This is a genomic window from Caulobacter sp. LjRoot300 (assembly GCF_964253875.1).
Lineage (GTDB): Bacteria > Pseudomonadota > Alphaproteobacteria > Caulobacterales > Caulobacteraceae > Caulobacter.
Genome location: NZ_CAXUSA020000010.1, coordinates 1 through 54,709, shown reverse-complemented (window position 1 = coordinate 54,709; position 54,709 = coordinate 1). Strand labels below are relative to the sequence as shown.

General features: G+C 69.0%; 53 protein-coding genes (1 of these 53 cut by a window edge). 25 read left to right on the top strand and 28 right to left on the bottom strand.

All coding sequences use genetic code 11. The features are described 5' to 3' along the window. A protein-coding gene (locus ACSQ2G_RS22675) for a pirin family protein (protein WP_436034637.1) crosses the window boundary here: on the top strand, positions 1-668 show its 3' portion. Its footprint begins 187 nt before the window's first position; only the last 668 of its 855 coding nucleotides appear in the window; the start codon falls outside the window, past its left edge; the stop codon is at positions 666-668. A 167-nt stretch (positions 669-835) separates the two neighbouring features. On the opposite strand, the gene ACSQ2G_RS22670 is transcribed toward ACSQ2G_RS22675, so the two are convergent. Further along, positions 836-1,432, bottom strand: a complete 597-nt coding sequence (locus tag ACSQ2G_RS22670) for a hypothetical protein (protein WP_436034636.1) — start codon at positions 1,430-1,432, stop codon at positions 836-838. Beyond that, positions 1,422-1,934, bottom strand: coding sequence for an RNA polymerase sigma factor (locus ACSQ2G_RS22665; RefSeq protein WP_436034635.1), 513 nt, complete (start codon positions 1,932-1,934; stop codon positions 1,422-1,424). Before ACSQ2G_RS22665 ends, ACSQ2G_RS22670 begins: the two co-directional genes overlap by 11 nt. A 117-nt stretch (positions 1,935-2,051) precedes the next feature. Between ACSQ2G_RS22665 and ACSQ2G_RS22660 the strand changes: the two genes are divergently transcribed. The 9 genes from ACSQ2G_RS22660 to ACSQ2G_RS22620 all read left to right on the top strand — a co-directional run bounded on the left by ACSQ2G_RS22660 (position 2,052) and on the right by ACSQ2G_RS22620 (position 9,343). Continuing rightward, entirely contained in the window at positions 2,052-2,525 is a 474-nt protein-coding gene (locus tag ACSQ2G_RS22660; RefSeq protein WP_436034634.1) for a PaaI family thioesterase, read from the top strand. Between the two features lie 3 nt (positions 2,526-2,528). Continuing rightward, positions 2,529-3,452 (top strand): alpha/beta fold hydrolase, encoded by a 924-nt coding sequence (locus tag ACSQ2G_RS22655; RefSeq protein ID WP_436034633.1) that lies wholly within the window; start codon positions 2,529-2,531, stop codon positions 3,450-3,452. A gap of 206 nt (positions 3,453-3,658) precedes the next feature. Then, complete coding sequence (locus tag ACSQ2G_RS22650) at positions 3,659-4,681, top strand: glycosyltransferase family 9 protein (protein WP_436034632.1); 1,023 nt, start codon at positions 3,659-3,661, stop codon at positions 4,679-4,681. A 60-nt stretch (positions 4,682-4,741) separates the two neighbouring features. After that, positions 4,742-4,972 carry an aa3-type cytochrome c oxidase subunit IV gene (locus ACSQ2G_RS22645; protein WP_436034631.1) on the top strand — a complete coding sequence of 77 codons (231 nt, stop codon included), beginning with the start codon at positions 4,742-4,744 and terminating at the stop codon, positions 4,970-4,972. A 120-nt stretch (positions 4,973-5,092) separates the two neighbouring features. After that, positions 5,093-6,232, top strand: a complete 1,140-nt coding sequence (locus ACSQ2G_RS22640) for a Re/Si-specific NAD(P)(+) transhydrogenase subunit alpha (protein ID WP_436034630.1) — start codon at positions 5,093-5,095, stop codon at positions 6,230-6,232. After that, the gene (locus ACSQ2G_RS22635) at positions 6,229-6,672 is read left to right on the top strand and encodes a hypothetical protein (RefSeq protein ID WP_436034629.1); all 444 of its coding nucleotides are present in this window, start codon (positions 6,229-6,231) and stop codon (positions 6,670-6,672) included. Before ACSQ2G_RS22640 ends, ACSQ2G_RS22635 begins: the two co-directional genes overlap by 4 nt. A 2-nt stretch (positions 6,673-6,674) precedes the next feature. Then, positions 6,675-7,001 (top strand): proton-translocating transhydrogenase family protein, encoded by a 327-nt coding sequence (locus ACSQ2G_RS22630; protein WP_436034628.1) that lies wholly within the window; start codon positions 6,675-6,677, stop codon positions 6,999-7,001. 28 nt (positions 7,002-7,029) lie between these two features. Further along, positions 7,030-7,920, top strand: a complete 891-nt coding sequence (locus ACSQ2G_RS22625) for a hypothetical protein (protein WP_436034627.1) — start codon at positions 7,030-7,032, stop codon at positions 7,918-7,920. Between the two features lies 1 nt (position 7,921). Continuing rightward, positions 7,922-9,343, top strand: coding sequence for an NAD(P)(+) transhydrogenase (Re/Si-specific) subunit beta (locus tag ACSQ2G_RS22620; RefSeq protein ID WP_436034626.1), 1,422 nt, complete (start codon positions 7,922-7,924; stop codon positions 9,341-9,343). 226 nt (positions 9,344-9,569) lie between these two features. Here ACSQ2G_RS22620 and ACSQ2G_RS22615 read toward each other — a convergent pair whose 3' ends face one another. Together ACSQ2G_RS22615 and ACSQ2G_RS22610 are read right to left on the bottom strand one after the other, a co-directional pair. After that, positions 9,570-9,914: a UrcA family protein gene (locus ACSQ2G_RS22615; protein WP_436034625.1), complete on the bottom strand. Its 345-nt coding sequence runs from the start codon at positions 9,912-9,914 to the stop codon at positions 9,570-9,572. 278 nt (positions 9,915-10,192) lie between these two features. Continuing rightward, entirely contained in the window at positions 10,193-10,543 is a 351-nt protein-coding gene (locus tag ACSQ2G_RS22610) for a UrcA family protein (RefSeq protein ID WP_436034624.1), read from the bottom strand. 328 nt (positions 10,544-10,871) lie between these two features. Here ACSQ2G_RS22610 and ACSQ2G_RS22605 point away from each other — a divergent pair, with 328 nt between their 5' ends. Continuing rightward, entirely contained in the window at positions 10,872-11,666 is a 795-nt protein-coding gene (locus tag ACSQ2G_RS22605) for a M23 family metallopeptidase (protein WP_436034623.1), read from the top strand. A gap of 82 nt (positions 11,667-11,748) precedes the next feature. Beyond that, on the top strand, positions 11,749-12,711 hold the full coding sequence (locus ACSQ2G_RS22600; protein ID WP_436034622.1) for an alpha/beta fold hydrolase: 963 nt from the start codon (positions 11,749-11,751) through the stop codon (positions 12,709-12,711). Between the two features lie 179 nt (positions 12,712-12,890). Here the strand turns inward: ACSQ2G_RS22600 and rpsU are convergent, their stop codons facing one another. Beyond that, positions 12,891-13,130, bottom strand: a complete 240-nt coding sequence (gene rpsU, locus ACSQ2G_RS22595) for a 30S ribosomal protein S21 (RefSeq protein ID WP_155856916.1) — start codon at positions 13,128-13,130, stop codon at positions 12,891-12,893. A 180-nt stretch (positions 13,131-13,310) separates the two neighbouring features. Here rpsU and ACSQ2G_RS22590 point away from each other — a divergent pair, with 180 nt between their 5' ends. Beyond that, positions 13,311-13,967 (top strand): COQ9 family protein, encoded by a 657-nt coding sequence (locus ACSQ2G_RS22590; protein WP_436034621.1) that lies wholly within the window; start codon positions 13,311-13,313, stop codon positions 13,965-13,967. 145 nt (positions 13,968-14,112) lie between these two features. Here the strand turns inward: ACSQ2G_RS22590 and ACSQ2G_RS22585 are convergent, their stop codons facing one another. Further along, the gene (locus tag ACSQ2G_RS22585; RefSeq protein ID WP_436034620.1) at positions 14,113-14,826 is read right to left on the bottom strand and encodes an aspartate/glutamate racemase family protein; all 714 of its coding nucleotides are present in this window, start codon (positions 14,824-14,826) and stop codon (positions 14,113-14,115) included. Positions 14,827-14,918: 92 nt separating this feature from the next. Here ACSQ2G_RS22585 and ACSQ2G_RS22580 point away from each other — a divergent pair, with 92 nt between their 5' ends. Next, positions 14,919-15,305 (top strand): RidA family protein, encoded by a 387-nt coding sequence (locus ACSQ2G_RS22580; RefSeq protein WP_436034619.1) that lies wholly within the window; start codon positions 14,919-14,921, stop codon positions 15,303-15,305. Positions 15,306-15,404: 99 nt separating this feature from the next. On the opposite strand, the gene ACSQ2G_RS22575 is transcribed toward ACSQ2G_RS22580, so the two are convergent. The 4 genes from ACSQ2G_RS22575 to purE all read right to left on the bottom strand — a co-directional run bounded on the left by ACSQ2G_RS22575 (position 15,405) and on the right by purE (position 19,012). Then, positions 15,405-16,697, bottom strand: a complete 1,293-nt coding sequence (locus ACSQ2G_RS22575) for an McrC family protein (protein ID WP_436034618.1) — start codon at positions 16,695-16,697, stop codon at positions 15,405-15,407. Between the two features lie 3 nt (positions 16,698-16,700). Then, complete coding sequence (locus tag ACSQ2G_RS22570) at positions 16,701-16,991, bottom strand: hypothetical protein (protein WP_436034617.1); 291 nt, start codon at positions 16,989-16,991, stop codon at positions 16,701-16,703. A 423-nt stretch (positions 16,992-17,414) separates the two neighbouring features. Continuing rightward, a complete protein-coding gene (locus ACSQ2G_RS22565; RefSeq protein WP_436034616.1) occupies positions 17,415-18,509 on the bottom strand; it encodes a 5-(carboxyamino)imidazole ribonucleotide synthase in 1,095 nt (364 codons plus the stop codon). Further along, complete coding sequence (gene purE, locus ACSQ2G_RS22560; RefSeq protein WP_436034615.1) at positions 18,509-19,012, bottom strand: 5-(carboxyamino)imidazole ribonucleotide mutase; 504 nt, start codon at positions 19,010-19,012, stop codon at positions 18,509-18,511. The genes ACSQ2G_RS22565 and purE overlap by 1 nt, the downstream gene beginning before the upstream one ends. Before the next feature lie 283 nt (positions 19,013-19,295). Here purE and ACSQ2G_RS22555 point away from each other — a divergent pair, with 283 nt between their 5' ends. Together ACSQ2G_RS22555 and ACSQ2G_RS22550 are read left to right on the top strand one after the other, a co-directional pair. After that, entirely contained in the window at positions 19,296-20,015 is a 720-nt protein-coding gene (locus tag ACSQ2G_RS22555; protein WP_436034614.1) for a GGDEF domain-containing protein, read from the top strand. 170 nt (positions 20,016-20,185) lie between these two features. Continuing rightward, positions 20,186-20,656: an OsmC family protein gene (locus ACSQ2G_RS22550; protein ID WP_436034613.1), complete on the top strand. Its 471-nt coding sequence runs from the start codon at positions 20,186-20,188 to the stop codon at positions 20,654-20,656. A gap of 48 nt (positions 20,657-20,704) precedes the next feature. On the opposite strand, the gene ACSQ2G_RS22545 is transcribed toward ACSQ2G_RS22550, so the two are convergent. The 3 genes from ACSQ2G_RS22545 to ACSQ2G_RS22535 all read right to left on the bottom strand — a co-directional run bounded on the left by ACSQ2G_RS22545 (position 20,705) and on the right by ACSQ2G_RS22535 (position 22,090). Then, entirely contained in the window at positions 20,705-20,926 is a 222-nt protein-coding gene (locus ACSQ2G_RS22545; protein WP_310082017.1) for a YdcH family protein, read from the bottom strand. A 70-nt stretch (positions 20,927-20,996) separates the two neighbouring features. After that, entirely contained in the window at positions 20,997-21,455 is a 459-nt protein-coding gene (locus ACSQ2G_RS22540) for a TIGR02444 family protein (protein WP_436034612.1), read from the bottom strand. A 23-nt stretch (positions 21,456-21,478) separates the two neighbouring features. Then, on the bottom strand, positions 21,479-22,090 hold the full coding sequence (locus ACSQ2G_RS22535) for a UbiX family flavin prenyltransferase (RefSeq protein ID WP_436034611.1): 612 nt from the start codon (positions 22,088-22,090) through the stop codon (positions 21,479-21,481). Between the two features lie 128 nt (positions 22,091-22,218). Here ACSQ2G_RS22535 and ACSQ2G_RS22530 point away from each other — a divergent pair, with 128 nt between their 5' ends. After that, positions 22,219-22,392 carry a YdcH family protein gene (locus ACSQ2G_RS22530; protein ID WP_035084766.1) on the top strand — a complete coding sequence of 58 codons (174 nt, stop codon included), beginning with the start codon at positions 22,219-22,221 and terminating at the stop codon, positions 22,390-22,392. Between the two features lie 161 nt (positions 22,393-22,553). Here ACSQ2G_RS22530 and ACSQ2G_RS22525 read toward each other — a convergent pair whose 3' ends face one another. From ACSQ2G_RS22525 to ACSQ2G_RS22510, 4 genes are all read right to left on the bottom strand, one after another. Next, the gene (locus ACSQ2G_RS22525; protein ID WP_310082011.1) at positions 22,554-23,273 is read right to left on the bottom strand and encodes a DUF1013 domain-containing protein; all 720 of its coding nucleotides are present in this window, start codon (positions 23,271-23,273) and stop codon (positions 22,554-22,556) included. 105 nt (positions 23,274-23,378) lie between these two features. Further along, the gene (locus ACSQ2G_RS22520; RefSeq protein WP_436034610.1) at positions 23,379-24,104 is read right to left on the bottom strand and encodes a DUF72 domain-containing protein; all 726 of its coding nucleotides are present in this window, start codon (positions 24,102-24,104) and stop codon (positions 23,379-23,381) included. Between the two features lie 30 nt (positions 24,105-24,134). Continuing rightward, a complete protein-coding gene (locus ACSQ2G_RS22515) occupies positions 24,135-25,280 on the bottom strand; it encodes a 2OG-Fe(II) oxygenase family protein (RefSeq protein ID WP_436034609.1) in 1,146 nt (381 codons plus the stop codon). Next, positions 25,277-26,251 (bottom strand): NAD(P)H-quinone oxidoreductase, encoded by a 975-nt coding sequence (locus tag ACSQ2G_RS22510; protein ID WP_436034608.1) that lies wholly within the window; start codon positions 26,249-26,251, stop codon positions 25,277-25,279. The genes ACSQ2G_RS22515 and ACSQ2G_RS22510 overlap by 4 nt, the downstream gene beginning before the upstream one ends. A 92-nt stretch (positions 26,252-26,343) precedes the next feature. On the opposite strand from ACSQ2G_RS22510, the gene ACSQ2G_RS22505 reads away from it, so the two are divergent. Beyond that, on the top strand, positions 26,344-26,550 hold the full coding sequence (locus ACSQ2G_RS22505; RefSeq protein ID WP_436034671.1) for a DUF1192 domain-containing protein: 207 nt from the start codon (positions 26,344-26,346) through the stop codon (positions 26,548-26,550). 189 nt (positions 26,551-26,739) lie between these two features. Beyond that, positions 26,740-27,249, top strand: coding sequence for a protease adaptor protein RcdA (gene rcdA, locus ACSQ2G_RS22500; RefSeq protein WP_310082006.1), 510 nt, complete (start codon positions 26,740-26,742; stop codon positions 27,247-27,249). Between the two features lie 280 nt (positions 27,250-27,529). Here rcdA and rpmE read toward each other — a convergent pair whose 3' ends face one another. Beyond that, positions 27,530-27,757: a 50S ribosomal protein L31 gene (gene rpmE, locus ACSQ2G_RS22495; RefSeq protein WP_310082005.1), complete on the bottom strand. Its 228-nt coding sequence runs from the start codon at positions 27,755-27,757 to the stop codon at positions 27,530-27,532. 113 nt (positions 27,758-27,870) lie between these two features. Here rpmE and ACSQ2G_RS22490 point away from each other — a divergent pair, with 113 nt between their 5' ends. Next, a complete protein-coding gene (locus ACSQ2G_RS22490) occupies positions 27,871-29,724 on the top strand; it encodes an ABC transporter transmembrane domain-containing protein (RefSeq protein ID WP_436034607.1) in 1,854 nt (617 codons plus the stop codon). 39 nt (positions 29,725-29,763) lie between these two features. Here ACSQ2G_RS22490 and ACSQ2G_RS22485 read toward each other — a convergent pair whose 3' ends face one another. Then, positions 29,764-30,471 carry an ArsR/SmtB family transcription factor gene (locus tag ACSQ2G_RS22485; RefSeq protein WP_436034606.1) on the bottom strand — a complete coding sequence of 236 codons (708 nt, stop codon included), beginning with the start codon at positions 30,469-30,471 and terminating at the stop codon, positions 29,764-29,766. 83 nt (positions 30,472-30,554) lie between these two features. Between ACSQ2G_RS22485 and ACSQ2G_RS22480 the strand changes: the two genes are divergently transcribed. Next, the gene (locus tag ACSQ2G_RS22480; RefSeq protein WP_436034605.1) at positions 30,555-31,952 is read left to right on the top strand and encodes an MFS transporter; all 1,398 of its coding nucleotides are present in this window, start codon (positions 30,555-30,557) and stop codon (positions 31,950-31,952) included. Positions 31,953-32,099: 147 nt separating this feature from the next. Continuing rightward, the gene (locus ACSQ2G_RS22475) at positions 32,100-33,974 is read left to right on the top strand and encodes a PAS domain-containing protein (RefSeq protein WP_436034604.1); all 1,875 of its coding nucleotides are present in this window, start codon (positions 32,100-32,102) and stop codon (positions 33,972-33,974) included. Positions 33,975-33,980: 6 nt separating this feature from the next. Here the strand turns inward: ACSQ2G_RS22475 and ACSQ2G_RS22470 are convergent, their stop codons facing one another. The 6 genes from ACSQ2G_RS22470 to ACSQ2G_RS22445 form a co-directional block, all read right to left on the bottom strand. Next, positions 33,981-34,211, bottom strand: coding sequence for a hypothetical protein (locus ACSQ2G_RS22470; RefSeq protein WP_436034603.1), 231 nt, complete (start codon positions 34,209-34,211; stop codon positions 33,981-33,983). Between the two features lie 90 nt (positions 34,212-34,301). Continuing rightward, positions 34,302-35,867, bottom strand: a complete 1,566-nt coding sequence (locus ACSQ2G_RS22465) for a hypothetical protein (protein ID WP_436034602.1) — start codon at positions 35,865-35,867, stop codon at positions 34,302-34,304. Next, positions 35,864-36,619, bottom strand: coding sequence for an ABC transporter ATP-binding protein (locus tag ACSQ2G_RS22460; RefSeq protein WP_436034601.1), 756 nt, complete (start codon positions 36,617-36,619; stop codon positions 35,864-35,866). Before ACSQ2G_RS22460 ends, ACSQ2G_RS22465 begins: the two co-directional genes overlap by 4 nt. A 139-nt stretch (positions 36,620-36,758) precedes the next feature. Further along, a complete protein-coding gene (locus ACSQ2G_RS22455; RefSeq protein ID WP_436034600.1) occupies positions 36,759-37,226 on the bottom strand; it encodes a hypothetical protein in 468 nt (155 codons plus the stop codon). Positions 37,227-37,392: 166 nt separating this feature from the next. After that, the gene (argJ, locus tag ACSQ2G_RS22450; RefSeq protein ID WP_436034599.1) at positions 37,393-38,916 is read right to left on the bottom strand and encodes a bifunctional glutamate N-acetyltransferase/amino-acid acetyltransferase ArgJ; all 1,524 of its coding nucleotides are present in this window, start codon (positions 38,914-38,916) and stop codon (positions 37,393-37,395) included. Beyond that, positions 38,913-39,893, bottom strand: a complete 981-nt coding sequence (locus ACSQ2G_RS22445; protein WP_436034598.1) for a peptidylprolyl isomerase — start codon at positions 39,891-39,893, stop codon at positions 38,913-38,915. The genes argJ and ACSQ2G_RS22445 overlap by 4 nt, the downstream gene beginning before the upstream one ends. 486 nt (positions 39,894-40,379) lie before the next feature. Here ACSQ2G_RS22445 and secA point away from each other — a divergent pair, with 486 nt between their 5' ends. After that, positions 40,380-43,145, top strand: coding sequence for a preprotein translocase subunit SecA (gene secA, locus ACSQ2G_RS22440; RefSeq protein ID WP_436034597.1), 2,766 nt, complete (start codon positions 40,380-40,382; stop codon positions 43,143-43,145). A gap of 222 nt (positions 43,146-43,367) precedes the next feature. Here secA and ACSQ2G_RS22435 read toward each other — a convergent pair whose 3' ends face one another. The 3 genes from ACSQ2G_RS22435 to ACSQ2G_RS22425 form a co-directional block, all read right to left on the bottom strand. Further along, positions 43,368-44,813 (bottom strand): DEAD/DEAH box helicase, encoded by a 1,446-nt coding sequence (locus tag ACSQ2G_RS22435; protein ID WP_436034596.1) that lies wholly within the window; start codon positions 44,811-44,813, stop codon positions 43,368-43,370. A gap of 305 nt (positions 44,814-45,118) precedes the next feature. Further along, positions 45,119-51,067, bottom strand: coding sequence for a hypothetical protein (locus tag ACSQ2G_RS22430; protein ID WP_436034595.1), 5,949 nt, complete (start codon positions 51,065-51,067; stop codon positions 45,119-45,121). A gap of 167 nt (positions 51,068-51,234) precedes the next feature. After that, positions 51,235-51,576, bottom strand: coding sequence for a PRC-barrel domain-containing protein (locus ACSQ2G_RS22425; protein ID WP_436034594.1), 342 nt, complete (start codon positions 51,574-51,576; stop codon positions 51,235-51,237). Positions 51,577-51,743: 167 nt separating this feature from the next. On the opposite strand from ACSQ2G_RS22425, the gene ACSQ2G_RS22420 reads away from it, so the two are divergent. Together ACSQ2G_RS22420 and ACSQ2G_RS22415 are read left to right on the top strand one after the other, a co-directional pair. Continuing rightward, the gene (locus tag ACSQ2G_RS22420; RefSeq protein ID WP_436034593.1) at positions 51,744-53,027 is read left to right on the top strand and encodes an MFS transporter; all 1,284 of its coding nucleotides are present in this window, start codon (positions 51,744-51,746) and stop codon (positions 53,025-53,027) included. Positions 53,028-53,031: 4 nt separating this feature from the next. After that, the gene (locus ACSQ2G_RS22415; protein WP_436034592.1) at positions 53,032-54,672 is read left to right on the top strand and encodes a glycoside hydrolase family 43 protein; all 1,641 of its coding nucleotides are present in this window, start codon (positions 53,032-53,034) and stop codon (positions 54,670-54,672) included. The last annotated feature ends 37 nt before the right edge of the window (positions 54,673-54,709 follow it).

Here is a 54,709-nt window from a genome sequence, read left to right as displayed (position 1 = left end):
GCGGCTTCGAGACCGTGACCTTCATCCTGGAGGGCGAGCTTTCGCACCTCGACAGTGGCGGCCACGAGAGCGTCATCGGCCCCGGCGGCGTGCAGTGGATGACCGCCGGCAGCGGCCTGGTCCATGCTGAGCTGTCGCCGGCCAGCTTCAAGCAGGCGGGCGGGCCGCTGGAGATCCTGCAGCTGTGGGTCAACCTGCCGGGTCGGCTGAAGATGACCACGCCGAACTATCTGGGCCTGCAAGCCGACGCGGTCCCCAAGATCGAGACCGGCGGCGCGACCATCGAGGTGGTCTCAGGCGCGGTAGATGGCGTGACGGGCCCGTTCCCGTCGCTGATCGGCATCGAGATGAGCGTCGTGCGCCTGGCGCCGGGCGGCGCGGTGAACCTGCCGGTGGCCAAGGGGCGGGCGGTGTTCCTGTACGTGGTGTCCGGCGAGATCGTCGTCGGCGGCCAGGCGGCCCCGCGCTGGAACCTGGTCGAGCTGAACGATGACGGCGACGCGGTGGCGTTCGAGGCCCCGGCCGGGGCGGTGGTCCTGCTGGGCCACGCCGAGCCGATCGGCGAACCGGTCGTCGCCCACGGCCCGTTCGTGATGAACACCCGCGAGGAGATCGTCCAGGCGATCGACGATTACAACGCCGGGAAGTTCGGGGCCGTGCCGGGGTAGGGCGATACTTTGAGCGCATCCCCCTAACGGTTGTCATCCCGGAAGCCTCGCAGAGGCTGTCCGGGACCCAAGGGAACCGCACCGCGTCCGCCCAGTCCCCTGGGTCCCGGCTCTACGCTTCGCTTCGGCCGGGATGACAACGGATTGGTGCGGAGCTTCTGGCGGGCTCAGCCCTCGTATTCCTTGAGCAGCCCTTCCAGCCGCCGCTGTTCCGGCTTCAGCACCCGGAAGAACCGCAACGCGTTCCAGCCGACGCTGGCGCCCAAGGCGACGCCGAAGACCAACAGCATCTGGCCCATGTCGCGGTCGGTGGTCTTGCCGACCTGGTTCAACTGGACCACCGCGACCAGCAGGGGGACCAGGAACACTGGCAGGCTCACCCAGAAGATCCGGTAATTGACCCGCGCCCGGCGGTTGGCGGCCAGCAGGGCTTCCAGCGCCTGGCGCACCGGCGACCCGTCGCCGGGCGGCCGCCGGGCCCGCAGGGCGGCGATCGCCACCGCCGCCAGCATCGCCCAACAGACCCCCAGCATGGCCAGGGCGCCCCACTCGCGGCCAAGGTTGGTCTGGCCGACCAGGATCGAGCGCGCGGCGATGGCGGTGAACAGGGTCATGGCCGCGACAGGGATGGCGAACAGCAAGATCTCGCCGCGGCGGCGGGTTTTCAGCGCGTGCATCAGTTGCTCCATCAGATAGGCCTGGGCCTGTTGGTCGGGGGTGTTGGCCTGGGACCGCCAGGCCTGTTCGAGACGCTCAAACTCCATCGGCGCGCTCCTCCACAAGGTCCGAGAGGCGTCGGCGGATCCGGCTGAGCCGGGCGCCGACATTGGTTTCGCTGAGACCGTGCACGCGCGCGATCTCGGCGTAGGGCTGGCCGTCCAGCGACAGCAGGACCAGCGAGCGGTCCAGCGGCCGCAGGGTGCGGATTGCGTCGTAGAGCCGGTCCAGCAAGCCGGCCTCCGGCGTGTCGTCCGCCTCCAGGCGCAGGGCCATCTCGGCCTCGATCGCCTCGCGCCGCCGGCGGCGACGGGTCTCGCCGCGCTTCCAGGTCAGGGCGGTGTTGTGCGCGACCCGGTAGACGAAGGTCATGTCGGTGCTTTCGCCGCGAAAGCGCGGCCGGGCCCGCCACACCGCCAACATCAGCTCCTGCATCAGGTCGTGCTGGTCGGGCGGCTCGGCGAAGGCGCGGGCGGTCCGGCGCAGGGCGCCCAGGTGCGGCGCCAGCCATGCCGCGAAAGCCTCATCCTCCTGTCGTCCAGCGCCCATGGTCCACCCCGTTTTCATGAGGTTAGACGCCGGCGACCGTGTCGTCCTTACAAGGCGGCGCGACGGCTTCCCTAGCGTCGCGCTTGCAACGCTTCAAACGCTTGTTAGACTTTACCCATGTCCGACGATCTCACCGACGCCCAGGCGGCCGCCATTCCCGAGGGCTACAGCTTGCTCAACTGGTCGCGCGGCTTCGGCCGGCAGATCGGACCGCTGTACGAGCAGCGCGCCGGGCCGGGCCAGGCCACCCTGGGCTTTCGGGTGGAGGAGCACCACACCAACGGCCTGGGCAATTGCCACGGCGGCATGCTGATGAGCTTCGCCGACATGGCCTGGGGGCGGATCATCTCGCTGCGCAAGTCCTACAGCTGGGTCACGGTGCGGCTGAACTGCGACTTCCTGTCGGGGGCCCAGCTCGGCGATTTCGTCGAGGGAGAGGGTGAATTGATCGCCGAACAGGATCTGGTGTTCACCGTGCGCGGCCGCATCTGGACCGGCGAGCGGACCCTGATGACCGGCACGGGGGTCTTCAAGGCCCTGGCCCCGCGCGCGCCGCGTCCGGGCGAGATCGCCTACACGGAAAAGGCCTGAGCCATGGCCGACGACCGCCCCGCGCCCGCTTCGTTGCTCGGCCCGTTCCAGGGCGAGCGACCGCCGGCTCCGGCCTGGTTCGAGGCGGCGATCGCCGCCGCGCCCGAACGTTCGCGCATCCCGGTCGAGGGCGCGGAGATCGAGCTGCTGACCTGGGGCGCGGTCGGCAAGCCGGGCCTGCTGTTCCTGCACGGCAACGGCGCGCACGCCGACTGGTGGAGCTTCATCGCGCCGTTCTTCGCGAACGACTGGCGGGTGGCGGCGATCTCATGGTCGGGCATGGGCGGGTCGGACTGGCGGCCGGTCTATTCGGCCCAGCTGTTCGCGGCCGAGATCTTCGCCGCCGTCGAGGCCGCGCGACTGGACGCGGGCGGGGTGAAGCCGATCCTGGTCGGTCACTCGTTCGGCGGCTTTCCCACCCTCTATTGCGGCGTCGAGCACGCCGACCGGCTGCGCGGGATCGTCATGGTCGACAGCAGCATCCAGCCACCGGAAAAGCGCTGGCGCGGCCCGCCCTCGCGCCCCGCCGGCGCCAACCGCGTCTATCCGACCTTGGCCGAAGCGCTGAGCCGCTTCCGCCTGGCCCCGCCGCAGGGCTGCGAGAACCTCTACATCGCCGACCACATCGCCCGGGGCTCGCTGAAACAGGTCGAGGGCGGCTGGACCTGGAAGTTCGATCCGGCCATCTGGCAGCGGTTCTCGATGCCGGACCTGGGCCTGCTGCTGCCGCGCATCGCCTGTCCCGCGGCGCTGATGTGGGGCGAGCGCTCGGCCCTGATGCACGCCGAGACCCTGGACTACATGATCGGCGAGATGCCCGACGACGTCCTGCGCGTCGCCATCTCGGATGCGGACCACCACGTGATGGTGGACCAGCCGCTGGCGTTCGTGGCGGGGCTGAGGGGACTGCTGGCGGGGTGGGCGTAGGGACCTCTGTGATTCAATAGATACCGTCATTCCGGGCCCTGTGCCCGGAACCCCTCTGTCCGCCGCAGGTGCGGATGAGTGGCGCGCCGGCGCGCCAAGGCGCTTCACCGTCGGCGGAACCAGGGGTTCCGGGCACAAGGCCCGGAATGACGGTTGGGAGGGGAGGGCGAGATGACAACCGCGCATGCGCCCGCTAAGCCCGTCGCATGAGCTCCGCCTCCAAGCCCTCCGGCCCCGTCCTCGTCTACGCGCCCGACCGGGGCATCGGCGACCTGATGTGGCACCTGCCGACCTGCCGGGCCATCGCCGCGACCACGCCCGAGGGGCGGGTGGTGCTGGCCGCGCGGCCGTCCAGCCGCGCCGCCGAGGTGCTGGCCGTCGAGCCGACGGTCGCCGGCGTGGTCTACGCTCGCCACTTCACCGGGCCGCTGAAGGGCGTGCGGGAGGTGCTCGACTTCTGGCGCATCTGCCGCGAGGTGAAGCCCCGCGCCGTATGGATCCTGGAGAAGATCGGGCGTCCAGCGCAGGCGGCGTGGCTGGCCGGCGTGCCCGAGCGGCGGGGGTTCGGCCTGGGGCACGCGAGCCAGGAGCAGTGGCTGCAGGGCCCGTTCCTGCCCAAGGCCATGCGGCCCGAGCATCGCCTGACCAAGCTGGCGGCCTTCGAGGCCCTGCACGGCCTGAAGGTCGACAGTCGCGAGCCCGGCCTGTTGCTGGACCCCAGGGCCGTGGCGGCGGTCAGGGCGCGGTTCGGCGACCTGCCCGGTCCCTGGCTGGTGCTGGGCGTCGGGGCCAGCGAGCCGGCCCGCACCTGGCCGGCCGAGCGCTTCGCCGCCGTCTCGCACGCCCTGGCCGACCTGTTCCCGACCGTGTTCTGGCTGGGTGGCCCCGGCGACGCCGCGCGCGTCGCGCCGACGATCGACGCTCAGCCCGTGGCCGGCCGCGACGTCCTGGCCTGCGACCTGCCGCTGGACCAGGCCGCGGCCCTGATCGCCCTGTCGGCCGGGTTCCTGGGCAACGACTCCGGACCGCTGAACGTCGCCGCCTCGGTCGGCCGCCCGGCGATCGGCCTGATGGGCACCAGCCCCGTTCCGGCCTATTCGCGCTGGCTGTCCCGGCTCGACGGCGGAGAAGGGCGGATCGCCGATATTTCGGTCGACCAGGCCGTCAGCGCTGTTCGAACGCGGTTCATCGACGAGGCCTGGGCCAACCGCGACATCCCGGCCGCTTGAGCCGGCGGCCCGCACGTTGTAAGCGGCGGGGCGTTTTTTAATTCCACCCAGGAAACTGACATGGCCGGCGACTACCAACGCGGTGAAATGGACATCCACGAACAGTCCGCGACCTTCGAAGCCTTCGGCAAGATGACCAAGTGGGGTTCGCTGGCCGTCGCCAGCCTGCTGCTGACCATCACCCTGTGGTTCTGCACCTCGGCCGGCTTCATCGGCGGCGTGATCCCGGGAATCGTGCTGGCGGTCCTCGGCGTCGTGTTCCTGCGCGAAAAGCCCGCCTCGGCCCACTGACACCGGTAGACATCGGTATTTTTTTGCCCCTAACGCGAGCGTAAGGCTCGACATCGGGCAAGAACATCCCCTAGAGAGACGCGCAAGCTCGTCAGAGCAAGCAGCGTTCCTGGGAGGGGTATGCCGATGGCCGTTATCGCCGTCACGAAAGAGACCCGCGGTGGTGAAACCCGGGTCGCGGCCACGCCCGAGACCGTCAAGAAGCTGGCCGCGGCCGGCTTCTCGGTCGTCGTGCAGGCCGGGGCGGGGATCGCGGCTTCGTATCCGGACGCCGACTACGAGGCGGCCGGCGCCAAGCTGGTCAAGACGGCGAAGGAAGCCCTGAAGGACGCCGACGTCCTGTTCAAGGTCCGCGCCCCCGAAGCCGCCGAGATCGCCGCCCTGAAGACGGGCGCGATCGTCGCCGCGGCGCTCAATCCGCACCAGGACAAGGACACGCTGAACGCCCTGGCCAAGGCCGGCGCCAGCGCCCTGGCCATGGAGTTCATCCCGCGCATCACCCGGGCCCAGGTGATGGACATGCTGTCCTCCCAGGCCAACCTCGCCGGCTACCGCGCCGTGATCGAGGCGGCCGAGGCCTATGGCAAGGCCCTGCCGATGATGATGACCGCCGCCGGCACCATCGCCGCGGCCAAGGTGTTCATCATGGGCGTGGGCGTGGCCGGCCTGCAGGCCATCGCCACCGCCCGCCGGCTGGGCGCGGTGGTCACAGCCACCGACGTGCGTCCCGCCACCAAGGAACAGGTCGAGTCCCTGGGCGCCAAGTTCCTGGCCGTCGAGGACGAGGAGTTCAAGAACGCCCAGACGGCCGGCGGCTACGCCAAGGAAATGTCGAAGGAATACCAGGCCAAGCAGGCCGAACTGGTCTCCGCGCACATCGCCAAGCAGGACATCGTCATCACCACGGCCCTGATCCCCGGCCGCCCCGCCCCCAAGCTGGTCAGCGCCGAGCAGGTGGCGTCGATGAAGCCGGGTTCCGTGCTGGTCGACCTGGCCATCGAAGCCGGCGGCAACGTGGTCGGCGGCAAGCTGGGCGAGACGGCGGTCACGGCCAACGGCGTCAAGATCCTGGGCATTCCCAACCTGCCCGGCCGCATCGCCACCGACGCCAGCGCGCTCTACGCCCGCAACCTGTTCGCCCTGTCCAGCCTGTTCCTGAACAAGGAAGGCGCCTTCGCCCCCGACTTCGAGGACGAGATCCTCAAGGCGGCGCTGGTGACGCAGGGCGGGGCGGTGGTGCATCCGAGCTTGCAGGGGTGAAGTCAGCCGTCAAAACGGCTTTGCTTGTGGCGTTGATCGCTTTGTGTGGCTGCGATCAGCGGTCTGATGCTTATGCATGTAACGGCGCTCTCGGAGAAGAAAACATAAAATTGAGCGCTATGTCCAATTTTATTAGTGTCGAGAGTTCTGTTGCTGCTTACGAGGTTTTCGCTGATCGAAAGAAAACCTTTGTGCGGTGGATATATGTTCAGGATAATCCAAAGGTTTTGATCTTGAATGCTATAAACCTCATAAACGGTAAGAGGGCGGCGGCGGTCGTTGTTTTGGACCCATCATTCGTTGTTCCTGGCGATAAATATTCAAAAATCGGTCAGGCGAAGCTTTTTGAATATTTCGACAAACGAAAAGATGCTGAATTTCTTCAAGAAAACAGCTTTTGTTACACCCGGAAGCAAATTCACAAACTGAGCGGGAGCTGAATATGGAAGCCGTCGACCCCACCGTGTTCCGCCTGGCGATCTTCGTGCTCGCCATCTTCGTGGGCTACTACGTCGTCTGGAGCGTGACGCCCGCCCTGCATACCCCGCTGATGGCCGTGACCAACGCCATCTCGTCGGTGATCATCGTCGGCGCCCTGCTGGCCGCCGCCGCCCACGGCGCCCTCGACGGCGGCACGGTGGCCGCCTCGACCTGGATCTCCAAGGGGGCCGGCGCGATCGCCGCCGCCTTCGCCGCGGTCAACATCTTCGGCGGCTTCCTGGTCACCAACCGGATGCTGGCCATGTACAAGAAGAAAGAGAAGAAATAGGCGCGAAGGCGACGGGAGCCTTCGGGCCATGTTCAGCGCGATCAAGAAAATCGCCAACCGTTCCGACAGCCTTCGGCGCATCGCGCTGGAGCGCTGGTGGGACGAGCTGCGCGCTTCGCCCCGGGCCCGCGAGCCCGGGCGGCTGATCGGCCACGGCCGCAAGACCTACAGCCAGAACGACGAGGACGGCATCGTCCTGGAGATCTTCAACCGCATCGGCGAGGGCGACCGGCGGTTCATCGAGTTCGGCGTCCAGGCCGGGGTGGAGTGCAACACGGCTCTCTTGCTGATGGCCGGCTGGAGCGGCCTGTGGCTGGACGGCTCGGACAAGTATGTCGAGGCCGCCAAGAGCCACCACGCCGTGGTCGTGGGGCAGGGCCGGCTGACCGTCGAGAAGGCCTTCGTCACGTCCGAGAACATCGACGGCCTGCTGGGCCATTGGGCCGGCGGGAGCGCCGACAAGCCTGCCTCGGTGGACCTGCTGTCGATCGACATCGACGGCAACGACTACTGGATCTGGGAGGCGATCACCGCCGTGCGCCCGCGCGTCGTGATCATCGAATACAACGCCGCCTATCCGCCGCCCGTCGCCTTCGTCGCGCAGTACAAGGCAGACCGGGTCTGGGACGGCGGCAACTATCACAGCGCCAGCCTGGCCAGCCTGGAGGCCCTGGGCCGCGCCAAGGGCTACGCCCTGGTCGGCTGCAATCTGTCCGGCGCCAACGCCTTTTTCGTGCGCGAGGAAGAGTTGACCGGTCCTGACGGCCAGCCCCGTTTCGCCGCGCCCCATACGGCGGCCAACCACTACGAGCCGCCGCGCTACGACCTTTCCGGCCTGCCTTCTGGCCATCCGCCACGGTTCGGCGTCAACGCCGCGCCACAGCTTTCCTCGTCGCCGCTCTTGGGGGCCAAGACCTGACATGAACGCCAATCTCGCCGCCATCCTCTACATCGTGTCCGGGGTGCTGTTCATCCTGGCCCTGCGCGGGCTGTCCAGCCCGGTGACCAGCCAGGCGGGCAACCGCAACGGCATGATCGGCATGGGCATCGCCGTGCTGACCACCCTGGCCACGCTCTGGAAACAGGGTGCGCTGGATCCCGTGACCATCGGCCTGATCCTGGGCGGCATCGCGGTCGGCGGCACGGTGGGGGCGGTGATCGCCCGCAAGGTGGCCATGACCTCGATGCCGCAGCTGGTGGCGGCGTTCCACAGCCTGGTCGGCATGGCCGCGTGCCTGGTGGCCGTGGCGGCGATCTACACCCCGGCGGCCTACGGCATCCTCGGCGACAACGGCCAGGTGCACCTCAACAGCCTGATCGAGCTGTCGCTGGGCCTAGCCATCGGCGCCATCACCTTCACCGGCTCGGTCATCGCCTTCGCCAAGCTGAACGGCAACATGGGCGGCGCGCCGATCCTGCTGCCGGCCCGCCACCTGATCAACATCGTCATCGCCCTGGCCATCGTCGCCCTGGTGGTGGTGCTGGTGGTCAGCGGCGGCCACGCGATCTGGGCGTTCTGGGGGATCTTCGCCCTGGCCCTGCTGATCGGCGTCACCCTGATCATCCCGATCGGCGGCGCCGACATGCCGGTCGTGGTCTCGATGCTGAACTCCTATTCGGGCTGGGCCGCCGCGGCCCTGGGCTTCACGCTGGAGAACACCACCCTGATCATCACCGGCGCCCTGGTCGGTTCGTCGGGCGCGATCCTCTCCTACATCATGTGCAAGGGCATGAACCGCAGCTTCATCTCGGTGATCCTGGGCGGTTTCGGCGCTGACGCCGCCGCCGCGGCGGGTCCTGGCGGCAAGGTCGAGACGCGCCCGGTCAAGCAGGGCTCGGCCGACGACGCGGCCTTCATCATGAAGAACGCCAGCAAGGTGATCATCGTCCCCGGCTACGGCATGGCCGTGTCGCAAGCCCAGCACGCCCTGCGCGAAATGGCCGACAAGCTGAAGGAAGAGGGCGTGGAGGTGAAGTACGCCATCCATCCCGTCGCCGGCCGCATGCCCGGCCACATGAACGTGCTGCTGGCGGAAGCCAACGTCCCCTATGACGAGGTGTTCGAGCTGGAGGACATCAACAGCGAGTTCTCGACCGCCGACGTGGCCTTCGTGATCGGCGCCAACGACGTCACCAACCCGGCCGCCAAGACCGATCCGCAGAGCCCGATCTTCGGCATGCCGATCCTCGACGTCGAAAAGGCCCGCACCGTGCTGTTCATCAAGCGCGGCATGAGCAGCGGCTACGCCGGCGTCGAGAACGAGCTGTTCTTCCGCGACAACACCATGATGCTGTTCGGCGACGCCAAGAAGATGGTCGAGGGGATCGTCAAGGGGCTGTGAGGCGGCGAGGGACGGGTTCGTCGCTGTCCCAAGGCGATCCAAACTAGCTCCGCCATTTCGGGCCTTGTGTCCGGAACCCCTCTATCCGTCGCAGGTGCGGAGGGGGGCGCGCCGGCGCGCCAAGGCAACTCAAATGCGCGGCGGCGTGTTCTCGAAAAGAAGAAGCTCCGGACGGGACCCCGTCCGGAGCTTTGCTTTTTGACGGGTCGCAGAGGTCGTGCGGGTCTCAGCGGCTGGCGAGCGCGACGGTGTTGGCGCGCGACGCGATCCGCAGGCTTTGCCGCTGATCCTTGGACAGTTGCGACATGACTTGCTGGCGGACGGCGACCTTGCAGCCGGCCATGGTGAACGCGCCATTCGGATTGCCGCGCGCCATGTCGTGGCAGACGTCTTCGGCGGTCGCGTTGATGCGGGCGGCGAACTTGGCGGCGTCGGCGGGGGTCGCCAGGTTCAGGCCGACGAACGAGATGCGGGCGCTCGATGCGGCGGGGGCCTGGGTCAGGCCCGGTGTCGGAACGGCGGTTAGGGCCAGGGCGGAGGCGATGGTCAGGCTGATGATGAACTCGCGCATTGGAGTTGTCCCTCGATTTGGCGCTTGTTTCTCCCGGCGCCAAAGGGTGTACTCTCGTATTATTGTAAATACTCATCACATTTCATTCATGACGAGGAATTTATGAAAAGATAATGTTGGGTATTATAGATGATATTGGAGTTTTTGCGTATCTGTCGTCTATGGTTATGCTTCACCAATAGCTAAGGTTCGCTGCCTCTATGGTAATGTTTGGTGCTGAAAAAGCCCCCGAACGTTACCGTTCGGGGGCTTTTGCTTTTGGCGCGTCATGCGGTCGCTCAGCGGGCGGCGACGGCGACCGGGTTGGCGCGAGCGGCCATCCGCAGGCCTTGGCGCTGGGTCGAGGACAGTTGCGAGGCGACCTGTTTGCGGGCGGCGACCTTGCAGCCGGCGATCGTGAAGTCGCCGCTGGGATTGGTGCGGGCCATGTCGCCGCAGACGCGGTCGGCGGCGGCGTCGACGCGGATGGCGAATTCGGCCGCATGGGCCGGGTTGGAGAGGTTCAGGCCGACCAGCGACACGGTGGCGCTGCGGTCTTCGGCGTGGGCGGCCTGCAGCAGGCCCAGGGCGGGCACGGCGGCCAGGGTGACGGTGGCCACGGCGGCCAGGCTGGTCATGAACTTGCGCATTTGAGTTGTCCCTCTGTCTAGGCGCGTCCCTGCGCCCCATGTCCAAAGGTGTATTCTCGATTTCTTGGGAATACTCGTTACGTCTCATTCATGACGTGTAATTAAAGAAGTGGACCAAAAGTAATGTTCTGAATTTGCTGTAATGCACCGACGGTGATCCGCCTGCTGAGCTTTGGTCATGCTTGGCGAATGGTTAAGGTGCGCCGCCTTTTTGCCGCATGGGCGCGTCATAGAGCCGGCCTTCATCATCCCGAAAGGTCGCCTGTGGGATGGAGACGCGCTTCGGCGCGGTCACCTCGGGTCGACCGACCGTCTGTGAGGATCGCTCTTGGCGTCACGAGTCCTGGCCGCAACCGCGTCTCCCTATTCCCTGGCCGCCTTCGCCGCGGTGGGCGGGGCCATCGTGGTCTGGGGCATGGTCAACGCCGTCACGGCCATCGGCGCGATGGGCGCCGACCCGGACAAGCCCGCGCCGGCGCCCGCGATCGCGCCCGTCACGGCGCCCGAGCCGCCGCCGGCTCCGCCGCCCGCCTTCGTGTTCGACGCCCCGTTGCCGGGCCATGTGGTCAATTCGCCGTTCGGCCTGCGCCAGATGCCGTGGGAAGAGAACGGCCGCCTGCACGAGGGCGTCGACATCGCCGCTCCGGCCGGCGCGCCCGTACATGTCGCCACCGACGGCGTCATCACGCGCAGCGGCGTCAGCGGGACCTACGGCCGGTTCGTCGAGGTGGCCCACAAGGACGGCTTCCACACCCTCTATGCCCATCTGGGCCGCGACGCGGGCCTCAAGCGCGGGACCTATGTCAAGCGCGGGACGACCGTGGCCTATGTCGGAAGCAGCGGCCGCTCGACCGGCTCGCACCTGCACTTCGAACTGCGCAACAAGGCCGGCAAGCCGCTGAATCCGGCGCTGTTCATGGGCAAGACCTTCGCCGAGAAGGACGACCTGCCGCTGAAGGCGGCCGCCAAGGTCGGGCGCAAGGTGCGCCTGGCCCAGGTGTCGCGGTGGCCGGAGGGCGTCAAGGCCCAGATGGCCGGCAAGATGGCGGCCGAGGGCGACGGCGTGATCACCCGCGTCAAGGGCGGCCGCATCCGTACGCGGATCAACGTCGTCGACGGCTAAGGCCTGCGCAGGTCGAACCCCTGCATCGAATTTGGACGGCGCCGTCACTCGACGGACATGGTCGCTCGTCTAGAGTGGCCGAATGCTCAAGTTCATCGGACGCGTCGTTGCCGGATTCGCTCTTCTCTTCGTTTCGTTCGTTGCCGTGGGCGGCCTGATGTCGGCGGCCAGCCACCCCGTGCCGCGGGGCCGCATGGTCGACATCGGCGAGGGGCGGCAACTGCGGCTGGTCTGTGAAGGGCCGTCCCAAGGCGGGACCGGCGGGCGCCCGCTGGTGTGGCTGGAGGCGGGCGCCTTCGGCTTCGCCGCTGACTGGGGCGCGACCCAGGAGGCCTTGAGCGCCGCCGGCTGGCGGTCTTGCGCCTATGACCGGGCCGGCATGGGCTTCTCGCCGCCGGGACCCGCGCCGCGCGACGGCCTGGCCATCGTCTCCGACTTCGAGAAGCTGGTCGCCGCCTCGGGCGAAAAGGGGCCGTTCATCCTGGTCGGCCATTCGATGGCCGGCCTGCGTCTGCGCGAATACGCCGGACGCAACCCGAGCCAGGTGGCGGGGCTGGTGCTGGTCGACGCGTCCACGGCCGACGCGGCTGAAACCGAGAGTTTCAAGCCGTTCGTCAAGGCGTTCACCGCGGCTTCACGCTGGGCGGCGCGCGGCGCCTCGATCGGGCTGTTCAAGCCGCTGGCCCATACCGGCCTGGGCGACAAGATCGGCCTGCCGCCAGCCGCCCAGGCCGAGAAGCGCTGGGCCTTCGCCAACGGTCGCCACAACCGCACCGCCGCCACCGAAGTGGCCCTGTGGCCCCAGGCGGCCCGGCAGGCGGCCGCCGGACCGGTCTATGATCCCGACTGGCCGGTGGCGGTGGTCACGGCCGGACCGGTCAAGGGGCGCGAGCGGCGCAAGGCGATGCAGTCCGCCCCGGCGCTGCGGTCCAGGCACGGCTATGTGGACCACGTGGAGGCCGCCAGCCACACGCGGCTGCTGGGCGAGCCGTTCGCCGGGCACATCGTCAAGGCGGTGGAATTCGTGGCGGGGCCTCGCATTTGAAGACCCCCTCAGTCGCTCCGCGACAGCTCCCCCAGAGGGGGAGCATCTAGCGCGGCCCAGACCTCCCCCTCTGGGGGAGGTGGCCCAAAGGGCCGGAGGGGGCCGCGCAGCGGACAAAACAAAGCCCGCGTGGATCGCTCCACGCGGGCTTGTTGTGTCCAGGAACCTGGGAGCGTCGCTTAACGCGCGCCGACCGGCTTCTTCGGCATCGGCAGCAGGCCTTCGCGCTGGGCGCGCTTGCGGGCCAGCTTGCGGGCGCGGCGGACAGCTTCGGCCTTTTGACGGGCGCGCTTTTCCGACGGCTTTTCGTAGTGCACGTGCCGCTTCATTTCGCGGAACGAGCCTTCGCGTTGCATCTTCTTCTTCAGGGCCTTGAGCGCCTGATCGACGTTGTTGTCGCGGACGAAAATCTGGACCAGGGGTCTCTCTCCATTCGACGGCCCGACCATCTTCCCGAGTCCCTCTCAGGGGCCGGGCGGGCGAACAAAACCTGATAAGCCCGGAAAGGGATCTCCCGGGCGACGAGGGGCGGCTGATAGCAGAGGCGGCGGCCTCTGTCCATGGCGACGCGGCCTAAAGTCCCGTGTAGACTCGGATTCATGAGCGACAAAGACGCCGAGGCGGCCAACTGGGCCGAGACGACCGAGCAGCGGGTGCTGGACGAGGCCCTGCGCCTGGCGCCGCGCCTGGGGTGGAACCCTGGGCTGGTCCGAGCCGCGGCCGCCGCTACGGGGCTTAATGCCGGCGAGGCGCAACTCCTGCTGCCGCAAGGCCCGCGCGACCTGGCCGCCCTGCTGTCGCGCCGCCACGACAAGGCCGCCCTGACCACGCTGCAGGCCCAGGATCCGCAGCCGACCAAGATCCGCGACAAGATCCGCTCGGCCGTCGTCGCCCGCCTGGACGCCGCCCAGGGCGACGCCGAGGCCCTGCGCAAGCTGTCGGCCTTCCTGGCCTTCCCGACCCACCTGCCGCTGGCCCTGAGCCTGGTCTGGGAAAGCGCCGACGTCCTGTGGCGCTGGGCCGGCGACACGGCCACCGACGAGAATCACTATTCCAAGCGCGCGATCCTGTCGGGCATCCTGGTCTCGACCCTGGCGGTCGATATGGCGTCCGGCCGCGAGTCGGCGCTCAAGCACCTGGACGGCCGCATCGACAACGTCATGGCCTTCGAGAAATGGAAGGCCGGGATCAAGCCGATGAACCTGGCGGCCGAGGTGGCCGGGGCCCTGGCGCGGATGCGGTACGGACGGGGCTAGTCCTGAAGCCCCTCCCCCTGTGGGGGAGGTGTCGGCGAAGCCGACGGAGGGGGGAAGGAATCGGCCGCTATCGGACCTCCGATCCTCGATCCTAAAGCTCCCCCCACCGATCGCTGCGCGATCGCCTCCCCCACAGGGGGAGGGTCTATTGGCGCAAGCCTTCCAGCGCCCGATCCACCGCTGCCATCGCATGCAGCGTCGTGGTGTCGAACACCGGCACGGGACTGTCGGCTTGGCCGATCAGCAGCATGATCTCGGTGCAGCCCAGGATGATCCCCTGCGCGCCGCGATCGACCAGCCGCCGGATCACCGCCCGATAGGTCTCGCGAGACGCGTCCAGCACCTGGCCGGTCACCAGCTCGCGATAGATGATGTCGTGCACCGCCTTGCGGTCCTCGGCGTCGGGAACCAGCACCTCCAGGCCGAACTTCTCCTCCAGCCGGCCGCGATAGAAGTCCTGTTCCATGGTGAAGGCCGTGCCCAGCAGGCCGACCTTGGTCAGGCCCGCGGCCTGGATCGCCGCCGCCGTCGGGTCGGCGATGTGCAGCAGGGGGATCGACACGGCCGCCTCGATGGCGCCGGCGCAGCGGTGCATGGTGTTGGTGCACAGCACCAGGAAATCGGCCCCGCCGCCCTCTAAGGTCCTCGCTGCGTCCGCCATCTGGCCGCCCAGGGCGTCCCAGTCGCCGGCGTGCTGCAGCGCCTCGATCGCCGCGAAATCGAACGACCACATCAGGCTCCGGGCCGAGGCCACGCCGCCCAGCCGGTCGCGGACGCCTTCGTTGATCAGCCGATAATAGTGCACCGAGCTTTCCCAGCTCATGCCGCCGATGAGACCGATAAGCGCTTGCTTGGCCATTCGTCGCTCCGGAAGGCCGTCACACCGACGGCGTGTCTTTCCGCTAAGCTCTGGACGCCAAGCCCACAAGACAAAAGCCCAGGAGGCACGCCATGGATACCGTGATCCACAATCCCACCGACGGGATCTACGCCGCGACCGACGACTATGTGCACGCCATCGAAGTGCGCGATCCGGCGCGAATGCTGTTCGTGGCCGGGACCATGGGGCTGGATGCCGATGGCGTGGCGGGAACCAGGCTGGACCACCAGCTGGAGCTGGTCTGGTCGAACCTGCGGACCATCTTGGCCAGCGCCGGCATGAGCGTCGACAACATCGTGCGCCTGACCAGCTACCTGCGCGATCCGGCCTATGTCGAGGCCAACGGCGCGGCGCGGGTCAAGGCCCTGGGCGACCGGCGCATCCCGACCACGGCCATCATTGTCCAGACCCTGGCCGACGATTGGCTGGTCGAGTTGGAGATCATCGCGATGGCGTGAGGGGGCTGGTTCGCCCTCGCGTTTTCCTCCTCCACACCGTCATCCCGGGCCGTGCGGCAACTCAAACCGACATATGCTCTGCGTGGCGATCTGAAGAGCCTATGCCGCCTGCACACCCGAGACGGGAAGTAACATTGCAGAAAGTACCGAAGTAAACGCCTCCTCTTCGGCCTCCAAATCTTCCCTAGAGAGATCATAAGCATAACATTCAACAGAAATTCCAGATATGATTCCCAGGCGACGAAGTCCCGATACGCTTCCATCTCGCTTTTGATGAACGAGGACTACGCGATTTGTCCGGTAGGAAAGGGCATACGTTATAGCCTGATTGATATCACCCCGATCAGGTTTGTCTTTATATTTGACCTCAACAACAATCTTTTGCCCGGTCTCCCTGTCGACGAGCACGATATCGGGCTGGGCTGGCGGCACGGCCCTGTCATCGTACAATGGCTTTTGCCCATCTTCATTTCCGTCAAGAACCGCTATGTGAGTCGGAACGCGTGATTCCAAAGCATTTCTTAAGTATCTCTCGAACACCGCCTCAAAGTCCACAATAAAGGTATCTAATATAACGTTCCCGCTGAATTGGTCCAAAGCGATTCCGCGACCGGATAGAACCAATAATGCAATATCCAGAGGTCTGTAATAGTATTCTCGACCGGTCGGCAGAGTTCTAAAGCGAACAATGTGCTGACAATCTATGTAGTCATAGCTCGACGCGTCGCGGATTTGACCTGGAAGACGGCTAAAAGCTTCATTTCCACGTCGAAGTAGAGCTCTATCCGGCTGCCCCCTTCTCAACGATGTTAGCAAGTGGACAAGCGCTGATCGTATTACCCTGTTGGGTGCAATATCCGAAGTTTGATCGAACCTTTCAATCACTGCACGATGTTTTATACCGCGAGCACGGCAGGTTTGCAGCGTGGCCGCCGCACGAATTCTGCCGCGAGGATGCGCCGCTACCTCTACACGCTGAACATACTGCTTTAGTGTCCCGTTACTCTCGATGGGCTGAAGCGCGGAAATAAGATTTCTTAGTATGAACTCAAGCACGTTTGCACTTGGGCTCCCAAATGCCTCGTAAAGTCGATCAGATCCCGAAATATAGTCTATGGTAGCCCGAGATTCTCCCAAAACACGAGAGAGGTTTCCAACAGGCATTTTTGGCTGAACATCAATTGCAATCGAATTCGTTAGTGGAATAAGCCCAACGTATTTGCCCGCGTTCAGCAGAACGCTGCCTCTTCGAAATTGAAGGAATAGCAATCCCTTCTCTTCGATATGCGGCAAAACCGAAAGCTCGCCGTTGGTAAGTAGCGCGGCGAGGGGGAGCGTCATTGTCGCACGCGAATTCATCGTGATGATGAGCTTTTCGCCTTCAACGCTCACGAATTATGCCTCCGGCGCGGGGGCGGTTTGGGCTGCGCCTGGCTGCACCGCAGGCTCCGCTGAGCCTTCAACTAGCGGCGCTTCAGCAACCGCTAGTGCTTCGACAGACGAAATGCAGGTGCCCCACAACGCCTCCACATCTTTCAATGTCGCATCGTCAAAGCGAAATCTACGTTTTACGAAGTGCTGGAGTTGCGTATCCCAGAGCCGCTTCAGCGAATTTTCGTCTTTGACAGTCCTGAAGAACGCATGCCCCAACGGCGCATGTCTCTGAAACGCCACAAAGAATTCCATGACCAATCTCAGGAAATCTTCGTCGTCCGCTGACCGAAGCGCTGAACGATCCAGACGACCGTACCGAGGCGGCGACCGCGCTACGCGGCCTGATCGATAAGATCGTGCTGACGCCCGGCTCCAAGCGCGGCGAGATCAGCGCCCAGCTTTTCGGGGACTTAGAGACTGTCCTGGCTTGGGCGCATGGTCAGGGAGACCGACGGCGGGAAGCCGCCGGCCTGTTTCCATGGGCCGTCGAGGGCGCTTTGTCGGTTGCGGTAGGCGCAGGGCCTTGTGCCCGGGACCCCTGGTTCAGCCGACGGTGAAGTACAATGGTGCGACAGCTAGCGCGCCACTCCCCCGCACCTGCGGCGAAGAGAGGGGTTCCGGGCACAAGGCCCGGAATGGCGGTCGAAAGGGAGAGGGAGAGAGCGTCTGACGCCCCTAGTCCTTCAGCCCCCGCAACCTATTGACGTGCCCCATCTTCCGCCCCGGCCGGGCCTCGCCCTTGCCGTAGAGGTGGATGCGGGTCTCGGGTTCGGCGGCCAGCTTGGCCCAGGCCTCGACCTCGGGGCCCAGCAGGTTGGTCATCTCGACATGGGCGCGGGCGGCGGTGGGGCCCAGGGGCCAGCCGGCGACGGCGCGGATGTGCTGCTCGAACTGATCGACCTCGCAGCCGTCCTGGGTCCAGTGGCCGGTGTTGTGCACCCGGGGGGCGAACTCGTTGACCAGCAGCTTGCCGTCAGCCAGTTCGAACAGCTCGACCCCGATCACCCCGACATATTCCAAGGCGGTCAGGATCTTGGCGACGATGGCCTCGGCCTGGTCGCGGGTGGCCTCGGTGATCTTGGCCGGGGCGCTGGTGCGGCGCAGGACGCCGCCCTCGTGGTGGTTGTCCGACAGCGGGTAGCAGGCGATCTCGCCGTCGCGGCCGCGGGCGGCGATCACCGACAGCTCGCGCACGAAGTCGGCGGGGGCCTCGAGGATGGCCGGCTGCTGGCCGATCCTGTCGAAGCTGGCCGGGGCGTCGGCGGGGCGCTGGACCCAGGCCTGGCCCTTGCCGTCATAGCCCTCGCGCCGGGTCTTGAGCAGCGACGGGGCGCCGATCCTGGCCACGGCGGCGGCCAGGTCATCGGCGGTCTCGACGGCGGCGAAGGCGACGGTGGGCACGCCGATCTCGGCCAGGAAGGTCTTTTCCACCACCCGGTCCTGGGCGGCGGCCAGGGCCTTGGCGCCGGGGGCGACGAGCACGCCCTGGGCGGTCAGCTCGGCGACCGTGTCGGCCGGCACGTTCTCGAACTCGTAGGTGACGACGTCGCAGACCTCGGCCAGGCGTCTCAGCGCCCAGCGGTCGTCATAGGGGGCGACGATCTGGCGGGCGGCCACGCGGCCGGCCGGACTGTTCTCCTCGGGGTCGAGGATCACCACGTCGAAGCCCAGGCGGGCGGCGGCCAGGGCCAGCATGCGCCCCAGCTGCCCCCCGCCGAGGATGCCGATCGTGGAGCCGGGGGCCAGGGGAGCGGCGGGGGGCTGGGTCATCAGTCTTCGACGCTTTCGACGACGCTGTCGGTCTGTTCGGCCCGGAAGGCGGCCAGGCGGCCGGCCAAAGCGTCGTCCGAGATCGCCAGGATCTGGGCGGCCAGCAGGCCGGCGTTCCTGGCCCCCGCCTCGCCGATCGCCAGGGTGGCCACCGGAACGCCGCCCGGCATCTGGACGATGGACAGCAGGGAATCCAGGCCGTTCAGGGCCTTGGACTGCACCGGCACGCCCAGCACCGGCAGGATGGTCATCGAGGCGACCATGCCAGGCAGGTGGGCCGCGCCGCCCGCGCCGGCGATGATCACCTTGTAGCCGGCGGCCTGGGCGGTGGTGGAGAACGCGACCAGGCGCTGCGGCGTGCGGTGGGCCGACACCACCTTGGCCTCGTAGGCCACGCCCAGGGCGTCGAGCGCCTCGGCCGCCTTCTTCATCGTCGGCCAGTCCGAGCGGCTGCCCATGACGATCGCCACGGGGGGGGCGACAGGTGGCGTGGCGGTGGGCATCGGCGACGATTTCCCTAGAGGCGGCGGTGGAACGCCCCTCAAAGGTTTTGGCGCGTTCCGTGACCTGACGGCCGTGAATCGCGGGCCTTATAGCCCCTGGCGTCAAAGCGCCAAAGCCCGTTCTCACCGAATGAACCTCGGGAAAAGCCCAGGCGATCCGAAGGGATAGGCCAAACCCGCGACGCCGCGACACAGGGGTGTCGCCATTGTCATGGTTAATGAAAGAACGCAGAAATGCTGGAGCTTCATTGCAAGTGATTCCCCCTGTGGTTCCCGGCCTCCCATGAAGATCACCAGCGCCCGCACCGAATCCTTCTCGGCCATCCGCCGCCGAGCCCTGACCGAGGCGGCCGGACCGGCCGTCGCGCGGGCCGTGGTCGCCGCCGACACGGCCGGGTTCCTGGGGTTGTCTGAGGCCGACCTGAGCCCGCAGGTGCAGGCGGCGCTGAAGACCCTGATGGTCGAGATCGACGACCTGCGCAACGAGGTCGCCCGACTGAAGTTCAAGCTGGGCGAGGCCCAGGGCCTGGCCGACCTGGACGTGCTGGCCCCGGTGCTGAACCGCCGGGCCTTCCTGCGCGAGATCAAGCGGGTGGCGGCCTTCGCCCAGCGCTACGGCTCGCCGGCCAGCCTGGTGTTCTTCGACCTGGACGGCTTCAAGGCCGTCAACGACCGCTTCGGCCACGCGGCCGGCGACCAAGCCCTGAAGGCCGTGGCCGAGCGCCTGCAGGCCCATGTCCGCGAAACCGACGTGGTGGGCCGGATCGGCGGCGACGAGTTCGCCGTGCTGCTGGTCCAGGCCGACCAGCGGACCGCCGCCTCCAAGGCCGAGACCCTGGCCGCCGCCGTGCGCGACATGCCCGTGCAGGTGGGCGAGTGGTCGGTGCCACTGCGCATTTCCTGGGGCGTGCGCGAGATCGAGGCGGGCGTCGACCCCGAAGTCGCCCTGGCCGAGGCCGACGCGGCGATGTTCCTGAAGAAGCGGGTCCGCAAGGAAGCGTAAGGGCGCATCGGCCTTCAAACGCCTTGCGTGGTCCTCGTCCTTCGACAGGCTCGGGATGAGGACCATTTCCATTCGCGGGCAGTAGAAAAACCTCATCCTGAGCTTTCGAAGGGCGAGGTTTTCGTCAGGGCGAGAGCGCGCTATCTCCCTCACAAAAGAGGAGCCCGCCCGTGTCCAAGTCGCACCACTACGCCACGACCCTGACCTGGACGGGCGATACCGGCGCCGGCACGGCCAGCTACCGGTCCTATGAGCGGGCCTATGAGGTCGCCGCCGAGGGCAAGCCGACGATCGCCGGCTCGTCGGATCCGAGTTTCCGCGGCGACCCGGGCCGCTGGAACCCCGAAGAACTGCTGCTGGCTTCGATCAGCTCATGCCATCAGCTCTGGTACCTGCACCTGTGCGCGGCGAACGGCGTGGTGGTCGTCGCCTATAGCGACGAGGCCACGGCGGTGATGGTCGAGGACGAGACCGGCGGCGGCCGGTTCGAGAGCGCGACCTTGCGGCCCCGGGTGACGATCGCGGCGGGTTCGGACCCGGCCAAGGCCCTGGCCCTGCACCACGAGGCCAACGCCAAGTGCTTCGTGGCCAATTCGCTGAACTTCCCGGTGGCGCACGAGGCGAGCGTGGAGGTGCAATGAGGCGGCGGTCGCGGTCCTGAGGTTGCTGGCGCGGTCGGCGACGATACCCTAGGCGATGATGTCCGGCATGAGCTGGTCTTCCAGCCGCACGATCTCGTCCTTCAGCGCCAGCTTTCGGCGCTTGAGGCGGGCGATCTGCAGCATGTCGGGCTGGGGGCGCTCCTCGAGGGCCGTGACCGCGTCGCCGAGATCCTGGTGCTCTTCGCGCAGGATCGCCAGACGCCGCTCGAGGGCGATGTCGCTGTCGTCTGAAGCGTCGTCGTCGTTCATGGACGCTCTTCCTGCTGGGACCCGGGGGCGGTGATAGATAGCAAAGCCTGACAGGGGGTAAAGGCCCTCGTCAAACCCCGCCGGCCAAGGCGTCGGAAAGGGCGCGCAGGGCGGCTTCGCGCGGCGGATCGCCGGACGCCCGGGCGGCCTCCAGCAACGTGTCGAACACGTCCAGCGCCGGACCCGGCGCGCCGCTGAGCGCTTCCAGGCTTTCCATCAGCACCTTCTCGCCGTGCAGCTCGACGTCCTTGACCGCGTTGCGGAAGTCCTCACGCGCGCCGTCGTCGATCGCGGGCCAGGCGGGCTTGATCGCGCGGCGGATGGCGCGCAGGGGCGAGCCGACCTCGGCGTCCCAGCGCTTGACCAGCCGGGCGGCCGCCTGAACGTCGGCAGTCCGGCCTTCGCTGGCCCGCCAGGCGGCCCACAGCAGATAGGGCACGTTCTGGCCGTGCCCGTCCTGCAGCGCCAGGCACGCGCCTGCGACAGACTGTCGCGCATAGACATCCAGGGCCCACTGCCAAAGCCGCATCTCGGTTAACCCCCCAAGGCCTTTCAAGCCTCTCCAGTGATCGTCGCCAGGCCCTCGCCCCAGCGCTTGACCGGCCGCCAGGACAGGCCGAACAGGTCGAACGCGCGGCCCACCGACTGGTCGACCATCTCGGCGATCGACCGCGGCTTGGCGTAGAACGCGGGAAGCGGCGGGGCGATCACCGCGCCCATCTCGGCCAGCTTGGTCAGGGTGCGCAGGTGGCCCAGGTGCAGCGGCGTCTCGCGCACCATCAGCACCAGCGGCCGGCGCTCCTTCAGCGTCACGTCGGCGGCGCGGGTCAGCAGGGACGAGGTGACGCCGGTGGCGATCTCGCTCATCGAGCGGACCGAGCACGGCGCGATGATCATGCCCAATGTCCGATATGAGCCCGACGCGATCGCCGCCCCAATGTCGCCCACACGATGGACAACGTCCGCCTTCTCATTGACCTGGGCGATGGAAAGTTGGGTCTCCTGCGCCAGGGTCAGGGCGGCCGACTTGGACAGGACCAGGTGGCTCTCGACGCCCAGTTCGCGGCAGGCGTCCAGGGCCCGCAAACCGTAGACAACCCCCGACGCGCCTGAGATTCCGACGACCAGGCGAGGTTTTTCCGACAAGGCCAGCGGGTCCGACATGGTGAATTTCGTCCGTCCTGGGAGCAAGCTGCGCCAGGTCAAGCGCCGCCGATTGCAATCATATGTGATCTGACAGCTTCGAACAGCGGGTGTTGACTTGCGCCTCCACCAGCAAGGAGCCGACAGCCATGGCCATCGAATCCCGTATCCGCGAGCTAGGGTCCCGTCACGAGAACCTCGACCGCACGATTCAGGAGGAGACCAGTCGACCCGTCAGCGACAGCACCCGTCTCCGGGAGCTGAAGCGGCAGAAGCTCAGGCTCAAGGAGGAGATCGAAGGCCTCAGGGCCCGACTTCACTAGCCCCCTCTGGCCATCGCCGATAGCGGGGATGGCCGCCCGAGGAGGCCGAAAACAGAAAGGCCCGCTCCGTGCAGACGGTGCGGGCCTTTTGCTGTCGCGGATGGGACATTCGCGGAGGGGGGCAGGCGCATGCGCCTGTCCCCAATCCAGCCCAATCACGATCAGTCCTCGTCGTCTTCGTCCTCGTCGGGGACGTAGGTCGACTTGCCGAACACGTCTTCGGCCTTGGGCTCGATGCGGCCCTTGCGGATCGCGGCCTCTTCCTCGTCGTGGTCTTCCGGCAGGGCGCTGGTTTCCGAGGCCGGACGCAGGGTCGGGTCTTCCGGCAGGATGCCCTTCTTCAGGTCGTCCTTGGCCTTCTTCTCGGCGGCCTTCTTGACCAGCGCGTCCAGCTCCAGCTGGCCGACCAGGCCCAGGGTCACCGGATCGACCGGCTTGATGTTGGCCGCGTTCCAGTGGGTGCGGGCCCGGACCTGCTCGATGGTCGACTTGGTGGTGCCCAGCAGCTTGGAGATTTGCGCGTCGGTCACTTCGGGGTGGTGGCGCAGGAACCAGGCGATGGCGTCCGGGCGATCCTGGCGGCGCGACACCGGGGTGTAGCGCGGAGCCTTCTTCTGCGGCTTCAGCAGTTCGGCGTGGCGGCTGACCTGGGCCTTCATGCGGTACTTGTCATTGGCCTGGGCCTTGTCCAGCTCTTCGCGGGTCAGCTGGCCGTTGCCCATCGGGTCGGCGCCGCGAATGTCGCGCGCGACCTCGCCGTCGGCGATGCCGCTGACTTCCAGCGGGTGCAGACCGCAGAAATCGGCGATCTGTTCAAAGGTCAGCGACGTGTTTTCCACGAGCCAGACGGCCGTCGCCTTGGGCATCAGGATGTCGGACATGCGGTCCTCCAGAAATGACGGCGCCCGACCTTGCGGCCGGGCGGGATGTTCAGCCTGGAGCTATAATGCGGTTCTTCGGGAAAGGGAACGGGGAACGGAGCGCGCTCACGTCAGCAGGGCGATCAGCTTGTCCGCGTCCTTCGGCGCAGCGCTCTTCACGTCGTTGTCGAAGTAGCTGAACGTCTCCAGGCCCTCGGCGCGCCAGGCCGCGAGCTGCTTGGCCCAGGCCTTCAGCTCGGCGTCCGAATACCGGCCGTGATAGTGGCCGCCGGGCCCGTGGCCGCGCACATAGGCGAAGTCGGCGGTGGCCAGCCAGGGCGAGGGGGCGTCGTGGTGGTCGGAGACGCAGAAGGCGACGCCATGGTCGCGCAGGATCGCGTAGACCGCCTCGTCGTACCAGCTGGCGTGGCGGAACTCGACCGTGACCCGCTGGCCTTTCGGCGGCCAGTCCAGGAACCGCTTCAGCCGTTCGTCGTCGCGGTGGAGCATCGGCGGCAGCTGCACCAGGGCCGGGCCGCGCCGGTCGCCCAGCGGCTTCATGCGGCCGAACACCAGGTCGACGCTGTCCTGGCAGTCCTTCAGCTTCTTGTTGTGGGTGATGTAGCGCGAGACCTTCCAGGCGAACAGGAAGCCGTCCGGCGCCTGCCGGGCCCAACCCTCCACAGCCGCCTCCGAGGGCAGGCGATAGAAGCTGCCGTTGATCTCGGTGGTGTCGAAGCGCGTGGCGTAATAGGCGAAGCGGTCCTTCGCCTTCACGGTCTCGGGGTAGAACGGGCCTTTCCAGTCGTCATAGGTCCAGCCGGAACAGCCGATGCGCGGGCGAGGAGACATGGGGAAGGAACGCCGGCGTTCCTGGCCGGTTCACGCCGCCGGCCCCGCCACGTACGGCGCCAGCCCCTCGCCCAGTTCCGCGTTGCGGGCCTCGCGCCCGCGCGCCGCGGCTTCGTCGTAGAGGAAGGGCAGGAAGGCGAAGCGGCGGCCGGCGACGATGGGGTCGACCATGTGCAGCAGCGAGCAGGAGAACACCACCGCGCCGCCGGTCGGCGCGCGATAGCGACGGGGGCCGAACTCCGGGAAGGACAGGTCGCCGCCCTCGTAGCCTTCGGCGTTCAGGTTGATGGTCACCGCGAACCGCCGGTGCGCGGTGCCGGCGGTGGTGTTGTCGCGATGGGGACGGAAGTGGCCGCCGTCGGCGGCGTCGTAGCAGCCGACCAGGTAGCGCTCCATGCGGGTGGCCTTGAACTGGAACGCCTTGGCGACCTCGGGCACCAGTCGGTCGCGGATGCACGCCGCGGCCGCCGCGCGCAGGCCGGGATCGACCAGGTCGTGATCGCTGCGCCGCTTGTGGGTCGGGTCGACGATCAGCCGCGTCTTGCCGTCGACGTCGCGCATGAAGCCGGACGCCTGGCCCCCAGCGGCCTCGTAGGCTCCGATCAGCCGACGGCACAGGTCGGGCTCGAACACCCGCGGCAGGATCAGCACCGGGGCGTGCAGCGGGGCCCCCGCGTGGTCGCCGGGGTCGGGGGCTCCGGCGACGAAGTCCAGCACCGCGCGGGTCTCGGTGATCGGGGCGCTGAGCAGGCAGCGCAACTGGGGATCCAGCACCAGCCAGAACGGACGGTAGGTCACGCCGTCCGCCGCGCCTGGTTCGACGTCGGCGGCGCCGTACAGCCGGCTGAGCACCAGGTCGTGATCCCAGAACCAGCGCAAGCCGGGCAGGCTTTCGGCGACCCGGCTCTGGGCCTCGTCGGCCGGATCGACGCTGACGCCGAAGAAAGAGGCCTTCACGTCGTCGAACAGCGCCCGGCGGGCGGCGACCTCGGCAAGCGCGGCGGCCGCCAACGGGTGCTCGGACGAACCCACGAAGCCCAGGACGATGTAGCGACCGGCGGCCGTATGGAAGGTGAAGCGGGGGTTGCCGGTCGAGCGCGCGGTGAACCATGGCGCGGGCTCGCCCAACCTCGGGCCGGGCGGGGCGGTCTTGCTGATCGAAGAGGTGTCGCTCATGTCAGCAGTACGACCTTGCCCACGTGCTCGCCGGCCTCGAGGTGGGCGTGGGCCTTGGTCGCCTCCTCCAGGGGGAAGGCGGCGTCGATCACCGGCTTGAGCTTGCCGGCCGCGATCCACGGCCAGACGACGCGCTCGATCTCGGCGGCCAGCCGCGCCTTCTCGTCGGCCGGGCGGGGGCGCAGGGTCGAGCCGGTGATCACCGCGCGCTTCTGCATGATCCTCATCACCGGGACCTCCAGAACCGGCCCGGCCAGGGCGGCGATGTAGACGATCCGGCCGCCGGTGTTCAGGGCCTCGAGGTTCCTGTCGAAATAGCTGGCCCCGACCATGTCCAGCACCACGTCGACCCCGCCGGCCGCCTTGGCGACCTCGGCGAAGTCCTCGGTCTTGGCGTCGACGGCGATGTCGGCCCCCAGCGCCAGGGCTTGAGCCCTCTTGTCGGCGCCGCGGCCGGTGGCGATCACCCGCGCGCCGTGCGCCTTGGCCATGGCGATCGCCGTTGTCCCGATACCGGACGTCCCACCATGAATCAGCAGCGTCTCGCCAGGCTTGAGCGCGCCATGTTCGAACACATTGGCGAACACCGTGAAGACCGTCTCGGGCAGGGCGGCGGCTTGGGCGAAGTCGAAACCGTCCGGGATAGGCAGGGCGTGGCGGGCGTCGACCACGGCGTATTGGGCGTAGCCGCCGCCGCCCAGCAGGGCGCAGACCTTGTCGCCGGCCTTCCAGCGTCCCGCGCCGATGACCACCTCGCCGGCGACCTCCAGGCCCAGGATGGTCGGGGCGCCGGGCGGCGGCGGGTAGAAACCCAGGCGCTGCAACAGGTCCGGACGGTTCACCCCCGCGGCCCGCACGCGGACCAGGATCTGGCCGGGCCCCGGCCGCGGGCGCGCCACGGTCACGGGACGAAGAGCGTCGGCCGGCCCCTTGCCGCCCTCGACGGCGATGGTGGTCATGGTCTCGGACATGGGGGCGGAACATCCCGTGAGGCTTGCGTCCCGCCCTTGGTAGGCGTCAGATGGAGGATCGAAAAGGGGTCGAGCAAAGGGAGACCGATCCGATGATGGAAGAACCGGTCGAGCCGCGCGCCTTCCGCGGCGATGCGCTCAACGCCACCACGCACGAGGACCTGGACACCTATGGCGTGGCGGAACTGGAAGAGCGGATCGAGGCGCTGGAAACGGAAATCGCCCGCACCCGCGCCCAGCTCAGCAAGAAAAAGGCGGGGCGCGACGCGGCCAATGCGCTGTTTGGTCGCCTCGACTAACGATCGGTTTACGCTACAGGCGGAGTCTCGGACCCGCCTGACTCGGAATATCGAGACTCGACATCGAGCTCGAAACGGACCTGGGGGCGGGGCGGTCGCGAAACGGGACGATCATGTCTGGCACGGGGGTTGCAGTCCTCCTGTTCGGCGAGACCGTCTCGCGGCCTTTCGAAGGGGCATTGAGTAGCTATGACCGAGTTGAACGTGGCCGCGGCCCCCTGGCGTGCTGGCGTGATCCAGGACTTCGCTCGCTCCGAGCTCTTCGACCGGACGTTCGAGGAAGGCATGACGCTGGTCGAGGAGACCGCCGCCTATCTCGACGGGGCCGGCCGTCACGACAGCAAGATTCTCTCGCGAAACGCGGCCCTGGCCTATGCCAGCGAAAGCATGCGCCTGACCACCCGCCTGATGCAGGTGGCCTCGTGGCTGCTGGTCCAGCGCGCGGTCAAGGAAGGCGAGATGGAGGCCCAGGCCGCCTGCGCCGAGAACTATCGCCTCGGCCTGGAAGCCGGCGAGCCCGCCCCCGTCGAGGATCTGCCTTTCGGCCTGGTCAACCTGCTGCAGCGTTCCGAGCGGCTCTATGAGCGCGTTCGCCACCTGGACAAGCGCATGTACCTGGAGGCCGCCGCCGACGAGGAGGCGCCCCGCCCGGTCCAGGCCCAGTTCGACCGCCTGACCGCGGCGTTCGGGGTGGCGTAGATTCACCCTCTCCCAGAGGGAGAGGGAGGGGCCCATCGCTTGCGATGGGAGGGTGAGGGGTTACAGCGTCGGACGGCGCGCCGAATCTGTCCCACCAAAATTAGAAAAACCCGGTGAGGGCGTAACCCCTCACCCTCCCACGCCTGTCGGCGCGGGCCCCGCCCTCTCCCGCTGGGAGAGGGTGTCGTCAAGCGCTCATGCCATGATTAAAACAGAAAAGGCCGGCCCGCGAACGCGGAACCGGCCTTTCGTCGCCCTTACGGCGAGAAGCGTGAAACGCTTACTTCTTGGCGGTGAAGCCGGCGAACTTGGCGTTGAAGCGCGAGACGCGGCCGCCGCGGTCGAGCATCTGGCTGTTGCCGCCGGTCCAGGCCGGATGCACGCGCGGATCGATGTCCAGAGCCAGGGTCGCGCCTTCTTTGCCGTAGGTCGAACGGGTCTGATAGGTCGAACCGTCGGTCAGGGTGACGGTGATGAAGTGATAGTCGGGGTGAATGTCTTGTTTCATCGGGCGATCCAACCGACTTGAGGCGGCGTAAATGTGGGCGGGCGCCAAACCTTGCGGGTGGCTCTCGGAGACGCGCGGCTATAAAGAAAGCGCGCGAATTTGGCAAGGGACAGTTGATGGGCGACGTGAACGCGGGCGAGATTTCGGCCGAGGGCAGGCCGAGCGCGGGCGCGGAGCTGGTGCAGAACCTGGCCGAGGCGGCCAATCGCCGCCCACGCCGCAAGGACATCCGTCCGCTGGCTCACCTGCTGCCGTTCGTGCGCCGCCATGTGGGCGACGCCCTGGCCGCCGGCTTCTTCCTGTTGTTCTCGACAGGGGCCACCCTGGGCCTGACGGGCGCCTTCAAGGGCGTGATCGACAAGGGCTTCAGCAAGGGCTCGGGCGAGGCGGTCAACAGCGCCTTCATCGGTCTGGCGGCGGTGGCGCTGCTGCTGGCCGTGGCCACGGCCCTGCGATTCTTCTTCGTCACCCGCCTGGGCGAGCGCGTGGTCGCCGACCTGCGCCGTGCGCTGTATGGCCACACCCTGAAGCTGGACCCGGCCTTCTTCCTCAAGACCCGCACCGGCGAGGTCCTGTCGCGGATGACGACCGACATCACCATCGTCGAGCAACTGGTGGGGACCAGCGTCTCGGTCGCCCTGCGCAACATTCTCAGCCTGATCGGCGGCCTGGGCTACATGGCCGTGGTCAGCCCGAAGCTGGCGGGTTTCATCGTGCTGATGGTGCCGGTGATCCTGGCGCCGATCTTCCTGCTGGGCCGCAACGTGCGCAAGCTGTCGGTGAACGCCCAGGACAAGTTCGCCGACGCCGTGGGCTACGCCGGCGAGAGCCTGGACGCGCTGGACACCGTCCAGGCCTTCGGGCGCGAGGGCGCGGCCGACGCCCGGTTCGGCGGCGCCGTCGAGGCGGCCTACAAAGCCTCGGTGCGGCGGATCAACGCCCGGGCCGGCATGACGGCGGTGGTCATGGCCCTGGCGTTCGGCGGCGTCACCCTGCTGCTTTGGGTCGGCGCGCACCTGGTGCTGTCGGGCGAGATGACGGCCGGCACCCTGGCCCAGTTCGCCCTGCTGGCCATTTTCGCCGCCGGCTCGGTCGGCGCCCTGGGCGAGGTCTGGGGCGACGTGCAGAAGGCCGCCGGGGCCATGGAGCGGATCTCCGACCTGCTCAATTCCGAGCCCGGCATCGCCGCGCCGGAAAAGCCGCGGACGCTGCCCGTCCCGGCCCGGGGCGCCATCGCCTTCGAGGGCGTGACCTTCGCCTATCCCGGCCGCCCGGACCTGCCGGCCCTGAAGGGCTTCGACCTGGTCGTGAACCCCGGCGAGACCGTGGCCCTGGTCGGTCCCTCCGGCGCGGGCAAGAGCACCGTGCTGCGGCTGCTGCTGCGCTTCTACGACCCGCAGGCGGGCGTGGTGAAGCTGGACGGCGTCGACCTGCGGGCCGCCGACCCCGCCGAGGTGCGCGACCGCATGGCCCTGGTGGCCCAGGACAGCCCGCTGTTCTCCGGCTCGGCCCTGGACAATATCCGTTTCGGCCGCGCGGACGCCACGGACGAGGAGGCCCGCGCCGCCGCCGACGCGGCCCAGGCCACGCCGTTCATCAACGCCCTGCCGCAGGGCTTCGACACCCCGGTCGGCGAGCGGGCCAAGACCCTGTCGGGCGGCCAGCGCCAGCGCCTGGCCATCGCCCGCGCCCTGGTCCGCAACGCCCCGATCCTGCTGCTGGACGAGGCCACCAGCGCCCTGGACGCCGAGAACGAGCGCCTGGTCCAGAAGGCCCTGCACGACGCCATGAGCCAGCGCACGACCCTGGTCATCGCCCACCGCCTGGCCACCGTGCTGAAGGCCGACCGCATCGTGGTCATGGAGGACGGCCGCGTCGTGGAGCAGGGCACCCACGCCGAACTCTCGGCCCAGGGCGGCCTCTACGCCAAGCTGGCGCGGCTGCAGTTCGGGGTGGAGGCGGCGTAGATGAAGACGGGGACAGGCGCATGCGCCTGTCCCCAACCGCTAAGCCGCCTCGCGACCTTCCACCGCCTCTAGATCGACCCCCAGCCGTTTGCGCAGTTCCTCGCGCCCCAGCGTCGTCAGCCGCGCCGCGCGACTGCCGGCGACGGTCTCGATCCAGCCCAGGGCGACCAGGCGGCTGAGCAGGGTCACGCCCAGCGGCCCCGCCAGGTGGTGGCGGCGCTCGGTCCAGTCCAGGCACTGGCGGGCTACGCCGCGCTTGGAGCGCAGGGCGTCCAGGTCCAGGCCCAGGTCCTCGAACCAGGCGCGGCCGGTCGGCGGGATCTCGTAGAGCTTGCCCTCGACCGGACGGATCGCGCCGCGGGCCGCCAGGGCGTCGGTCACCGCTATGCCCAGCCGGCCGGCCAGGTGGCCGTAGCAGCAGCGGCCCTCGCGCAGGGCCCGGGCCTGGGGCGAGCGGGGCTGCTCCAGCGAGCGGACCGGCGCGGCCAGCACGGCCAGCGCCTCCAGCGCGTGGGCGACCTCGGCGTTGGCCAGGCGGTAGTAGCGGTGTCGGCCTTCGCGCTCGACGCTGATCAGTCCGCCGTCGACCAGCTTGGTCAGGTGGTTGCTGGCGGCCTGGGCGGTCAGGCCGGCCGCCCAGGCCAGGGCGCCGGCCGGATGGGCGCGGCCGTCCTGCAGGGCCTGCAGCATGGCCGCCCGGCCGGGATCGCCGATCAGGGCGGCGGGGGAGGCGATGTTGGCTTCCATGGCGCTAAATATAGGCCCGCGGCGAGGCGAATGCTTCAGCCTTCGATGTAACATCCGGCCGCCGTCTCGGCGAAGATCGCGCCATGACCCGAGTCGCCCTGCCGCCGCGCCTGCCGCTGATCCTGACCGCCGCCAGCTTCGGCTTCACGATCGTCCAGCTGGACGTGACCATCGTCAACGTCGCCCTGGACGCCATCGGCCGCGAGTTCGGGGCGCCGACCGCCAGCCTGCAATGGGTGGTCGACGCCTACACCCTGCTGCTGGCGGCGCTGCTGCTGTCGGCCGGCGCCCTGGGCGACCGGTTCGGGCCGCGCCGGGCTTTCCTGGCCGGACTGGTGCTGTTCGCCGTGTCGTCGGCGGCCTGCGGCCTGGCGCGGGACGCGCTGCAGCTGGTCCTGGCGCGGGCGATCCAGGGCGCGGCGGCCGCGCTGCTGGTGCCGCCCTCGCTGGCCCTGATCACCCACGCCGCGGCCGGCGACGACAGGGCGCGGGCCTGGGCCGTGGGCTGGTGGACGGCGGCCGGCGGGGTGTCGATCGCCGCCGGACCGGTGATCGGCGGCCTGCTCATCGGCGCCCTGGGCTGGCGCTGGGTGTTCCTGGTCAACCTGCCGCTCTGCCTGCTGGGCGCGGCCCTGACCCTGGCCTTCGTCCCCGAGGTCCCGCCGCGCGAGAAGCGACCACTGGACCTGCCCGGCCAGGTCCTGGGCTTCGTCGCCCTGGCCTGCCTGGTCGGGGCGGTGATCGAGGGCGGGCATCGCGGCTGGGACGACGCACTGGTGCTGGCCGCCCTGGTCGCCGGCCTGGCGACGGCGGCGGCCTTCCTGGCGGTCGAGATGCGCAGCGCGCATCCAGCGGTCCCTTTGGAAGCGTTCCGCAGCCGCATGGTCTGGTCGGCCGTGGTCATCGGGGTCGGCGTCAACTTCACCTATTACGGGGTGATCTTCGTGCTGGGCCTCTTTCTTCAGCGCTCCGCGGGTTACAGCGTGCTGCAAGCGGGCCTGGCCTTCCTGCCGCTGACCGCGACCTTCATCGTCTCCAACCTGCTGAGCGGGCGGGTCGCCCACCGGTTCGGCTCGGCGCGGACCATGGCCGGCGGGGTGCTGGTCGCGGCGGTCGGCTACGCCCTGACCAGCCGGCTGACGGCCCACAGCCCCTTCTGGGCGATGATCCCCGGCTTCCTGCTGATCCCGGCCGGCATGGGCATGGCGGTGCCGGCCATGACCAGCGCCCTGCTGGCCAGCGTCGACCGCCACCTCTCGGGCACGGCCTCGGGCGTGCTGAACGCCTGCCGGCAGGCGGCGGGCGCGGCCGGGGTGGCGGTGATGGGGACCCTGGCGGCTGGCGGGCCCGACAGGATCGCCGCCGGCCTGCGGATCTCCGGCCTGGTCGCGGCGGCGGTGCTGCTGGGCGCCGCCTGGGTGGCCTGGCGCAGCGACCTGCGCCGGGATCCCAGTGTCGGCCGGCTGACGGCAACCGAATGAAATCCCGCCTGTTTTCGCCATCGGAGGTGGAATCGACCGCTTTTTCGGCGGATGGGAGGTCAGGTTCCCGCACCGCGGCTTGAAACCTCGCCGGCCATGAGGTCTGTTGCGCCTTGGCTGTGATCGCGGTCGGGAAGGAACACGGGCATGGTGAACACCCGTGACCAGGGGCTCGCCGTCGGGACGTCCGCGCCGGGCGAGATGCGCGAGCGGATCGACGCGTTCGACTGGGCGGCGACGCCGCTCGGGCCGCGCGCCGCCTGGTCGCCCAGCCTGACGTTCGCCGTCGACATGATCGTCGCCAGCCGGTTTCCCAGCGCCCTGCGCTGGGGGCCCGAGCTGGTGCTGATCTATAACGACGCCTATGCGCCCATGCTGGGCGAGCGTCATCCCCGCGTGCTGGGCAAGACGTTCGCCGAGGCGCCGCCGTCCTCGGCCGCCGAGTCCGAGGCGCCCGAGCGGGCGATCCTCGCCGGGGCCAGCGGCGGCGCGATCATCGAGGAACTGCCGCTCTCGACGGCGCACCCCGACGGCGCGATCACCGACGGCTACTTCACGATCCGCCTCAGCCCCACGCCCGACGCCGCCGCGCCGTCGGGCGTGGGCGGGGTGATGATCGCCCTGACCGACGTCACGCGAAAGGTGCGCACCGAGCAGGCCCTGGAGGCCGCCGAGGCCGATCTGCGCATCGCCGTCGACGCCGCGGGCCTGGGCCGCTGGGACCACAATCCCCAGACCGGCGAGCGCTTCTGGGACAAGCGCTGCCGCGAGATCTACGGCCTGCCGCAGGGCCCTCTCGAAAACCCGCTCGACGCCTTCGAACGCCTGGTCCATCCCGACGACCTGCCGGCCCTGATGGACGCCGTGCGGATCGCCATGGACCCGGCCAGCGACAACACGATCAACCGCGAATACCGGATCCGGCGCGGCGACGACGGCGCGACGCGCTGGATCGAGACCTTCGGCCAGGCCTTCTTCCACGAGGGCCGGTGCGTGCGCTTCGTCGGCGTGGTCTCCGACGTCACCGAGCGCAAGGAGGCCGAGGCCGACCAGGCGCTGCGCGAGGCGACCATGGCCCTGGCCCTGGACGCGGGCAATGTCGGCACCTGGGACTTCGACGTCCGCAAGCGCCATTTGCGCTGGTCGGACCGCGGCTACGACATGTTCGGCATCACGCCGGGCGCGGAGGTCGGGCTGGACGACTTCTACGCCGCCATGCACCCCGAGGACCGCGAGGCCACGCGCGAGGCCCTGCGGGCGGCGATGGACCCGGCGCTGCGCGCCGACATCGACGTCGAATATCGCACGATCGGCCGCGACGACGGCCTGGAACGCTGGATCTCGGCCAAGGGGCGGGGCTTCTTCGACGAGAACGGCGCGCCGACACGCGTGGTCGGGGCCACGGTCGACATCACCGAGCGCAAGCGGGCCGAGCTGCACCTTCGGCTGCTGGTCAACGAGCTGAATCACCGGGTCAAGAACTCGCTGGCCACGATCCAGGCCATCGCCGCCCAGACCTTCCACGCCGCCCGCTCGCTGCCCCAGGCCCAGGAAGCGTTCACGGCCCGCATCGTCGCCCTGGCCGAGGCCCACGACCTGCTGACCCGCGAGAACTGGGAGGGCGCCGACCTGCTGGACCTGTTGTCCCGGCTGGAGGTGCTGTATGGCGGGCCCGAGCGGTTCGCGATCATCGGCGCGCCGGTGCGGCTGTCGCCACGCATGGCCCTGTCGCTGTCGATGGTGTTGCACGAGCTGGCGACCAACGCGGTCAAGTACGGGGCGCTATCGGCGCCGCGGGGCCAGGTGCGGATCGCCTGGACCGTGGTCCCGGGACCCGCCCACGCCCGTCTGGCGCTGACCTGGACCGAGGCCGGCGGCCCGCCGGTGCGGCCGCCGACCCGGCGGGGCTTCGGCTCGCGGCTGATCGAGCGCGGCCTGGCGGCGGAGCTGTCGGGCGAGGCGCGGATCGATTTCGAACCGGACGGGGTGGTGTGCCGGATCGAGGCGGCGCTGGACGGGTAGGGCGGATCAGGAATCGACCGGCGTCGGGGTCTTGGCGTTGCCGTGGGCGATGCCGGACTTCAAGGCGCCGATCACGACGGCGACCAGGGCCATCACGGCCACCGGGACCAGGGCCAGCAGCCAAACCAGCACGACCAGGGCCAGTTGCAGGACGCTGGTCACCACCACCAAGGCCTTGGATTCCTTGCGGTGTTCTCGCGGTTTCCGGTCGCGGGGCGTCGCGGGCGCGGCGGGCATGGTGCTCTCGAATTCTCTGTGCCCGACCCGACACAGATCCTAGCGGCGTCCCCTTCCGGCGGAAATCGGGTAAAACCCTGAACGCGCGCTTTACCGTGTTCGCAGGTTGCGGGCGATCTGGGCGTCGCTGCGCCGCAGGCTCAGCAGGGCCGCGCCGGCCAGGCCCAGGGGGATCAGGGCCCACGGCCAGAAGCCGGCCACGGCGATGCCGGTCGCCCCCGCCAGCAGGGCCGAGACCAGCATCTCAGCGATGGTGGCCATCCATGAGGCGCCGCCGCGCCGCTTGAAGTCCGACCGCTTGCCCGGCCGCTGGTGCCAGATGTTGATCAGGCCGCTGCTCCAGGCGGCCAGGGCCGCGCCCAGAGCGGTCCAGGCCCCGGCGGCCGGCGCGAACCAGGTCAGGACGACGACCGGCAGGACCAGGAACAGCGCCACGGGGATCAGGGCGGCGGCCAGCTTGGCGCGGCGCAGGGCGCGGGTCCGGGCCGGCGACACGGCCAGCAGGTCGGGCGCCTCCTCGGCCGACAGGGTGATCCAGGCCAGGCTCCCGGCCACCTGCCCGGCCAGGAAGGCCACCACCCCGGCCCCGCCGGCCAGGGCCGCGCCGGTCCCGTGGGCGGCGTTGCGGCTGAGCACCAGGGCCGTGGGGATCAGGTACAGCACCCGCAGCAGCACCTGCGACAGCAGGGCCGCATCGCGGCCGATCAGCAGCAGCTCCTTGCGCAGGGTGGCCAGGAACGGGCCGGCGGCGAAGGTCCGGCGGGCCTCGCCGCGCGTGGCCCGGGCCGGCCGCGCGGCGGTCTTGCCCTGGGTGGCGGCCGCGGCGTCGGAGAACCGCCGGCCCAGGGCCAGGGCGGCCAGGGCGAACAGCGCCGCCGACCCGGCCAGCAGGGCCAGCAGCGGCAGGGGCTGGCCCAGCATGGCCCGCAGCGGCAGGCTCATCAGCGGGCCGGGCCGCAGTCGGCCCTCCTGGGCCTGGCGCGTGATCTCGGCGAACAGGCTGGCGCTCTTCTGGGCGCCCAGGATGGTGCGGGTCTGGCTGACCAGGAAGAAGGCCGCCCCGACCAGGGCCGCCATCACCTGGGCCACGGTGCGGGTGCGGCGCGGGCCGATCAGGGCGAACAGGGCCATGGCCAGCAGCAGGCCGACGGCGGTCGAGGCCAGGGCCAGGGCGCCCAGCACCCCGAACACCCCGATCCAGCCCGGATGGCCCCAGATCACCGACGGCAGCAGCAGCGGCGTGACGCCCAGCAGGAAGATGGTGATCACCCCGCCGGCCACGCCCAGCGAGCGCACGAACAGCACCTTGGCCGGCCCGATCGGCGAGGAGAACAGCAGGTCCAGGTCGCCCCGCTCGTACAGGGCCTCGCTGGAGGCGCTCAGCGTCTGGGACAGCATCAGGGTGAAGATCACCGCGACGGCCAGGGCCGCCAGGCTGATCGAGATCGGGGTGATCGGGATCTGGACGTCGTGCAGGCCCAGCGCCGCCAGCACGCCGCCGGCCAGCAGCATCGCGGCCACGACCACCAGGCTGACCAGGCCCCGCGCGCCCTTGCCGGCTCGGCCGGCGCGGAAGTTGCGCCAGTACAGCCGCATCTCGTGGGCCAGCAGCCACGGGATCGAGCCGGGCGCGGCCAGGGTCACGCCCAGGGTCATGGGGCGTCCCCGCCGGCGCCGCTGGCGGTCAACTGCAGGAAGACGTCCTCCAGGCTGGAGCCGCCCTGGCCCTCTCCGGCCTGGCCGCGCAGGGCGTCCAGCGTGCCCTCGGCCAGCAGGCGGCCGCCGGCGATGATGCCGATGCGGTCGGCCATCCGCTCGGCCACTTCGAGAATGTGGGTGGTCAGGATCACCGTGCCGCCGGCGTCGACCCGCTCCTGCAGCATGTCCTTGACCAGCCGGGCGGCGGCGGCGTCCAGGCCGGTCAGCGGCTCGTCCAGGATCAGCAGGCGCGGGTCGTGGATCAGGGCCCCGGCCAGGGCCACCTTCTGTTTCATGCCGCGCGAGAAGCCTTCGCAGCGGGTGCGGGCCTCGGCCGCTAGGCCCAGCTTGGCCAGCAGGTCCTCGGCCCGGGCCTTGGCGACCCGGGGCTCGACGTTCCACAGGCCGGCGACGAACTCCAGATATTCCAGCGGCGTCAGCCGGTCATAGACCATGGCCTCGTCCGGGGCCCAGGCGGTGACGGCCTTGGCCGCGGCCGGGTCGGCCAGGGCGTCGATCCCGAAGATGCTGATGGCGCCCTTGTCGGGCTTGGTCAGGCCGGCGACCATCCGCAGGGTGGTGGTCTTGCCCGCCCCGTTCGGCCCCAGCAGGGCGTAGAGCTCGCCGGCGTGGACGGTGAGGTCCAGATCCATGACCGCCGGCTTGGTGAAGGTCTTGTCGAGGCCGCGGACGATCAGAGCTTCGGTCAAGTCGGGCCCCTAAGAGATGTCGCCGCATGTGACCGTGATTGGCCGCGGGGTTCAAGCGGCTCACGCACTCACAACCAGCGCCCTGCAACCTAGCCGGCGCCTTGCCGTGAGAGCGCGTCCCCGGCTGTCCCCACGCCCCTCAGTTCGGCCGGCCGTCCGGTTCCAGCTCGAACGCCGCGTCCAGGGTGACCTCGTCCACCACCTCGCCCTTCAGGGCCGCGTCCAGCACCTCACCCAGCGAGCTCCAGACGAAGGCCAGCTGTTCCAGCACGGCGGGCAGGCGTTCGGGGTCGAAGCCGGGATAGAGGTCGGCGACCAGCCACAGGCCGGTCAGCACGTCGAAGCCGAACCGGCAGCCGATCAAGCGGAACTGGGCGCGGGCGATGGTCTCGAACAGGGCGTCCAGGCTGCGGGCCTGGTCGAGGTCGGCCTGGTCGAACACCTGGCAGCGGACCTGCAGCCAGTCGCCCTCGGGGAACAGGTAGAAGGCCCCGCCGTCCTCGGCTCCGGAAACCTCCAGGCCGCGGTCGATCTCGGCGACGACATAACCGGCCTCGCGGCAGGCGTCGGCGATGTCGTGGAGGTTGATGGGGGCGTCGTCGGTCATGGTCGGATCCGATCACTGGTTTGGGCGAAACGGGGAGCGCTGTGCGTCCTTCGAGGCTCCGCTTCGCTGCGCACCTCAGGATGAGGAATGCAGTGCAATGAGATCCTCATCCTGAGGCGCGCGCTCCTGAGCGCGCCTCGAAGGACGCACGGCGGTTCAGAGCACGCTAACTCCGATAATCCCCGTTGATCGCCACGTACTGCTTGGTCAGGTCGCAGGTCCAGACCGTGGCCGAGCCCTTGCCGACCCCCACGTCCACCGACACTTCGAACTCGGCGCGCTTGACGTACCGGCTCATCGCCGCCTCGTCGTATTCGGCCGAGACCAGGCCGTCGCGGGCGGCGTAGAGGTCGCCGAACTTGACGCTGATCTTCTCGCGGTTGACCGGCTCGTCGGCTCGGCCCACGGCCATGACGATGCGGCCCCAGTTGGCGTCCTCGCCGGCGAAGGCGGTCTTGACCAGCGGGCTCTCGGCGATGGTGCGGGCGATCTTGCGGGCCGACAGGGGGCTTTCGGCGCCGTTGACGGTGATCTTGACGAACTTGCTGGCCCCCTCGCCGTCGCGGACCAACTGCAGGGCCAGGTCCAGCAGCACCGCCTCCAGCTTCTCGCGGAAGTCGGCCAGGCGGCGGTCGCCGGCCCGGTGGATCTTGGGGGCGCCGGATTTGCCGGTGGCGAACAGCAGCAAGGTGTCGTTGGTCGAGCGGTCGCCGTCCACCGTCACGCAGTTGAAGGTGGTGCGGGTATAGAGGCTGACCAGGGTCTGCAGGGCGGCCGGGGCGATGGCCGCGTCGGTGGCGACGAAGGCCAGCATGGTGGCCATGTCGGGCGCGATCATGCCCGAGCCCTTGCAGACGCCGGCGATCCGCACCTCGTGGCCGTCGATCGTCGCCGTGGCGTAGGCGCCCTTCGGGAAGGTGTCGGTGGTCATGATCGCCGAGGCCGCGCCGGCCCAGGCGTCCTCGGTGAAGCGGGTCTCCACCTCGCGCAGGTTCGAGATGATCTTGCTGTCGTCGAGGATCACCCCGATCACGCCGGTCGAGGCCATCATCACGTCGCGCTGGCGGCAGTCGAAGCGCTTGCCGACGGCGGTGGCCACCCGACGGACCGCGTCGGCGCCGGGCTTGCCGGTGAAGCTGTTGGCGCAGCCGGCGTTGACCACCAGGGCGCGGACGTCCTCGCCCTTGCTGGCGGCCAGCTGGCGCTTGCACCAGTCGACCGGGGCCGAGCCGACGCCGTGGCGGGTGAAGACCCCGGCCGCCGAAGTCCCCTCGGCGAAGCGCATCAGCAGCAGGTCCTCGCGCTGGTGCTTGTAGAAGCCGGCGCGGCCGGTGGCGATCTCGACCCCGGCGATCGGCGGGATGGTCGGGAACGGCACGGCCAGGGGCGAGACGGCCAGGCCCGGCTTGCCCGGGGCGCCCGCGGCGGCGGGGGCGGCCGCCGGCTTGGCGGCCTGGACCGCTTCGGGCGAGCCGGTGTTGGCGTCCTTCTGGGCGCGGCGCAGGCCGGCGCGCTTGAGGGCGGCGGTCAGCGGGTCGACCAGGGCCCGCTCCAGGGTCTGGCCGACGCTGGCGCCGACCTGGCCGACGATCTCGGCCGGGGTCGGGGCGCTGGCGGCCGCCGGGGTCTTGGCGGGCTTGGCGGCGGTCTTGGCCGCGGTCTTCGGCGCTGGCTTGGGGGTCTTGGTCATTTCTTGGCCGGAGCTTGAGCGGGGGCGGAGGCCGGCGGGGCGGCGTCGAGGTCGGAGGAGGGGGCCTGGTCGGCCGCGCCGGGTGGGGCCGAGGCCGGCTCCTGGGGCGCGCCGGGCACGGCCTGCGGCTTGCCGGCCAGCATCTCGACCTTGGCCCCGCCGCGCAGCTTCTCCAGCAGGTCGCGGACCTGGTCATAGGTCAGGAAGCGGACGATCTGCGGCCGGGCGGCCTCCAGGGTGATCGGTTCCTCCAGGCGCTTGTCCTCGACGCGCAGCACGGCCCAGCCGCCTTCCGTCTGGAACGGGCCGACCAGCGCGCCCTTCTGGGCGTCCTTCAGGGCCACGGCGTAGGCCGGCGGCATGACGTCGACGGTGAAATAGCCCAGGTCCCCGCCGTTGAAGCGCGTGGCCGGATCGGTCGAGCGCTCCATGGCCAGGGCGTCGAACGAGGCGCCGGCGGCCAGCAGCTTCTTGACCGCCTCGGCGTCGGCCTGGCTGCCGACCAGGATCTGGCGGGCGCGGATCTCCTCGCTGCGCTTGGACAGCTTCTGCTGCTCGGCGTAGAGGCCGCGGATGGCGTTCTCGTTCACCGCCTTCTCGACGACGTTCTCGACCAGCATGTCGCCGAGGATGCGCTCGCGCGCGGCGGCCAGGCGGCGCTGGGCCACCGGATCCTTGTCCAGTTTCTGCTTGAGGGCCTCGGCGGCCAGCAGCTTCTGGTCGACCACCTCGTCCAGGCGCTGGCGGAACAGGTCCGAGCCGATGTCCAGCGGCTCGCCCTCGCTGATCAGGCCCTGGGCCACGGCCTCGCGCTTGACGTCGCTGGCCCAGACGGTGTGGCCGTCGACCCGGGCGACGGCGGTGTCGCCGGGCTCGGGCGGCCGCTCGTCGGCCTTGTCGCGGCCGCAGGCGGCGACCAGCAGGGAAAGGACCAGGACGGCGACGAGGCCGTGAACGCGGGACTTGGTCATATGCATAAGGGGTCCGGCTGACTCTCATTGAGCGCTCTAGCGCGGTTTATCGCCAAGAGGAAACAGCTTCGCGATCTTGTTCGCGCGCGGCCTAGGAAGACCCCTCTCTCTTTGAGAGAGGGAGGGGCCCGCCGCGAAGCGGTGGGAGGGTGAGAGGTTTTACCGTCTGCCGGAAACCCCCAACGGATTCCGCCGCCAAGGATCTGATTACTCTCTAGATGTCCGCCGAACAGCCGCGTCTCATTCGGTGAGAGTGTAACCTCTCACCCTCCCATGGCTTCGCCATGGGCCCCTCCCTCTCTCCATGAGAGAGGGATCTTCAGGCGCGACAGCCCGCGCCTCGCGTTGACACCCGGTGGGCCGGTGCTTAAGTCTCCGCGCGCGTACAGAACGTGGAGTTTCCGCGCGCTTCGACGCCTCGAATTTACCGTAGTGAAGGCCTTCAAGCCCTAGCGCCGGCCTCACAGACACCCGCTCCGGAACCTTCCCTTCATGCTCGGCTTCGCCAAAAAGTTCTTCGGCTCTTCCAACGAACGCAAGGTCAAGGCGATGTCCGCCCAGGTGGCGAAGATCAACGCCCTGGAGCCGGAATACGCCGCGCTGTCCGACGAGGCCCTGCGGGCCAAGACCGACGAGTTCAAGGCCCGCCTGGCCAAGGGCGAGAGCCTCGACAGCCTGCTGCCCGAAGCCTTCGCCGTGGTCCGCGAAGCCGGCAAGCGCGTGCTGGGCATGCGCCACTTCGACGTCCAGATGGTGGGCGGCATGGTCCTGCACACCGGCGGGATCTCGGAAATGCGCACCGGCGAGGGCAAGACCCTGGTCGCCACCCTGCCCACCTACCTCAACGCGCTGGAAGGCAAGGGCGTCCACGTCATCACCGTGAACGACTACCTGGCCAAGCGCGACGCCGAGTGGATGGGCCAGATCCACAATTTCCTGGGCCTGTCGTACGGCGTGATCGTCAACGGCCTGAGCCAGGGCGAGCGCCAGCGCGCCTATCGCAGCGACATCACCTACGGCACCAACAACGAGTTCGGCTTCGACTACCTGCGCGACAACCTCGTCTACAGCGTCGAGGAAATGGTCCAGCGCGGCCACCACTACGTGATCGTCGACGAGGTGGACTCGATCCTGATCGACGAGGCCCGCACGCCGCTGATCATCTCGGGCCCGACCGAGGACCGCAGCGAGTTCTACAAGACCATCGACGTCCTGGTGAAGGAGCTCATCAAGGACAAGACCAACTACGATCACGACGAGAAGCAGAAGCAGGTCATCCTCACCGAGGACGGCCAGGAGCGCATCGAAGAGATCCTGATGGCGGGTGGCCACCTGGCCGAGGACACCGCCGGCCTCTACGACGCCGCCAACATTTCGGTGGTGCACCACGTCAACCAGGCCCTGCGGGCCAACGTGCTGTACACGCTCGACAAGGACTACATCGTCAAGGACAACGAAGTCGTTCTGATCGACGAGTTCACCGGTCGCATGATGACCGGCCGCCGCCTGTCCGAGGGCCTGCACCAGGCTATCGAGGCCAAGGAAGGCGCCGACATCCAGCCCGAGAACCAGACCCTGGCCTCGGTGACCATCCAGAACTACTTCCGCCTCTACAAGAAGCTGTCGGGCATGACCGGCACCGCGGCGACCGAGGCCCAGGAATTCGACGACATCTACAAGATGACCGTCAGCGAGATCCCGACCAACCGCCCGGTGATGCGCATCGACGACGACGACGAGGTCTATCGCACCGAGCGCGAGAAGAACGAGTCGATCCTCAAGCAGATCGCCGACTGCCACGCCCGCGGCCAGCCGATCCTGGTCGGCACCGTGTCGATCGAGAAATCCGAAGAGCTGTCCAGGCTGCTGTCGACCTATGCCTGGGAATGGGAAGGCAAGAAGCGCAAGGGCATCCCGCACCAGGTGCTGAACGCCCGCTTCCATGAGCAGGAAGCCGGCATCGTCGCCGACGCCGGCGTGCCCGGGGCGGTGACCATCGCCACCAACATGGCCGGCCGCGGCACCGACATCCAGCTGGGCGGCAACCTCGACATGCGCCTGGCCAACTGGCGCCAGCAGCAGAAGGGCCTGGGCATCACCCCGACCCACGAGGACGAGCTGGCCCAGAAGGCCGAGCTGGAAGCCGAGATCGGCGAAGCCAAGGCCAAGGCCCTGTCCGCCGGCGGCCTGTTCGTGCTGGGCACCGAGCGCCACGAGAGCCGCCGCATCGACAACCAGCTGCGCGGCCGCACGGGTCGTCAAGGCGACCCGGGCCGTTCGAAGTTCTTCCTGTCGTGCGAGGACGACCTGCTGCGCATCTTCGCCGGCGAGCGCCTGGACGCGATCATGCGCACCTTCGGCGTCCAGGAAGGCGAGGCGATCACCCACAAGTGGCTGAACAACGCCATCGCCACCGCCCAGAAGCGCGTCGAGCAGCGCAACTACGAGATCCGCAAGAACCTCCTGAAGTACGACGACGTCGTCAACGACCAGCGCAAGGCCGTGTTCGAGCAGCGCCAGGAGTTCATGGAGGCGACCGACCTCTCGGACATCATCACCGAGATGCGCCATGACGTGATCGATGACTTCGTCGCCCGCTACATGCCGCCCAAGGCCTATGCCGAGCAGTGGGACATCGAGGGGCTGGACGAGCGGGTCCAGGCCATTCTGGGCCTGACCCTGCCGCTGAAGGAGTGGGCCGCCGAGGAAGGCTTCGGCGACGAGGAGATGCGCGAGCGCCTGGTTAAGGCCGCCGACGCCTACGCCGCCGAGCGCGAGGTGATCATCACCCCCGAGCAGATGCGTTCGGTGGAGAAGAACTTCCTGCTGCAGATGATCGATCTGCAGTGGCGCGAGCACCTGATGCACCTGGACCACCTGCGCAACGTCATCGGCCTGCGCGGCTATGGCCAGCGCGACCCGCTCAATGAGTACAAGACCGAGGCCTTCTCGCTGTTCGAGAAGCTGCTGGGCGACCTGCGCACCAACACCACTCGCTGGCTGATGACGGTCGAGATCGCCTATGCCGAGCCCGAGCCGCTGCACACGCCCGAGGGCCTGATCCAGGTGCATCTGGACCCGCTGAGCGGCGAGAACGTCGCCACGGCCGGGGCCCTGCCGGAAGGCCTGTCGCCCGAGCAGCGCGAGGCCCTGCCGGTCTCGGTCCTGCCCGAAGGCTGGGAGTTCACCGCCCGCAACGGCGCCTGCCCCTGCGGCTCGGGCAAGAAGTTCAAGCACTGCCACGGGGCGCTGGTTTAAGCCCTGAGCGTCTGGTGATTATGGAAACGCCCGCCCTGGGAGACTGGGGCGGGCGTTTTTGCTTTCAGATGCAGTGGGACGCCCCCTCCGTCACGCCGCTTCGCGACGCGCCACCTCCCCCGCGTTGCGGGTGAGGAGGAAGCTGACCCGTTCTCCTCCCCCGTGAAACGGAGGAGGTGGCGGCGAAGCCGACGGATGGGGCGTCAGGCCGCGATCACGCCCTTAGTCGATCGGGTTCCAGCGTTCCGACGGGGCGGCCGCGCGCTTGGGGCCGCGGAAGTCGTTGCCGCCCGAGCGGGCCTGGCCCTGGGCTTGCGCCTGGCCTTGGCCGGTTCCCTGGCCGCCGCCGTTGCGGCCGCGACCCTGCTGGCCGCCCGGCTTGCCCTGGCCTTGACCAGCGCCGCCGCCCTTGCCCGGACGGTTGCGCTGGCGGCGCAGTTCGGACGGGACGTTGTTGCGCGGGTCGGCGCGGCGCGGATCGACGTACTTTTCCGGCGGGGCCAGCTTGTCGGCCACGGCCGCGGCGGCCGCCAGGTTCTTGTCGTTGCGACGGTCGAAGGTCGGGATCGTCTGGCGGGTGGCCTTCTGGATGTCCTTCAGCAGCGGACGCTCGTCATCGGCGCAGAAGCTGATGGCGATGCCGTCCTTGCCCTTGCGCGCCGTGCGGCCGATGCGGTGGACATAGGCCTCCGGCACGTTGGGCAGCTCGTAGTTGAACACGTGGCTGATGTCGTTGACGTCGATGCCGCGGGCGGCGATGTCGGTGGCGATCAGCGCCTTGACCTGGCCGGCCTTGAACGAGGCCAGGGCCCGTTCGCGCTGGCCTTGCGTCTTGTCGCCGTGGATGGCGGCGGATTCGATGCCGCTGGCGACCAGGTACTTGGCCACCCGATCGGCGCCGCGCTTGGTGCGGGTGAAGACGATGGCGCGCTCGACGCTCTTGTCGGCCAGCAGTTCGGCCAGCAGGGGACGCTTGCGCTGGGCCTCGATGAAGATCAGCGACTGGTCGATGCGCTCGACCGTGGTCGCCTGCGGGGTGATCGACACCTGGGCCGGGTTCTTCAGCAGCTCGCCGGCCAGCTTGCCGATCTCGCTGGGCATGGTGGCCGAGAAGAACAGGTTCTGGCGTTCCTTGGGCAGCTGGCTGGCGATCTTGCGGATCGGCACCACGAAGCCCAGGTCCAGCATCTGGTCGGCTTCGTCGAGCACGAAGATCTCGACGCCGTTCAGGTGGGCGCTCTTTTCGCCCAGGTGGTCCATCAGGCGGCCCGGGGTGGCCACGACCACGTCGACGCCGGCCGCCAGGGCCTTCATCTGCGGGCCGTACTTCACGCCGCCGAAGATGGTGGCGACGGTCAGGCCCATGTGCTTGCCGTAGTCGCGGAAGCTTTCGGCGATCTGGGTGGCGAGTTCGCGGGTGGGGGAGAGGACCAGGCAGCGGAAGCCGCGGCGCGGGGCCGGCTTCTTGTCCTCGGCCAGGCGATGCAGGATCGGCAGGGCGAAGGCGGCGGTCTTGCCGGTGCCGGTCTGGGCGATGCCCAGCAGGTCGCGGCCCGACAGCACCAGCGGAATGGCTTGCGCCTGGATCGGGGTGGGCGTGCTGTAGCCCTTGTCGGTCAGCGCCTTGAGAAGCGGCTTGGCGAGGCCGAGATCGGTGAATTGAGTCAAGTCAGAAGCTTTCGTGCAGCCGCGAGACGGCGCATGCGATCCTCGCACGGCTCGCCTGGCGGCGGGTCGGTGGGGAGCGCCCCGCGTGACACGGGCGGTCTGATGAGAAGCTTTCGGTGCGCTCGACAGGCTGGACCCGGAAGGGTCCCTCACGCGGCTGGAGCGCCGATAACGCCGGATGGCGTGAGGCGTATGTCGTTTATTGCAGGTGCGAAGTCAAGAGCGCAGCTGCAAAGGCCTTTTGACGCATGGCGTTGGCGAGCTGTTCGGGGACCCGCGCCGTGGCGCGGGTCCCCGGTCGCGGATCAGAACTTCCAGTTCAAGCCGACCAGGAGCGCCTGGCGGCCGCCGTCGCCGAACTCGCCGGCATAGGTGGCCGACGCGGTCAGGCCGGGGGCCAGGTCGTAGCCGACGCCGGCGCCGGCCGTGGCCAGGGTCCCGTCACGATCCAGCCCGCCGACGCGGATCGGCGTGGCCAGGCCGGCCAAGGCGCCGGATGCGGCGGTGTCGCCGCCGTCGGCCGTCGCGCGGAAGCCCAGCGAGGCGAACGGGTGAAGGCGCGCGCCAGCCGCCTGGCCGCCCAGCACCTCGACCTGGCCGTCGACGAACCAGGTCGACGAGGTGCCTTCCTGGACGGTGAGGGCGAAGGGCCCGCCGCCGCGTTCGACGAAGCCGTCGCGCGTGGCCCGGACGTAGCTGGCGCCCAGGCGCGGCCGCACCGCCCAGTCGGCGTTCAGCTGGGCGCGGTAGGCCAGGTTGACGTCGGCGATCCAGCTCTTGAGCTTGTAGTCGCCGCTGGCCGTGGTCCCGCCGGGCGCGGCGCGCCGGGTGTTGACGTCGGCGCCGTCATGAGCCGCCATGGCCCCCAGCTGGAAGCCGCCGATCCGGACCTGTCCCTGAACGCCGACCGCGAAGCTGTCGGTCTGGGTGCGGGCGTCCAGGTCGCGGATCCGCTGGCGGCCGTTCAGATAGCCGACGAAGACCCCCGCCCAGGCCGAGTCGACGCCATAGCCGACGCCGGCCAGGCCGCCCTGGGTGTCGATCTTGCCCCTGGCCACGCCGAGGCCGGCGTCGCCGTCCAGGGTGCGGCGGCTGGCGATCGCCTGGCCGAAGCCGAACAGGCCCGGCGCCTCGGGGGCGAAGCGGGCCTGGGCGCGCGACGCATCGACGATCGTCAGGCCATCCTCGATCGCCAGTTGCGAGGCCGAAGCGTAGGCCTGGGGCGCGACCCGGGCCAGGGCGCGAGGGTCGCTCTTGCTGGTGGCCGGATCGACCAGGGCCGGGAAGGCGGCGACCAGGGTGGCGCCGACCTTGTCCGCGATCAGGGCGGTGTTCAGCGTGCCGATCACGCCCGACACCTGCGAGGAGAAGCTCGTGTCGGTGGTGAACAGGCCCAGGGCCTGCAGGCGCGTGGACGTCTGGGCGATGTGCAGGTTCAGACCCTGGGTGCCGTCGATGGTCGAGAACGCGCCGACGATTCCGCCGCCGGCGGTGATCAGGTCCACCCGGCGTCCGGGCGTCAGGGCCGCGGCCCCGACCAGCTTCAGGGTGGCGCCCTGGGAGATCGTCACAGTGCCCGACACCAACAGCTGGTCGCTGACGGTCGGCGTGAACTCGAACAGGGCGGTCGAGCCCGCCGCCAGGGCGATGTCGCCCGTCACCGTCATCGTGCCCGGCGAAGCGCCCGGGCTCAGCGTCCCGGCCACGGCGATATTGCCGGTCACCGCGCCGGCCGAGCCGAAGGTCGCGCCTTGGGCCACGACGATGTTCGATGCGGTCAGGCGCGAGCCGGCCAGGCCGATCAGGCGTCCGTTGCGGACCTGGATCGTGTCGAAGCCGTAGTCGCCCGCCACGCTGACCACGCCCGACCGCAGGTCCAGCGTCTCGAAGCCGGTAAAGGGCGTGGAGCCCAGCGCGGTCGGCGCGGCGTCCGTGCCGCCCAGCGCCAGCTGCAGCGTGTCGAAGCCGCTTCCGCCGTTGGCCGAGCCGGCGAACGTCCCGCCGGTGGTCAGGCGCAGGGTGTCGTCGCCGGCCCCAAGGTCCAGCGCGCCGGAGAACGCGCCGCCCACCGCCATGGTGTTGGCGCCGCCGCCCAGGCTCAGGTCGCTGGCGTTCAGGCTCGAGCCCGCCGCCACGGTCAGGTCGCGGCTGTTGGTGACCAGGTGGTCGAACTTGGCCGCGCCGCCCGTGAAGTTCAGGGCGCCCGTGCCGGTGACCTGCAGGGTCTCGAACTGCTGAAGTTGGTCGCCGCGCAGCGACAGGTCGGCGATCAGGTCGATGTCGACCCTGTCGCTCCCTGTCCCGCCCAAGACCGTGCCGGTCAATTGGCCGCCGGCGGCCAGATGGAACACGTCGTCGCCGGCGCCCAGGTCGACTGTGCCCGCCAGCGCGCCGCCCGGCAGGATCGACAGCGTCTGGCCAGTCCCGCCTTCGAAGGTCGTGGTTTCGCCGGCCGCGCCGAGCACGCCGGAGACGGCCATCTGGCCGCCGTCCAGGGCGATCGTCTCGAAGCCGCTCAGCGACCCGCTGACGGTGACGGGCGCGGCCGCCGTGAAGCGGACCCTGTCGATCCCCGCGCCGCCCCTGTAGGCGCCGGCGAGCTGGGTGAACTCGACCTGCAGGTTGTCGGCCCCGCCGCCCAGGTCGACCTGGGCGATGTCGGCGTCGATGCGGAGGGCCTCATCCTGGTCGCCGCCCGAGAGGCGGCCTACGGTGTAGGCCCCGGCGGTCAGGTAGGCGTTCGCGCCGGCCAGGCTGATGGAGTCCCAGTTCTGGTCGAGCGCCAGGGTCAGGTTTCCCGCCCCCGTCACGCCTAGGCTCTCGAAGCCGTTGCGGAGATGGGGGCCGTTGCTGTCGCCGGCCAGCTCGAGGATGTAGGTATCGCTTCCGTCGCCGCCGTCGATCGCGCCGCTGACGGTCGAGCCCCAGCCTTCGGTATAGGTGTCGTCCCCCGCGCCGAGCTGGACGGCGCCGCCGATCGAGCCGTGGTTGACCACGGTGTCGACGCCGTCGCCCAGGGAGGCCCCGCCCGCGATCGAGCCGTCGACCGTGAGGTGTTCGGACCCCGCGCCGCCGGCGAAGGTGACGGCGCCGGTGGTGGTCACGGTGTCGCCGGCCAGGACGACCGCCGAGCTGTCTTCCAGGACGATGGGGCCAGCCCCGAAGGCGCCGACATAGTTGAGGCTGCCGCCGCCGATCTGCTTGAAGCTCTCGAAGTTCACGAACCGAGAGGTCGAGATCGTGCCGCCGCCGGTGGAGTCGATGACCAGGGTGTCCAGGCCGTAGCCGCCGTCCACCGCGCCGTTCATCGCGCCGCCCACCCACTGGACGAACGTGTCGTTGCCATCGCCCAGGGTGACGTCGCCGTTGATCGTGCCGTAGTTCTCGATCCGGTCCTCGCCCCAACGGACGTCGACGCCGCCGTTGATGACGCCCTCGTTATGCACGGTCATGGCCGTGTAGTAGGTGCTGGCGATGGCCTTGCCGGTGGTGCTGGTGATCTCGCCGCCCGCCGCGTTGTTTACGGTCATGGCCAGGCCGAAGTCGGCGTGGATCGCATCCGAGCCCGTGCTCTTGATCACGCCGCTGTTGTTGATCGTGAACGGCCCCATGGGCGAGGGATAGTCGTAGGTCGTCTGGAACGCATAGCCGCCTGTCGCGATGGTCCCGCTGTTGTCGACGGTCGCGACGTTCTTGACGCCCACCGCCGGCGCGCCGCCGACGGCCTGGGTGATGCTGCCGGTATTGGTGAGGGCCATTGCCCCGTTCACGCCGACCACGCCGCTCAGGCTGATCGAGCCGGAATTGGTCACCGAGGCGCCGCCGAAGATGGCGCTCACCGTGTAGAAGGGGCTGGCTGGGCCGCTGGCCGAGATGGCGCCGACGTTTTCGAACGTGGCCTGATCATGCAGCGCGATGACGTTGTTCGTCGAGCCGCTGGATGGATAGGCGCCGGCCTGGGTGTAGGTGATCGCGCCGCGGCTGATGATCGATTGCGGGGCCCGGGTGTCCCAGACCTGGCCGTAGTCACCCCAGAGGGCGATGGCGTTGGACCAGTTGGTGGTGATGTCCGCCGTCAGGTCCAGCGAGCCCTCGCCGGTAAGATTGAGCGTGGAGTTCAGCGGGCGGGCGGCTGTCACCTTGGCGTTGGCGGCGTTCTGCAACACCAGGCCCAAGGCTTCGAACCCGGCGGGCAGATCCACGGTGGTCGTGGTGTCGGCGCCAATGCGCAGGACCAGGCGGTCAATGCCTTCGCCGGCGTCGACCATGCCCGTGACGCCGGTGAAGCGTCCGTCCACGAACCGGCTCAGATCAGTGACGAAGACGTCGTCGCCCGCGCCAAGCTTGAGGTTCCCGTTCAGCGTTCCGCCGTTGTCCGTGAAGGCGTCGCTCGAGGGGAAGGCCGAATTGCCGGCGAAGTCGACGTCGCCGTTGATCACCCCTGCGTTGGCGACGCGATTGCCACCTCCGAAGGTTCCATTGGAGGTGACGGCGACCGGCCCGGAGATGGTCCCGCCCACGAGGTTCTCGAGGCTGGAATAGTACATCTCCACGCCCGCGCCCGCGCCCGCGTCGGTCGCCTTGATCGAGCCGCTGTTGGTCACGGCGCCGTAGGACACGCTCACGCCGAAGGTCGCGCCCTCGATCGAGCCGGTGTTCACCAACCCGTTGCCGTACGAACCGCTCTGGCTGACGCCCGTGGTCTGGGAGCGAATGGCGCCATTGTTCTGGAAGAGGCCGTTCGACGACACGCCCAGTCCTTCGGCGGTGATGGCGCCGTTGTTGACGAAGAAGGTTTGCCCGGAGTTCCAGATCAGCAGCCCTTTGCCGCCGTTGACCGCCGCGATGTCGCCGTTGTTGGTAAAGGCGGTGGGGCCATCGACGGCCAGGGCGAAGTCCAGCGAAGCGTAATAGTAGGGCGGGTGGTAGTTCGGGTCGTAGGTGAAGTTGATATCGCCGTTGTTGACGAACTCGATCCGCGCGCCGGTGTTGAAGCCGGTGAGAAGCTGAAGGCCCTGGCCGGTGGTGGTGAGGTCGGCGTTGGAGACGACCCGGCCCTTGCCCGTGAAGACCACGTCGTTGAGGGAGTTGGTATCGAACGTCGCGGTGGCCTCATCGCTCAGGCGAACCTGGTACTTCTGGAAGTTGGTGGGCAGGACGAGGCGTCCTTTCAGGCCATCCAGCACGGTGTCCTGCGCCAGGTCGAACACCAGCGTGTTGGTTCCGCCGCCACCGTCGATCCTTCCGGTGACGCCCAGGGCGCGGCCGTTGGCGAGGTCCAGGCTGGCGATCAGCGTGTCGTCCATGGAGCCGAGCAGCAGGTCGCCAACGATGGTCCCGCCGACATTGTCGACCAGATTGGTCGAATAGTAGGTCGGCCCGGTGTTCACGACCGAGCCGATGATGGTCCCGCGGTTCCAGATCGTTTGCGAGCTCGCCATCTGGATGGCGATCGGGCCACCGGACGAGATCACGCCTCCCACCTCGTTTCTGAGCGCGAGATTGAAAGTCGCGTCGATGGCCGGTCCCGACCCGAGGTTGGTGATGAGGCCGGTGTTGACGATGATCCCGCCGGTCGCATCGAAGTCGATGGTCGCGGCCGCGCCGTTTGACTGGATCACGCCGCTGTTGTCGACGGCGCCGGCGTAGGGCCGGCCGTTCGCCGGGCCGCTGCGATAGGCGCTGTTGCTTCCGCCGTCGATCAGGCCGGCGTTGGCCAGCGTACCGACCGCCGCGTCGACGCCGCCGATGAAACCGCCCTGGCGGTTGGTAACCGTCTGGAAGCCGGCATAGTCGCCGGCGACCAGCGCCGGACCGGTTGTCGACCGGATCTGGCCGCTGTTGTCCAGCGTGATGGCCGCGTTGGCCCAAGCGCTCCCGGCGCGCGCCTGGATCGCCGTCGCCCCCACGATTTCACCCGCCGCGCCGACGGTGAGATCGAGGCTGACGTTGTTGTACGCCGCCGCGCCGGGCAGGCCGTCGAGGAACACCCCCGCGGTCGCGCCCCCGTCGATCCGCCCGTCGACGGTCAGCTTATGGCTCGAGCCATACGGATAGGTCGGGTCGAGCGTCGCGAGATAGGCCGCCGTGTCGCCGGCGCCAGGCGTCAGCACCGCGCCGGCCGTGACGTTGGTCGTGCTGGAACGGGCGACGGTCAGCCCGTTGCTGTTGACGCCCGAACAGGTGAGGATGACGCCGGCCCACAGCGGCGCCGAATTGGGGCAATCGGCGAACGCCGCGCTTCCCATCCCCATCGTCAGCGCCAAAGCGCTGCAGCCCAACCAACGCTTGCGCTTGACGCACGCGGAACCACTCGACTCGACCACAGGAAAATGCCCCCAATCAACACTACCTAGGGAGCGGTTCTAGCTTTGCCGTAGGAACGCGTCGAGTGTTCGTCTCGTGCAGAAGTTGCGGGCGTTCAGGGCGCCTCGAAAAAGCGCTCCACCTGCGCGCCCCAGCCATAGGTGGCGCTGTTGAGCTGGTCGCGGTCGTAGGCCGGGACCTCCTTGAAGCGGTCCTTGGTCAGGTCGGCGACATAGGCCTGGTCCGTGTCGTCCCAGGTCAGCAGGCGCCAGGGGAGGGGACGGAACTTGCCGCCGGCCGCGAACAGACCCGCGGGCTCGACGGCGACATAGCGGACGATACCGGCGTCGCGGTCGATGAACAGCTCGCGGATCACGCCCAGCTTGTGGCCGCCGGCATCCTTGATCTTCAGCCCGACCAGGGTGGCGCTCTTGGCCAGGCGATCGTCGAGGCTCATCGGGGTCTCCTTGATTGTCCGGGGATCAAACGCGGCCACGGCGGGGATCGATCCACAAGGGACTACGACCATGGCGGGGTTTGCCGCCGTCGCGGAGCGGGCTATGCCTGTTACCGCTACCGTCATTGACGCGACCCAAGACGTAGAGGCGGAACCGGGAGAGAGGCATGAACGGCAAGATCCGGGCCCTGCGCTGGTGGATGATCGGCCTGGTGATGTTGGGCGCGGTGCTCAACTATCTGACCCGCAGCACCCTGGGCGTGGCGGCGCCCACCGTGCTGGCCGACCTGCACATCGGCCCCAAGGAATATTCCTGGATCACCGGGGCCTTCCAGCTGGGCGTCATGCTGCAGCCCCTGTGCGGCTACGTGCTGGATTCCATCGGCCTGAAGCTGGGTTTCGCCCTGTTCGCCACCGCCTGGTCGCTGATCACCATGGCCCACGGCCTGGCCGGCAACTGGCAGGCGCTGCTGGGGCTGCGCGGGGCGCTGGGCGTGGCCGAGGGCTGCGCCCATCCGGCCGGCATGAAGGCGGTGTCCACCTGGTTCCCGGCCCGCGAGCGCGGCCTGGCCGGCGGGGTCTACAACATCGGCGCCTCGATGGGCTCGGTGCTGGCGCCGCCGCTGGTGGCCTGGTCGATCCTGGTCTGGAACTGGCGGGCCGCCTTCGTCGTGGCCGGGGTCCTGGGCCTGGCCTGGGTGGCGCTGTGGCTCCTCGCCTATGAGTCCCCCGACAAGCACAAGGGCCTGTCCGACGCCGAGCGCGACCTGATCGCCGCCGGCCAGGAGGCCCACCTGGAGGACGCCGGGACCCGGCCTTCGCTGCTGAGCCTGCTGGGCCGCCGCAACTTCTGGGGCATCGCCCTGCCCAGGTTCCTGGCCGACCCGACCTGGGGCACGCTGTCGTTCTGGATCCCGCTGTACCTGACCACGGTCCGGCATTTCGACCTGAAGCAGATCGCCCTGTTCGCCTGGCTGCCGTTCGTGGCCGCAGACATCGGCTGCCTGTTCGGCCCGGCCGTGGTGCTGTTCCTGCAAAGGCGCGGGGTCAGCCTGGTCAACGCCCGGCGCGGGGCCTTCACCCTGGGGGCGGCGCTGATGACCGGCATGATGTTCGTCGGCCGGGTCGAGAGCCCCTACATCGCGATCGCCCTGCTGTGCCTGGGCGGCTTCGCCCACCAGACCCTGTCGGTGACGGTGATCACCATGTCGTCGGACCTGTTCCGCCGCAACGAGGTGGCGACCGTGGCCGGCCTGGCCGGGTTCTTCGCCAATCTGGGGGTCCTGGTCTTCTCGCTGCTGATCGGCGGCCTAGTGGCCACGGTGGGCTACGACCCGTTCTTCGTCGCCCTGGGCGTGCTGGACCTGGCCGGCGCGGCCCTGCTGTGGATCCTGGTCCGTGATCCGGCTAACACCTCGACCGCCAAGCCCGTCACCGTTCCCGCCCTGTAGAGCCATGCCGCAAGACACGATCCCCAATCCGATCCTGAGGGGCTTCAACCCCGACCCGTCGATCGTCCGCGTCGGCGAGGACTACTACATCGCCACCTCGACCTTCGAGTGGTTCCCGGGCGTGCAGATCCACCATTCGCGCGACCTGGTGAACTGGCGGCTGCTGACCCGGCCCCTGACCCGGCCCAGCCAACTGAACATGCTGGGCGCGCCCGACGGCTGCGGGCTGTGGGCGCCGTGCCTGACCCACGCCGACGGCCGGTTCTGGCTGATCTACACCGACGTCAAGCGCTACGGCCGCACCACGGTTGGGGGAGCGTCGGGCGCGTCCCTGCGCGACTTCCACAACTACCTGGTCACCGCCGACGACATCGAGGGGCCGTGGTCGGATCCGGTCTATCTCAACAGCAGCGGCTTCGACCCGTCACTGTTCCACGACGACGACGGCCGAAAGTGGCTGCTGAACCAGTTGTGGGACCACCGGCCCGGCCGCGACCGTTTCGCGGGCATCGTCGCCCAGGAATACGACGCCTCCGCCGCCAGGCTGGTGGGTGAGCGCAAGCTGATCTTCCCGGGCACGGCCCTGGGCCTGACCGAGGCGCCGCACCTCTACAAGCGCGACGGCTGGTACCACCTGATCACCGCCGAGGGCGGCACGGGCTTCGGCCACGCGGTGACCATGGCCCGCTCGCGGACGCTGGAAGGGCCCTACGACCTGCATCCCGACGGCCCGGTGCTGACCGCCCGCGACCGGCCGCACGCGGCGCTGCAGCGGGCCGGCCACGCCGACCTGGTCGAAACCCCCGACGGAACGACCTGGATGGCCTATCTGTGCGGCCGGCCGCTGCCCAATCGCGGCCGTTGCGTGCTGGGCCGCGAGACGGCGATCCAGCCGATGGCCTGGGGCGAGGACGGCTGGCTGCGCACCCGCGACGGCTCGGGCGACCCAGAGCTGGCCCCGCCGTCGCCGGGCCTGCCGCTGGCGCCCTGGCCGGCCGCCCCGGCTTGGGAGGACTTCGATGGTCCCGCCCTGCCGATCGACTTCCAGTGGCTGCGCTCGCCGTTCCCGGACGAGCTGTTCAGCCTGACGGCGCGTCCGGGCTGGCTGCGGCTGTTCGGCCGCGAGACGATCGGCAGCCAGCACCGCCAGGCCCTGGTCGCCCGCCGCCAGCAGGCGTTCTGCTACAGCGCTCGCACCGTGCTGGACTTCGCGCCCGCGCACTTCCAGCAGGCGGCGGGGCTGGTCTGCTACTACGGGGCCAGCAAGTTCCATTACCTGTTCGTGTCGCGCGACGACGAGCACGGCCGCCATCTGCAGGTGATGTCGGCCCTGCCCGACAGCGCCCAGGCCGACGCCTTCACCGCCTCGATCCCGCTGCCCGACCAGGGTCTGGTCCACCTGCGGGTCGAGGTCGATTTCGAGCGCCTGCGCTTCGCCTTCAGCCTGGACGGAGAGCGGTGGACCTGGCTGCCCCAGGTGTTCGACGCCTCGATCCTGTCGGACGAGGCCACCGCTCCCGGCGCGCCCAACTTCACCGGCGCCTTCGTCGGCATGGCCTGCCAGGACCTGTCGGGCGCGATGCGGCCGGCCGACTTCGACGGGTTTGGCTATGTGGAGCGGGAGTATCAGGCGACGGTGGGGTAGCGCCAAGGCAAGCCCGCGCCAGAACCCCTCTCTCTTT

What these genes read in the sequence shown, in the direction of transcription:
- ACSQ2G_RS22670 (WP_436034636.1), bottom strand. Translation starts at nt 1,432, where the DNA reads ATGGAGTTTGAGCGTCTCGAACAGGCCTGGCGGTCCCAGGCCAACACC.
- ACSQ2G_RS22665 (WP_436034635.1), bottom strand. Translation starts at nt 1,934, where the DNA reads ATGGGCGCTGGACGACAGGAGGATGAGGCTTTCGCGGCATGGCTGGCG.
- ACSQ2G_RS22660 (WP_436034634.1), top strand. Translation starts at nt 2,052, where the DNA reads ATGTCCGACGATCTCACCGACGCCCAGGCGGCCGCCATTCCCGAGGGC.
- ACSQ2G_RS22655 (WP_436034633.1), top strand. Translation starts at nt 2,529, where the DNA reads ATGGCCGACGACCGCCCCGCGCCCGCTTCGTTGCTCGGCCCGTTCCAG.
- ACSQ2G_RS22650 (WP_436034632.1), top strand. Translation starts at nt 3,659, where the DNA reads ATGAGCTCCGCCTCCAAGCCCTCCGGCCCCGTCCTCGTCTACGCGCCC.
- ACSQ2G_RS22645 (WP_436034631.1), top strand. Translation starts at nt 4,742, where the DNA reads ATGGCCGGCGACTACCAACGCGGTGAAATGGACATCCACGAACAGTCC.
- ACSQ2G_RS22640 (WP_436034630.1), top strand. Translation starts at nt 5,093, where the DNA reads ATGCCGATGGCCGTTATCGCCGTCACGAAAGAGACCCGCGGTGGTGAA.
- ACSQ2G_RS22630 (WP_436034628.1), top strand. Translation starts at nt 6,675, where the DNA reads ATGGAAGCCGTCGACCCCACCGTGTTCCGCCTGGCGATCTTCGTGCTC.
- ACSQ2G_RS22625 (WP_436034627.1), top strand. Translation starts at nt 7,030, where the DNA reads ATGTTCAGCGCGATCAAGAAAATCGCCAACCGTTCCGACAGCCTTCGG.
- ACSQ2G_RS22620 (WP_436034626.1), top strand. Translation starts at nt 7,922, where the DNA reads ATGAACGCCAATCTCGCCGCCATCCTCTACATCGTGTCCGGGGTGCTG.
- ACSQ2G_RS22615 (WP_436034625.1), bottom strand. Translation starts at nt 9,914, where the DNA reads ATGCGCGAGTTCATCATCAGCCTGACCATCGCCTCCGCCCTGGCCCTA.
- ACSQ2G_RS22610 (WP_436034624.1), bottom strand. Translation starts at nt 10,543, where the DNA reads ATGCGCAAGTTCATGACCAGCCTGGCCGCCGTGGCCACCGTCACCCTG.
- ACSQ2G_RS22600 (WP_436034622.1), top strand. Translation starts at nt 11,749, where the DNA reads ATGCTCAAGTTCATCGGACGCGTCGTTGCCGGATTCGCTCTTCTCTTC.
- ACSQ2G_RS22590 (WP_436034621.1), top strand. Translation starts at nt 13,311, where the DNA reads ATGAGCGACAAAGACGCCGAGGCGGCCAACTGGGCCGAGACGACCGAG.
- ACSQ2G_RS22585 (WP_436034620.1), bottom strand. Translation starts at nt 14,826, where the DNA reads ATGGCCAAGCAAGCGCTTATCGGTCTCATCGGCGGCATGAGCTGGGAA.
- ACSQ2G_RS22580 (WP_436034619.1), top strand. Translation starts at nt 14,919, where the DNA reads ATGGATACCGTGATCCACAATCCCACCGACGGGATCTACGCCGCGACC.
- ACSQ2G_RS22570 (WP_436034617.1), bottom strand. Translation starts at nt 16,991, where the DNA reads ATGGAATTCTTTGTGGCGTTTCAGAGACATGCGCCGTTGGGGCATGCG.
- ACSQ2G_RS22565 (WP_436034616.1), bottom strand. Translation starts at nt 18,509, where the DNA reads ATGACCCAGCCCCCCGCCGCTCCCCTGGCCCCCGGCTCCACGATCGGC.
- purE (WP_436034615.1), bottom strand. Translation starts at nt 19,012, where the DNA reads ATGCCCACCGCCACGCCACCTGTCGCCCCCCCCGTGGCGATCGTCATG.
- ACSQ2G_RS22555 (WP_436034614.1), top strand. Translation starts at nt 19,296, where the DNA reads ATGAAGATCACCAGCGCCCGCACCGAATCCTTCTCGGCCATCCGCCGC.
- ACSQ2G_RS22545 (WP_310082017.1), bottom strand. Translation starts at nt 20,926, where the DNA reads ATGAACGACGACGACGCTTCAGACGACAGCGACATCGCCCTCGAGCGG.
- ACSQ2G_RS22540 (WP_436034612.1), bottom strand. Translation starts at nt 21,455, where the DNA reads ATGCGGCTTTGGCAGTGGGCCCTGGATGTCTATGCGCGACAGTCTGTC.
- ACSQ2G_RS22535 (WP_436034611.1), bottom strand. Translation starts at nt 22,090, where the DNA reads ATGTCGGACCCGCTGGCCTTGTCGGAAAAACCTCGCCTGGTCGTCGGA.
- ACSQ2G_RS22530 (WP_035084766.1), top strand. Translation starts at nt 22,219, where the DNA reads ATGGCCATCGAATCCCGTATCCGCGAGCTAGGGTCCCGTCACGAGAAC.
- ACSQ2G_RS22525 (WP_310082011.1), bottom strand. Translation starts at nt 23,273, where the DNA reads ATGTCCGACATCCTGATGCCCAAGGCGACGGCCGTCTGGCTCGTGGAA.
- ACSQ2G_RS22520 (WP_436034610.1), bottom strand. Translation starts at nt 24,104, where the DNA reads ATGTCTCCTCGCCCGCGCATCGGCTGTTCCGGCTGGACCTATGACGAC.
- ACSQ2G_RS22515 (WP_436034609.1), bottom strand. Translation starts at nt 25,280, where the DNA reads ATGAGCGACACCTCTTCGATCAGCAAGACCGCCCCGCCCGGCCCGAGG.
- ACSQ2G_RS22510 (WP_436034608.1), bottom strand. Translation starts at nt 26,251, where the DNA reads ATGTCCGAGACCATGACCACCATCGCCGTCGAGGGCGGCAAGGGGCCG.
- ACSQ2G_RS22505 (WP_436034671.1), top strand. Translation starts at nt 26,344, where the DNA reads ATGATGGAAGAACCGGTCGAGCCGCGCGCCTTCCGCGGCGATGCGCTC.
- rcdA (WP_310082006.1), top strand. Translation starts at nt 26,740, where the DNA reads ATGACCGAGTTGAACGTGGCCGCGGCCCCCTGGCGTGCTGGCGTGATC.
- rpmE (WP_310082005.1), bottom strand. Translation starts at nt 27,757, where the DNA reads ATGAAACAAGACATTCACCCCGACTATCACTTCATCACCGTCACCCTG.
- ACSQ2G_RS22485 (WP_436034606.1), bottom strand. Translation starts at nt 30,471, where the DNA reads ATGGAAGCCAACATCGCCTCCCCCGCCGCCCTGATCGGCGATCCCGGC.
- ACSQ2G_RS22480 (WP_436034605.1), top strand. Translation starts at nt 30,555, where the DNA reads ATGACCCGAGTCGCCCTGCCGCCGCGCCTGCCGCTGATCCTGACCGCC.
- ACSQ2G_RS22475 (WP_436034604.1), top strand. Translation starts at nt 32,100, where the DNA reads ATGGTGAACACCCGTGACCAGGGGCTCGCCGTCGGGACGTCCGCGCCG.
- ACSQ2G_RS22470 (WP_436034603.1), bottom strand. Translation starts at nt 34,211, where the DNA reads ATGCCCGCCGCGCCCGCGACGCCCCGCGACCGGAAACCGCGAGAACAC.
- ACSQ2G_RS22465 (WP_436034602.1), bottom strand. Translation starts at nt 35,867, where the DNA reads ATGACCCTGGGCGTGACCCTGGCCGCGCCCGGCTCGATCCCGTGGCTG.
- ACSQ2G_RS22455 (WP_436034600.1), bottom strand. Translation starts at nt 37,226, where the DNA reads ATGACCGACGACGCCCCCATCAACCTCCACGACATCGCCGACGCCTGC.
- argJ (WP_436034599.1), bottom strand. Translation starts at nt 38,916, where the DNA reads ATGACCAAGACCCCCAAGCCAGCGCCGAAGACCGCGGCCAAGACCGCC.
- ACSQ2G_RS22445 (WP_436034598.1), bottom strand. Translation starts at nt 39,893, where the DNA reads ATGCATATGACCAAGTCCCGCGTTCACGGCCTCGTCGCCGTCCTGGTC.
- secA (WP_436034597.1), top strand. Translation starts at nt 40,380, where the DNA reads ATGCTCGGCTTCGCCAAAAAGTTCTTCGGCTCTTCCAACGAACGCAAG.
- ACSQ2G_RS22430 (WP_436034595.1), bottom strand. Translation starts at nt 51,067, where the DNA reads ATGGGGATGGGAAGCGCGGCGTTCGCCGATTGCCCCAATTCGGCGCCG.
- ACSQ2G_RS22425 (WP_436034594.1), bottom strand. Translation starts at nt 51,576, where the DNA reads ATGAGCCTCGACGATCGCCTGGCCAAGAGCGCCACCCTGGTCGGGCTG.
- ACSQ2G_RS22420 (WP_436034593.1), top strand. Translation starts at nt 51,744, where the DNA reads ATGAACGGCAAGATCCGGGCCCTGCGCTGGTGGATGATCGGCCTGGTG.
- ACSQ2G_RS22415 (WP_436034592.1), top strand. Translation starts at nt 53,032, where the DNA reads ATGCCGCAAGACACGATCCCCAATCCGATCCTGAGGGGCTTCAACCCC.